The sequence below is a fragment of the Metallosphaera sedula DSM 5348 genome, from assembly GCF_000016605.1.
Classification (GTDB): Archaea; Thermoproteota; Thermoprotei_A; order Sulfolobales; family Sulfolobaceae; genus Metallosphaera; species Metallosphaera sedula.
Window position 1 is genome coordinate 222914 of sequence record NC_009440.1, and the last position, 57671, is coordinate 280584.

Sequence of the window (57671 nt, forward strand, 5' to 3'; positions counted from 1 at the left end):
CTCTAGGTAATCTCCTTTCTTTCACTTTACGTGCTAGTTTATATACTGTAAAAAGTAAAGTTAGATTACAAGGTGAAGTAAATGAGCGAACTAATTGGTTCAATAGGTCTCCTGATTTTCAGGCTGCTCTATGGAGTAGCCTTGATACCCCATTCTCTGCCTAAAATATCCATGAACAAGCAAGTCAAGGAGATGATGAAACAGATCGGAATCCCTGGGGGATTTGTGGACCTATCCTTGATAATAGAGCTAGTAGGAGGTTTACTCGTGATTCTAGGTACCATTTACGTGCTAGTTGATGCTGTCTTAGTGTTATTCTTCCTAGGAACTACTGTGGTGAGCGTGACCAAGATGAAGAAACCCCTTCCATCCATCACTAACCCAGGTTATGACTTAGATATCCTTTTCCTAGCTGGAGCAATCCTGCTACTACTTCTAGGTCCAGGTCCTATATCCTTGTTACCAGGTCCTCAAATCTAGAGGAAGAAACTAGCCTAAGCCAATACAGGCTTTTTCAAATCTTCCTTGTCCTATTTAAAAACACCTAGAGAATGTAAAGAATTTATAGCAAGATAATAACATTTCATGGCATGAGGTTTCAATCACTTAATGAACTTCAGCTTTACCTGGAGGAGGGCGACCCAGTATTTAGGATGCTGGAGGCCAAGATCAAGCATCTAGGACATGGAGAAGCAATCGTGGAGGTGCCGTACAAGTACGAAATAACTAGAAGGGGCGGGGTATTAAACGGTGGAATGATCATGACCATCATGGACTTCACTGGTGGTATAGTGGTGGCAAGCGTAAATGACGGTGACGACCAGGTAACCCAGGAGTTGAAGGTGAACTTTCTTGAGCCCATGCATAGGGGTCCCTTTCAATGCCATGCTAGGATTCTGAGAAAGGGTTACACTGCCGTAGTCGTTGACATAGAGTTCAGGGACGCGGAGGGAAAACTTGGTGCTAAGGGGCTAGGCACCTGGTATATTATCAGGGGAAGAAAAGTTACAAAAAGTTAATTTTTATTCAATACCCACTTCTCTCCCCATTGCCCCATTAACTTGAAAATACTCTCTAGTTCTTTACCCTTACTGGTTAGAGCATATTCCACCTTGAAGGGTCTAGTCCCCACAATTCTTCTCTCGACTATTCCTGCCTCCTCCATAAACTTGAGCGTAGAGGAAAGGGTCTTTGAACTGAGTCCAGTTTCCCTCAGGAGTTGATTGAATCCCTTTGGACCATCAAAGAGGTATCTCAGAACCAGTAGTCTAGCTTCCGTCCCTATAATCTTTATTGTCTCCACGATAGGGCATGTAGTTTTATTTTGTTCATCACGTGAAATGGATGCCATCTAATTTACATGAAGTAACCTCGCTCTTATATAATTTATGATCTAAATCTGCTTTAGGAAATAAAATGGCTAGACTCGTAAGGCATGATAGGAATTTCCCATACCAAGTTAAGACAAATAGTGGGGAGACCCTCTGGATATGTGCGTGTGGTCTCTCGAACAATAAGCCCTTCTGTGATGGCTCCCACAAGAAGACCCAGGACGAGAACCCAGGAGACGTCTACGTATACGACGGAAACACCAGGGTAAAGATAAACCCGCTGTACCTGTGACAAGAGATCAAGACAGCGCCTTTTTTATGAGCTCTAGGGACTGAGGATTTTCGAGGGAGGATATATCTCCTAGATCTTTGTTGAGTATCGTGTTCCTTATGAGCCTCCTCATGATCTTCGCGTTCCTGGTTTTTGGCAGTTCAGGGACTAGTTTCACGATGGAGGGAGCTATTGCCTTCCCCAACCTCTCCTCAAGGTATTTCAGTAACTCCTCCTCGAGTCCAGTCCTAACCTCCTTAGGTACTGCTAGGCATATCACCTTCTCTCCCTTCGTAGGATCAGGGACACCAACACATGCACTCTCCACGATAGCTCGATGGGCATTGAGAACTGCCTCTATCTCCCCTGGACCTATCCTTTTCCCTGAGACCTTTATGGTATCGTCGCTCCTTCCCACGATGTAGAAGTAACCGTCCTCATCCTTTATGGCTAGATCCCCGTGAACCCAAACGTTTTTCCATCTAGACCAGTAGGTTTCAATGTACCTGCCTGGATCCTTCCAGAACCCCCTGGTCATTCCGGGCCAAACGCTCAGCACCACCAGCTCCCCCTCCTCGCCCGGATTAGCAGGTTCGCCACTCTCGTTGAAGACCTCAGCCCTTATTCCTGGAGATTGCCCGTTAAAGGAGGAGGGCCTCATCTCCTTGACAACGTAGTTCCCCAGTATTCCTCCGGAGATCTCCGTGCCACCAGAGTAATTAATCACTGGGGACTCCGTAACCTGGGCAATCCAGTTCCAGCTCTCAGGATCTATGGGTTCACCGGTGTTCCCCACGACCCTCACATCCAGCTTCATGGACGGCTTAGACGACCTCAAGCTCCTGATTAGGCTGGCTGATAGACCTAGGACGTTTACCCTCAAGGTGTTCACGAAGTTTTCCAGGGTTTCGGGGGTTGCGTAACCGTCGAGGAGAGCCATTCTCGCTCCCACCATCAGAGAGCCAAACACTAACCACGGTCCCATCATCCATCCCATGTCTGAAATCCAGGAAACACCCTCTCCTTTCCTCACGTCAAAATGGAAGTACATGTCCGCTGACGCCTTCACTGGAAAGCCACCGTGAACGTGAACACATCCCTTTGGTTTCCCGGTGGTACCTGAAGTGTAAATTATCATTAGGGGACTCTCCGCCTCAGTTTCCTCGTATCCGTCTCCTCCTTCCCTGGTTAACTCCCTTAAGTCGTGATAATCCTTTAGCTCTAGGGAAGTTTTCAGGGCTATCTTTACGAGATTGAGTCTCTCCAGGTTCCTAGTCGGTTCCACCCGTTTCCCCTTTCTTGTGTACCTATCTACAGTGAAGATTGCCTTAGCTCCGCTATCCTCCACCCTAACTCGAATTGGTTCCTCTCCATACCCTGAGAATAGCGGGACAATAATCATCCCTGCCCTAGCTATCCCCAGCATAATGGGAACTATCTCAGCTGTCATGGGCATGTACACGGCCACCCTATCCCCTGGGGACAGCCCAGCTCTCCTCAACCAGCTGGATATGGATTTAGCCCAGCTCAGGACCTGGGAGCGACTGAACTCCTTAACTTCTCCCTCCTCATTCATGGAAGAGACCAGAGTTTCAGGGGAATCATCCAGCTGATCTGTAACGTTTAACCTAGATCCTACGAACCACTTGGACCATTCTCTTCCTCGAGAGAGGTCCAGAACCTTCTCGGGTTTCCTCCTGAAATTAACCCCGACTCTTTCTAGAAAGGAAGGCCAAAAGGTTTCAGGTTCCTTCCATGTGAATTCCTGGAACTGATCCAGGGACTGGTTCCTTTCAGCTAACCATTTCCCTATATTGCTCTCTTCCCTCCATTCCTTGTCAGGCTTCCATATCAAGTTCTTACCCTGAGTGGAATGCCGTATTCAACAATTTCAACCTTTTTCCCGATTTCTGGAATTCCCTGAACAATTGCAAGAAGTCCACCGCTAGCTCCCTTGAACCTAACTAACCCCACCGTGATGGGTTGGTCCAATCTTCTGTCCGCGTTATCGTAGTATATTGTGGTGAAGCTGTCCAGGTAAGCTTCCTTAACCTCAACGTACTCGCCGTTCTCGACGAAACAATCCTCGCAGTACATTCTCGGCGGTACGTAAACCCTTCCGCACCTCGGACATTTCCTTCCCAGGATCTTCCCCTCCCTCAGCCCCCTGAGAAACTTTTCGCCATCTGGCCCTGCCGTATAGACGTATCTTTCAACTTCCATGACGTCCTTCCACGTAACTAGCTCGTTTTCCCTTCCGCGCTTGTCCCAGGACATTTACACCACCTCAAAGCACTCTATATCGTCAATGCTTCCTGTCCTTTTTTCAGCGGGTCTCCATCTGGCCCTCACAGTTTTTCCCATAATTGTCATGCTCTTCACGTCTTCGTAGGAACAGCATATTCTGTGGAACAGACCTGGATATACGTAATCCCTGGGAGATGACGGGAATAGTCTAATGGTTCCCACAATTTCTGGCTCCTCTAGTCTGTCCCTTGTCCATGAAATGAAGCTTGCCACGGCGGTCATAACAACTCCCTCATCCTTGACCTCAACCCATTGCGAAGTGGGATAGAAACAATCCTCGCAGTACATTCTCGGCGGTACGTAAACCCTTCCGCACCTCGGACATTTCCTTCCCAGGATCTTCCCCTCCCTCAGCCCCCTGAGGAAAGTGCTCAGAGCCTGGCCCGCAGTGTAGGAATACTTGGCCTGAGGTTTGTACGAAATGGTAACGTGTTCCTTCAATTCCTCCTCCTTAAGTGGATGAACCATGGTCTCACCTCAATTTCTCATAACCATGACCGTGGAGGCCTGCATTAGGTCACCCCACGCCTGGGCTACGCCAGTGTGAACTGGCCTTTTCACCTGCATCTTCCCAGCTGTTCCCTTAAGTTGCCAGTAAATGCTAATGACCTTCATTAGTCCTGCTGCAGCTATGGGGTTCCCAACTCCTAGAAGTCCTCCTGAGGGGCTACTGGGTATATCCCCGTCCTTATCGAAGAACCCTTCCTTCAGAAGTAGGGGTGCCTCGCCTCTCTTGGCTAGCATGAGGCCCTCCAGGTGATGAAGTTCCTTATAATCGAAGGGATCATATGGCTCCACGACGTCTATCTCCTTCTGAGGTCTCTCTATCCCTGCCATCCTGTAGGCCATCCTAGCTGCGTTCTCAAGGTATCTGGGATACGCAAGTTCCCTGTTGGGCCAAGAGGTGTTATCGAGGGTCCATCCAACTCCCTCAACCCATATGGGGGTATCAGTGTATCTCCTCGCAATGTCACCGTCCACGAAAACCATGGCAGCTGCCCCATCACTAACTGGGCTTACGTCTAGAAGTTGCACTGGCCACACTAGAACCTCGCTTCTCAGCACATCGTCCACGGTGATTTCTCCCCCCAGTTGTGCATAGGGATTGCTTGCAGCGTTCCTCTTGTTCTTCACCGAGACTAGGGCAATCTCTTCCTTGCTCACCTTGTTCACGAACATGTATCTGTGCATCTCCATGGCGAAGATCCAGATTAGGTTGGGGTTCAGGGGTTTCTCCGTGATTGGATCCCAGATGTACCTAAAAACGGCTTGGGGATGGGGCCTACCTGTACTCATCTTTTCCTCTGCCACAGCGAGCACTTTCTTGCACATCCCGCTGGCCACGTGGTACCATCCTGCAATGGCCGTCATGACCCCCGTTGCTCCTCCAACGTATACCCTGCTACTGGGTCTCATTACCCCTCCCGCTCCGTGTGCCAGGTATTCCCCCTTCATGTGAACTCCGTCGAAGGCATCTGGTGCGCTCCCAATTACCACACAGTCTATGTCCCTAAGTTCCAGGCCAGCCTCATCAAGGGCTCTCCTAGAGGCCTCCCAGGCCATTTCCTGTGGTGTCTCCAACATCCTCCTTCTGAAGGGTGTCATTCCCGCACCTATCGCCGCGACCCTCCTGAACTTTAGGTTGGTCTTCATCTCTGCATCACCGCCACTCCTCCTGTGAACGTGGGAATTCCCCTCCAACTCGCCACAATGGCTGAACTCGCCCCCTCCCTCATGTACTCCACAGCGTCAAGTACCAGGGAGAGTCCAGATGCCTCTAGGGGATACCCCTTGGCCAGATGCCCTCCCTTCGGGTTAACTGGCAGGTAACTTCCCTCATGGAAATATCCCTCCCTGAACTTCTCCGCAACGTTAGTAACACCAAGGGCCTCCACGTGTTGGAGCTCCTTGTAACTGTACCTATCATCTACGAACAGGCCGTTGACCTTAAGGGGTGACTCCAGTCTCGCCATACTAAATGCCAGGGAGGATGCCTTTCTCGTGTAAAGGGCATCACCTAGCCTGGCCAGCTCCAGGTTGGAGTTATCCGTGGCAAACCCTATTCCCGTGATCCAGATGGGCGTGTCGTTAAACTTCCTCGCGAAGGTTTCAGAGGCTAAGACCACGACCACGGCTCCGTCTACGGGACGTGCTATGTCCACGCGGGTCAGGGGGTAAACAACAGCCTCTTGCGAGAGAACGTCCTCCTTAGACAGGAGTGAGGCGTGGGGTGCCCTACCAGTCTTGAGCCCGCTGGCCCTATTCTTTATTACAACCTCCGCCAAGTCCTCCCTAGACACTCCGGTTCTGTGCATGAACTTCGTCGCATCTAAGCCAGCTATGAAGTGATAGTTGGGGATCTTAGCCTCCCTAACGTAAACGGGATCCATGGCTAACTCCACGATCTCGGGAAAGGTGAGAATGTCGCTGGGTTTAGCGTGGGACTCAACCACCACGACGTCGGCTACTCCGGAGTTGATCAACATGAACCCGTGTGCCAACCCCTGAAGTCCGTCACCTGCAACTGTCATCGTGGGTCTCATTGCTCCTCCCACGGGGTCAGGGGCAAACTCGTCTGAGATCGAGATGCCCTCCCAGAAATCCTCCTGGCAAGAGATGAATGCGTCCACCTGTTCCCTAGGGTTCATTCCACCTGCGTCGTAAAATGCTCTCTGAGCAGCCTCAAACATCATCTCCCTGAACGAGAGATCATGGACGTTAGTGGAGAACCCGTACCACCCGATTCCCACAATACCTACGTTCTCCACTATCCCACATGATAATTATGTTTAAAATCCTATATAAAATCTGCTTATTTTTACAAGATTATAAAAGTGCACTTAAAAAGATTTAAAAAATTATAACTAGATTAAAGCTCGTGGACAAGATCTTCTATGTGTCTTGAGAGGATTATTCTTTGAACCTCGTCTGTTCCCTCCCCTATTCTGGTTAACCTCACGTCCCTATATGCGCGCTCCACCCTAGTCAATTTTGCGTATCCCATCCCACCCATGACTTGGACCATCCTATCTACCACCCTGTTTGCGACTCCCGAGGAGATCAGTTTCAGGGAAGAGATCAGGGGTTCGGCCCTCTTCCAGTCCTTGGTAAAGGCGTTACATGTTGCGTCTAGGAGCGCCTTGACCGATTCCAACTCTGCGATTGAGTCGGAGAACAACCACGCTATCCCCTCGTGCTCCATGAGCCTTTTCCCAAAGGCCTGCCTTTCCTTTGCCCAGTTGTATGCCTCCTCCATGGCACCTAGGGCTAATCCCAGGGAGATTGCGGAAATGGCTATCCTACCTATGGCGAGGGCGTACTTTATTACCTCCCATCCACCTATGAGTTCTCCCTCGCACTCGTTCATCCTTATCCTCGCCGTCCCCGTTCCCCTATTCCCCTGAACCTCGATCTTTTCCCTCTCCATGCACCGGGTGTCCCTCACCAGGAACGCTGAGATCTTCCCCTCGTCGTTCTTAGCTGCGACCAAGAACACGTTGGCGTAAAGTCCTTGAGTTATCCACATCTTTTCCCCGTCAATCTTCCAGGTACCGTTAACCTTTCTCGCTGTTGATCTCATGGCAGACGTGTCGGATCCGCAACACGGCTCGCTCAGGGCGAATGAGCCCAGGATCTTGCCCTCTGCTATCTTCTCTGTGAGGTCGTTATCCCTTCCATACCTTCTAAGGGGAGCGTTCACGAGTTCCCCCTGGACATCCTGTATGAGCGCCACTGAACCACTAACCTTGGCTATCTCCTCCAAGCAGAGCATGGAGTCCAAGAGTTCTGCACCGTGGTGAAGGGGATCCAGGATCCCAAGTTCTCCCATCTTCGAGATTAGATCCCGAGGGTAGAAGTCATCCCTATCAATCTTATCGGCAACCCTCAGGATCTCCCTCCTGGCGAAGTCTGAGACTGTGGAGATCAGAAGCTCATCCATTGATAATTATAGATGTAAAAACATTTAAACATGTATTTTGTGATCTGTGATCGGAAAAGTAACGTTTTATAAGGAATTGAAGTGTGTTTATCATGTTCCCAGAGTTATTGGGTATAAGAAAGGAAGAGGAAAGGGAAGGATACGTTAAGATGTCCATGGTCACACAGGAGAACCAGGTTAACGTTCACGGTACCATACACGGAGCGGTCATCTTCGCGTTAATTGATTCCGCGTTTGAGGTAATCAGTAACCAAGGAAGGAGGGCGATGGCGCTGAACGTCGAGGTAAATTACAGGAGGCCGGTGAACCCGGGGGAAAGACTTGTGGCTGAAGCGTGGCCCGAGTCCCTGGGGAGAACAACCTCGGTGTACAGGATAAGGGTCACAAACGGTGAGGGAAAGGTTGTGGCGATTGCTACGGCATTATCATACAGCGGGTCTTGATCTCAAGTTCTCGTCACTTGAAATGGACCTGTACAGAAGGTTTTTGTGCAGATGTGGCCTTGCTTCTCAGGTTCCCTGAGTCTTCATGGGCAAAGCGTGGCCTAGCGTCATCGGGACTTGCTAGGAATCAACGAATGACCATTTAGATACCTAGATCGTTAAGTAAAGGCTTATCGCGATGAACTAGGAGAAATCTTTTACCTAATCAGAGATTCAAGTGGGTAGATTCCCGATCTAAGAGTATAGGAACAGAAAGCCTAGCCTCTTGAGGTAAGGAGTCTGCTAGTCCTTGAAAAGTCTCCTGGATATGATCAGCTTCATCACGTTCATCGCTCCCTCTGCCCCTACCAAGTATGAGACTATTCCCCTGAATCCCATTTCCACAAGGGCATCCTTGGAGTAACCATATGCCCCCATCCACATCATTACCGACTTCGCTATATCAAAGGCTACCTGAGGTGCAGTGAGCTTGCTCATGGCCGCAAGCATGGCCGTCTCATCGGAGTTGGGCTCCCTATCCATCATCCAAGCTGCCTTGTAGTTGAGGAGCTTCGCCATCTCTAGCCTTGTTTTCAGCTCCGCAGCCTCGAAGGCTATTGCCTCGAAATCCTTCAGCTTGGTGGAGAAAACTTCCCTTTGCTTCACGTACTCTAGTCCCATCTCTAGGATTGCCTCAGCTGCCCCTATGCACGCACCAGCTACTAACACTCTAGCGTGATTGAAACCATCCATGGCGTAGTAGAAACCCCTATTAAGTTCCCCAACGAGGTTTCCCTCAGGAACCTCAGCATTCACATATCTCATGGTCCCTGTTGAGATACCCATTCTGCCCATGTTCTCTATCTTAGATATCTCTATACCCTGGGTAGAGGTAGGGACAAAGAACATGGAAATCCCCCTATGGCCCGCCTCGGGGTTAGTCTTAGCCAGGGTCAGATGTCCTCCACCCCAGTTGTAGGCCTCAAGTACGCCACTTATGTAGATCTTCTGCCCATTTAGCACGAATTTTCTGTCCCTCCTGGTGGCAAGTGTTCTTATCCCAGCAACGTCGCTTCCTCCAGTGGGCTCAGTTGAGGCAACCCCCAGGAACCAGTCGCCTGAGATTACCTTGGGGAGAACTGCCTCCCTAAGACTCTTTGACCCGTACCTGTCTAGGACGTAACCCCAACCGCTTTCCAGGAGGAAATACACCGCTGTGGCCATGCTGAAGTCTGCCCTAGCTATCTCCTCAGATGCTATTGTGGACAGGAGAAACCCAGCCCCCTGACCACCCACGTCCTGAGACGCCGTCATGGCCCATATTCCCAGGGAGGAAGCCTTCTTAACGAACTCCCTAGGTATTCCCTCTCTATCAATCTTGCCCACTAGGGGTCTGAGTTCCTTCTGGAGAAACTCCCTGAGGTTCTCACGAAATAGCGATTCCTCCTCCGAGAACGAGAAGTCCATATAATTATATTATTCAGAAAGTTATAAAAGTATAGGGATGATTGAAAGGTTTCAGTTTCGCTTTATACGTGTTTTGTAATCTTCTCTACGTGGGGAATCGAGAGCGACTTGATAACCCATTAAACCGACGTTTAGCTCACGAAGGGCGATTTTAGTAGGTTTCAGGGCCCTGCTCATCTAGAATCATTTAGAGTGCATACTCTAGGCGTTCCAAAAGTCAAATACACAAGAACTCCTGAGTCACATACTATTTTCAAATTCTATTATTACACTGAACTACATGCAATTTTAAACGAGTAGATTTATATTGATAATGATAAATATATATTCATGAGCCTAGCTTCAAGGATAATAGAAGAGGATTCAAGGTATCTAATGCAGTCCTTCAGCAGATGGTATCCCCTGGTGATTGAACGTGCCAAGGGATCCCTAGTGTATGACGTGGATGGAAAGGAGTACATTGACATGAATGCAGGCATAGGGGTAATGGCCCTGGGACACGGCAACGAGAAGATCATCCGCGCCGTTCAAGAGCAGATGAACAAGTTTTTCCACTATAGCCTAACCGACTTCTATTACGACCTAGCTGTAAGGGTAGCCCGCAAGCTGGTATCACTCGTGGGATTTCAGGGTAAGGTGTTTTACGCCAACAGTGGCACGGAGAGTGTGGAAGCCAGCCTGAAGATAGCCAGGGGTCACACTGGGAGGCAGTACATCATAGGTTTCACTAACTCATTTCACGGAAGAACATTCGGATCCATGTCCTTCACCTCAAGTAAATCGGTGCAAAGATCTGCGTTCTCACCACTTTTACCCTCCACTCTCCTGGTTCCATACCCTGACAGACATAACCCGCTTTGCCGAGAGGATTGCGCCAACGCAGTTCTGGAATACATTGAGGATTGGGTCCTGAAGAAGATCGTGGACCCCAACGACGTTGCGGGTTTCCTCCTGGAACCTATTCAGGGGGAGGGAGGAATCATCGTCCCCCCAAGGGAGTTCCTTCAAGGTCTCCAGAGGATAGCGAGGAAGAACGGGATTCTCCTCATCCTAGATGAGGTCCAGACTGGAATAGGCAGGACAGGAAAGATGTTTGCCTTTGAGCATTTTGGTGTGGAGCCGGATCTGATATGTCTGGCCAAGGCCCTTGGGGGAGGCTTACCCTTGGGGGCAGTGGTGGGGAGGAGTGAGGTCATGGACCTCCCAAGAGGTTCCCATGCCAACACGTTCGGGGGAAATGCCCTAGCCCTGGCCGCGGCCGAGGTCGTGCTAGAGGAGGTTCCAGGGCTTCTAGGAAGGGTTAACTCCCTGGGTAAAATGATCGTGGACATTCTAGGCTCCACGAAGTCCAGATACGTGGAGGAGATTAGGGGTATGGGTCTCATGATAGGAGTAGACCTAAGGAGAGATGGGGAACCCTATGAGGAGGGGCTCGAGAAGGTTCTGAGGAGATCCTTCGAAAGAGGAGTACTCGCCATAGGAGCAGGTGAATCAGTAGTGAGATTACTTCCTCCCCTCGTGATAGAGGAAGAACTTGCTCAGAGGGGTAGCTCTATAATAAGGGAGGAAATAGATAGGTTATAGGTGATCTAGATGGTGTTCCCGTTCAAGGGACTTGAGGATTTCAAAATAGATCTAGACCAGGATCACGAACTCCTACGAACAACCATAAGAGACTTCCTTGAGAGAGAGGTACAGAACAGGGTGGAGGAGGGAGAAAGGAAGGGAGATCTGGGAGAGGTTAGGGAGAAGATAAAGGAGCTAGGACTAAATGGACTAGACGTTCCGCAGGAGTATGGGGGAGCTGGTGGAGATTACCTTTCACTTCTCGTTGCCACAGAGGAGATTAGCAGGATTTGGCCCTCCCTCTCCACCTTCTTCTTGATAAATTGGATGTTCACCAGCGCACTGCTCCGATTTGGGGGGAAGGATATCAAGGAGAGATACGTGCCTCCAGTTGCTAGGGGAGAAAAGATCGCGGCGTTTGCGAACACTGAGCCTGGAGCTGGTACCGACGTTGCTGGGATGTCCTCAGTAGCCAAGAAGGTTAACGGCGGTTATGTTCTGACAGGAAAGAAGATATTTATTACGAGTGGAGACCTTGCCGATTACATTATTGTTACCGCAAGGACTTCCCCTCCATCTGAGCAAAGGTGGAAGGGAATCACCATGTTCGTCGTCGAGAGGGATTTCCCAGGCTTCAAGGTTGAGAGCAGGATTGATACCACAGGACTCAAGGCGTCTCATACAACTGAGATTTCCTTCAATGAGGTTAAGGTACCTGAGGAGAACGTAGTTGGGGAGGTCGGACAGGGATTCAAGTACGCTGTCTCATCCTTTGACTACGCAAGGACCATAGTTGCCTCTCAGGCCCTGGGCATAGGTCAGGCTGCCCTCGAGAAGATGGTGAGGTACTCAATGGACAGGAAAAGTTTTGGACAGAGCATAGCAGGTTTTCAGATGGTTCAACAAAAGGTGTCAGAGTCCATGGCAGACTTAACAACCACGAGGCTGTTAGTTTACTGGGCTGGCTCCCTTTACAAGAGGGGAATGGAGAATGAGTATATCATGGCCGCCTCCTTGGCCAAGTTCTTCGCTACAGAGGCGGCGGAAAGAATAGTGTTAAGGGCCATGACAGTTCACGGCGGATACGGAGTCACCACGTCTACGGGTCTTGAGAGGATGCTTAGGGACATTCAGATTCTCAAGACCTACGAGGGAACCAACGACATTCAGAGGGTCTCCGCAGCGAGACACTTCTACAGGAAGTTCATGGGGCTAAACGTATGATAGGGAAGCCCGTAAGGAGGTTAGAGGATCCAAGGCTGATCTCCGGAAGAGGAAGATTCATAGACGACATTCACCTCCCGGGCGAGCTCTTCCTGGGGGTCATAAGGTCTCCGTATCCACGAGCTAGATTTCGGGTTAATGGCAAGGAGGTTGAAGTCATCACCCAAGCAGACCTAAAGACCAATCCCTTACCCAATTTCTTCTTTGAGTCTGCACCAAAGGAGTATCCCTTGGCTATTGACGAGGCCAGATACGTGGGAGAACCCGTGGCACTTGTTGTGGGAAGAGATAGGTATGAGGCGGAGGACTTAAAGGAGATGGTCGAAGTAGAGTACGACCCTCTTCCGCCTGTGGAAAGTGCTAGGGAAGCCCTAACAGGAAAAATCCTCGTCCACCAGGAATTAGGGACGAACCTAGTCTACAGGGACTCCTTTGAGTATGGGCAACCACCCTCTTCCTTTAAGACGGTTGAGAAGACCTTTCGCGTCAACAGGATTTCCCCTATGCCTCTTGAGACCAATGGTGTAATAGCAGATTACTCTCCGGTAGACGAAAGCCTCACTGTCTACGCCAACACTCAGGTCCCTCAGGTGTTTAGGACAGCTCTCAGCATAGTCTTCCAGATACCCAGGAGTAGAATCAGGATAATAGTTCCAGACTCAGGGGGCGGTTTTGGAGGGAAAATTTTCCTGAAGCCTTTGGTGCTCGCAACCATGGCCTCTATGGTAACTGGAAGACCTGTAAAGTATATTGAGACTAGAACCGAGCACGTCATCTCAGCCGTACAGGGCCCTGACAGGGAGTACCAAGCTAGGATAATGTACAAGGATGGGGAGATCCTAGGAATGGAGGTTGACCTCCTGGAGAACTTCGGAGCTTACATGCATACCTACCAACCGCTCCCCATCCTGAGGCAGATATACCACCTCACGGGGGCATACAACGTTCAGTATCTCAAGTTCAACGTGAACGGAGTCCTCACCAACATGCCTCCCACGGGACCCTATAGGGGTCTGGGAATTCCCCCTGCGGTACTGGTTCTAGAGAACTTGGTAAGTTCCGTGTCTAGGAGGGAGAAGACCACACAATGGGAGATCAGGAAGAGGAACTTCATCAAGTCACTCCCTCACACCACGATCACGGGCGCAATTTATGACAGCGGGGATTACGAGAAGTCGCTGGAGGTATTGAGGGAGGCCCTAGGTGACAAGGGACCAGGCTTGACCGGAATGGGCGTAGCCTTTGCCCTGGAACCTGGCTCGTCGCTGGCCTTTCAGACTCTAGTGGTAAAGAAGGCTAGGACCCCCTACTACGAGGGAGTCTATATCAAGATGGATAGCGGTGGAGACATTACTGTCTCACTGAGCACCAATTCCATGGGTACAGGTCACGAAACCTCCGTAGCCCAGGTTGTCTCCCACGTCCTAGGAGTCCCCATGGATAAGATAAGGGTTATTCTAGGCGATACCTCAGGACCTCCGGGAACAGGATTTTACGGTAGCAGGTTCTCCGTGGTCTCCATAAGTGCCGTGTACAAGGCATCAATCAAACTTAGGGAAAGGATCAGGGAGCTGGTAGCCCAGGTCCTCAACGTTGAGGTGGATAAGGTTGAGATAAGGGACGGAACTGTGAGGGTAGGAAACAGGAGTTTCCCCGTGGAGGAGGTTGCGAACCTTGTGTATAACAGGTATCATTCACCGCTTGATGATATGGGAATAGAGGCGACAGAGGTGTTCAACTCCCCTAACGTGAACGTTGCGGATGAGAAGAGGAGGGTAAACTTCTCCTCAACCTATGGCGTTAACGCCCATGGGGCCATAATAGAGGTAGACCCCAATACCGGTTTCATCAAGATCAAGAAATACGTCGTGGTGAGCGATAGCGGTAACCTGATTAACCCCCTTATCGTTGACGGCCAACTCATGGGCGGAACTGCAATGGGAATAGGGGCCTCTCTCCTTGAGGTTATAAGGTACGTCTCGGGAGTCCCCCAGCAGATCAATCTCGCAGATTACTGGATGCCCACCGCACTGGAAGTACCTAGAATGGAGATAAGGCATCTAGTCTCCCCCTCACCCTTCACTCCCCTGGGCACGAAGGGAGTTGCTGAGGGAGGCGCGACTGTTCCCTATGCGGTTCTAGTTAACGCCCTGGAGGACGCCTTGGGTATCACGCTGGACAGGGTGGAAGTTCCCATAACGCCAGAGTTCGTCCTTGAGCAACTGGAGAGGAGGGCGGTTAAAGCAATTTAGTTTTCTCAAAGGTTTAAGCATCCAGGACATTTCTAGATTTTTTCGGTAATGCTTTAAATCTTAACGAGAAATGTTAAAGTATGGAGCTCGCTGAAGTTTTCTCAGAATTCGCTACCTCAACCTCGTACTCCGACCTTCCCGAGAAGTCGGTGCACGAGGCGAAAAGGAGGGTTCTTGACTCCCTTGCGGTGGCCTACGCTTCAACGTCGTCACCGCCAGCTGAGGTCGTCAGAAAGGCAATTCCAAGTTTTCAGGGACAGGGCTTGCTCCTAGGGGGAGGAAACTCTTCCCCAGACATGGCTGCGTTCTACAACACCCTCCTCATCAGGTATCTGGACTTCAATGATACCTATCTTTCCCTTGAACCTCTCCATCCCTCTGACATGATTGGCGGTCTCCTTGCAGTTAACCCTAGGCTAAGCGGAAAGGAATTGATAAGGGCTATCGTTTTAGGGTATGAGGTTTCCACTAGGCTATGCGATTCCACGTCCCTTAGGAAAAAGGGATACGACCACGTAAATTTCCTCCAGGTTGGGTCGGCAGTGGCACTTGGAGTGGCCTTGGGTCTTAACAAGGAGCAATTGGTGAACGCAATCTCGATCACCACTGTGCCACACGTGGCCCTCCGGGAAACTCGTTCAGGAAGTCTTAGTATGTGGAAAGCTGGGGCAACCGCTGAGGCAGTGAGGAACTCCGTCTTTGCTGTGCTCTTGGCAAAGGCTGGATTCACGGGTCCTTCGACTCCCTTTTCAGGGAAGATGGGATTCAGGAACGTAATTGCACCGGACATGTCAGATGCCCCCTTCAAGAGCCTGGGGACCACCAAGATCCTAGAGACGTACATAAAGAAATATCCTGTGGAGTATCACGCTCAAGCAGCTGTTGAGGCAGGTATCAAGTTAAGGAAACAGCTGATGGGGGATATAACCAAGGTAACCGTGGAGACCTATGAGGCTGGAAGGACTATCCTAGCTGACGAGGGAAAGTGGGATCCTAAGAACAAGGAAACCGCTGATCACAGCCTTCCCTTCATAGTAGCAGTCACCCTGCTAACTGGTAAGTTCTGGCTCGATGCATACGATCTTGTGGGGGATCCCAAGGTCACGGAACTCATGAAGAAGATTGAGGTCGTGGAGAACGAGGAGTACACCAAGGTCTACCCTAGCGAGCTACCCACCAAGATAGTGGTGAAGACCACCTCTGGTACTTTCTCAGAGGAGGTTAGAATTCCTAGGGGTCACCACAAGAACCCCATGAGCGACGAGGAGGTGGAGGAAAAGGCAATGAAACTGGGTCTAGGGAAGGACATCGTGAATAAGATCTGGAACCTGGAGAAAATGGAGGTGAAGGACATTGTCTCTTGGTAAAGAGTTCACCGTAATCCCCGGGATATTCAACCCCTTCACCGCCCTCCTTGCAGAAAGGGTTGGGTTCAAGGCAGTCTATCTCTCAGGTGGAGCCCTTACCTCATCCCTGGGATTGCCTGATATAGGGATAATAGACCTCTACGAGTTAGTGGACATGGTTAGGAGGATAAGGGAAGTCACATCTATTCCCATGATCGTGGACGCGGACACAGGTTTCGGAGAGGCAATAAACGTGTACAGAACTGTTTCCCTGCTGGATAGGGCAGGCGCAGACGCGATTCAGATCGAGGATCAGAGGATGCCCAAGAAATGCGGTCACCTGGACGGTAAGGAGGTCATACCTCACTCAGAGATGGTTTCCAAGATTAAGGCTGCTGTGAGAGCTAGGAAAAACGCCAAAATAATAGCAAGGGTGGACTCGAGAGCAATATTCGGGCTTCAGGACGCCATAGAGAGGGCTAAGGCTTACCTAGATGCTGGGGCAGACATAATTTTCCCGGAAGCTCTGCAGTCCAAGGAGGAGTTTAGAGAGTTCGCTAAGGCAGTGAATGCTCCCCTTCTTGCTAACATGACTGAGTTTGGGAAGACTCCCCTAATAACTGCCAAGGAGTTCCAGGAAATGGGCTACACCTACGTTATCTTTCCCGTAACCATTTTCAGGGTTGCTGCGAAGGCCATGGAGGACGCGCTGAAAACCCTAATGAACGAAGGTACGCAGAAAAATCTCATGGACAAGATGATGACTAGAAAGGAACAGTACGAGGTAATTCATTATGACTTTTATGAGAAGTTAGATAAAGAACTAGCATAACTTTTATTATAATCGAAAGGTAATATATCTATTATGGCGAGTATTGTAAAGCATCTGATAAGTAAAAATCCAGTGTCGGTGGAGAGGGGAACGCCAGTGATCAAGGCCGTTGAGCTCATGGCCTCTCATAACATGGGCTCTGTCATAATTACCAAGGATGGTAAGCTCGCTGGGATAATTACTGAGAGGGACGTGATTAGGGGTATCGCTCGGGGCATAAGCCTCAATCAACCCGTAGAGGAGTTTGGAACCATGAAGGACCTCGTAACGGTGAGAGAAGATGATACCGTGTATACAGCCGTCAAGAAGATGGCCGAGAGAAATCTAAGGCATCTAATCGTGGTAGACCGAGACGGGAACCTGAAGGGAGTGATCTCAGTCAGGGACATAATCAGGGAATCTCACGTGTTGAAGGCAATCTCCCAGGTCGAGGGAGAGGAATTTCCTGGAAGTGATTGAAATGAGCCAGATAAGTAGAGGATTGGAAAACGTATTCATTAAGACAACCTCCTTAACCTACATAGATGGAGAGAACGGGATACTGAGGTACGGAGGATATGATATAGAGGATCTAGTTGAACACACCAGTTTTGAGGAAGTAGTACATCTTATGCTATATGGGGACCTGCCCACTAAACTTCAACTCCAGAGATTGAAGAGTGCATTAGACGAGGCATATGAAGTACCGCAGCAGGTCATTGACATGATATATTCTCTGCCAAGGGATTCGGATGCTGTGGGTATGATGGAAACAGCCTTTTCAGCCCTTTCCTCCATCTACGGAATGCCATGGAACAAGGCCACAAATAGGGATAACGCGGTTAAGCTGGTGGCAAGGGCCTCCACCGTGGTCGCAAACGTGTTAAGGGCAAAGGAGGGAAAGAAACCTGCCATACCTGAGCCCTCTGAGAGCTTCGCTAAGAGCTTTCTAAAGGCCTCATTCTCCAGAACGCCCACAGAGGAAGAGGTTAAGGCAATGGATGCTGCATTAATACTCTACGCAGACCATGAAGTTCCGGCATCCACAACGGCAGCCCTAGTCACCTCGTCAACTCTCTCTGACATTTACTCCTGTGTAGTAGCAGCCCTTGCAGCACTGAAGGGACCCCTACATGGTGGTGCCGCAGAGGAGGCGTTCAAGCAGTTTGTGGAGATTGGAGAGCCTGACATGACTGAGTCATGGTTTAAGAGAAAGATAATCGAGGGCAAGTCCAGGCTAATGGGGTTCGGACACAGGGTATACAAGACCTACGATCCTAGGGCAAAGATATTCAAGAAGTACGCTAAAGTTATCTCGGAGAGGAACAGTGACGCCAGAAAATATTTCGAAATAGCCCAGAAGTTAGAGGAGTTAGGAGTGGAAACCTTCGGTGCCAAGCACATCTACCCGAACACAGATTTCTACTCGGGTGTAGTGTTCTACGCTTTAGGATTCCCAGTCTATATGTTCACTTCCCTGTTCGCCCTTTCCAGGACTCTGGGATGGACAGCTCATGTCATAGAATACGTGGAAGATCAGCATAGACTCATAAGACCTAGGGCCTTGTACGTTGGTCCTCTGAAGAGGGATGTCGTGCCTATAGAATTGAGAGGATAACTTCTTTTTTTGGACTAAAACTCTAATATTCGTTTCTCCTTCTTCATTCTAATGCCGAAGAAACCAAAGCTAAACGTAACCCTCTATGATGGCATTAGAAGAGGTTCACTCGCACTAATACTATTTGCTACCTTTCTCGGAATGTCAGTTGAGAGTGCCAGTTCGTCTCTCTACTTTCTTCCACTCATCATTTCGTATGTGATGTTGTTTCTCTTCGGATGGCTAAATAGGAAGTCCTTCTCCTCTCTAGGTGAAAAGTTTAATCTCTCAGTAAGGCTCTATCCGATTCTTATGGTAGGACTAGTTCTAGGATTCGTATCCTCCGTGTTGGTGGAGATAAGGATAGATCAGCAGATCTTTTCGATAATAGAATTTGTAGGTATTCTTTTGATCCTCAGTTACCTCTTCGAATATTCTCTAGAAATGGTTAGACTTAGCGATGATTTTGGTTCTAAGGGATTGAAGATAGCTTCCGGTATTCTTGCGATCTCAATCCCCATATATCTCATAATTGGCGCAATTCCCTTTGCTATCCTCGTTACTGCCGGCGGAATGTACGCGTATGTGGAAATGACAAAAATAGTTAACCTGTACAAGAGGGATGCCTAGAGCCTGTAGGTGTACCTGGTTTTTGAGGAAGGTATCATGATTAACGATATTATCAGTATAAGTGTCGGTACAAATATTCTAGGTAGTGGAGCAAAATAGTCCAGATATGGGGTAGCGAAGCTCATGTAATATAGGACAATAGAGAGGACCAGTAGGAATATCCCGAGGGCAAGCCATCCCTTCAGATACACGTAGTGGACGAATAACTCTTGCCAGTCTGCCTTGCTCGTTTCAACCATTATGGCCTCTCCCTTCATAAAGGCTAGACTTTTCTTACTCCCCATCATGGCAAACCCATTCATTCTCTTGAAACCCAGCTCTCTAGCTTCCTCATTTCCCTTCTCCACGTTAAATTTCAGGATCCCAGCCAGCTCCTCACTTGCATTTACCTTCTCTATCACGTTCCATTTATCGTCCACTTTCACATGGCCTAAATAACCCTTAACCTTCATTGAGCAGTCACCCCTTGAAAGGCCTCTAAAACCTTGTTCCAGTTGGTTTTTACTGCGTCAACGAAAACCACGTAGTTCCCCATAACTGCTATACCAAGGTTATCAAGAATCATTGCGAAACCTAACAAGTCTCCCATGTCAAGTTTCTTGGCCTCATCCTGACCTATCTTGAAGTTCTCCTTGATAAAGGCCTGCAACTTGTTCAGGTCGATGTTAATGTCTTCTCCAGTAATCTTCATCATGCCTTGGTCCTCCACTCTGTATACGGCCCTCAATCCAGGAATGATCTCAAATCCCATTTCTATCTAATGAAATATTGGCTTTTTAACTTTTAAACCTTTCTTAGTTAACATAATGTTAGTTTTTAACTGTATTTTTAAAAAATAATATCGTAACAAGATTAAGTTAATAGAATATACATGCAGTGGAGCAAATGTAAGCACCAACGAAGGCTAGTGCCATAAGATATGAAAAGCTGTAGTTTATGGTGCTGTAGAACAGAAGTCCACCGGCTGCGGCTATGGCAATAAACACTGCGTTGAGCAGTCCCAGAAGCCTTAACCCTCTCCTGCTCTCCTTTGCAGTTGCCGTGTAAAGGGCAAGTCCAAAGAATGCAGTAAGCATAGCAAAGCTAATGTGAGCCGATAGAATAAAGGATTGCCAGCTTGCCTCAATTGGAAACTTGTCATAAAGCAGAGCTGCAGCCCCAGCTATGAAGGCTCCAGTCATGAATATGGTCTCCACAATGGCTAGGTTCGTTGTTAGTCTCGACTTGGGTCCAACTCCAATCAGAGCCATGACTATCATGATATATTGGAAAATAAGGTTTTAAAAATTTTTATGTTATCTTTCAGTGAGATAAACAGTAGAAGAGGATTCCCGACGTCGTGAAAAGTGTTCCCACGAAGCCCACAGCCATTCCAAGGGCATAAGACGGATCCACGAAGCCTCCGAAATAGAAGAGTCCCTCAAAGGCAGCCACGAGCACAAACAGGACGTTAAAGAGAGATATTGCCTTTAGTTTGAACTCGTTGGTTCTCATGGCTGCCGCTAAAATGATAATGCTAAGCACTGCCACAGTAATTGCGCCGTATATATGGGCTGTAATTGCTGCCCCAGCTAATCCAAGGTTGAAGATGGGTATCCCCATTCCCGCTGAGTATAGGCCTATTAGGGTAAGTATCTCTAACATCGAGAGCCCTGTGACGTAGTTGTGTCGAGCCACCAGATCCATTAGCTTGTACACTCTGGTCTCGAGACTCATAACTCTCACATAATTTAGGTAAATCTTTAATCTAATAAAGTTTGCATAGCAAAAGTGGTTGGACAAGCGTGGAAAAATTAACTAAATCTTTTGAAAACAACAATAAAGATACCTGACATCAACAGGATGTAAAGCGAAACCGCAATCTCAATTGTAATACCGTTCCCTAGGGAGATTCCCGAGAATATGTTGAGAGGGATTGATAGAAGAATGAAGAAAATGATACCCACGGATGTGATTAGGGCTATCATTTTGTCGTTCAACTGGCTCACCTTATGGGCGATGTGTTCCATATCATGTTATAGGCTATGAAAAACGCTATGCCCGCAGTTCCTCCAAATATCATGGCCAATATCATAAACCCTAACTTAGTCATTTTCTCACCTTAGGAGGAGAATGTGTCTCCCTCGTTATTAAGCTTTGAATAGCACTGAGATGGAGTCTGGCCCTTGCTCAAGAGCATCTTTGGACAACCAGTTTGCTCATTATACGAGGATAAATATGCGAAGCTCGCTAGGTCTGAGGGCTGCCCCATGATTACTGGAGCCTTTAGGTTCATTCCTACAGCGTAAAGGTAGTCTGTATTCTGGTCCCAGTAGAGCTCCACATAGGGTAGAGGTCTCTGAGTTGGCCCCGTCAGGACTGCGGCTCCCTTGGAAGGATCATAGGTAGAGCCGTGGCAGTCACAATGTATCACGGAGGGTGCACCTGCATTTTGTGCTGCCTGGTACGCAACGGGTGGAAGATAGTTGGGAGTTACACCTCCCGGAGCAAGGTACTTGGGCGGATAGAAATGAATCTCAGGGGGCTGACAACCTAGGTGCTGACATATTGCGCTAAACGCGACGATGGAGTTGTGAGGTCCTACCCCTCCAGGGAAGGTATAGGTGCTACCATCCTCGGGAATCACAACATTAGTTGAGGGAATCGCCACAGGGTTGTCGTTTGCGTCACCCATGTTTATGAGGAAGGTTATGTCTCCCTCCATGGGATACTGGAACAACAGGATGGAGGGATCGTTGACCTGTAGATTAGACGCCTCGATGGGGTTGCCATCAGAATCGACTATAATTATCCATGGAAAGTTTTTGATGTAGACAGGGGGCTGATTAAGATAGGAGATAACGGGGACTGCGCTAGCCACCGCAAGCGCGCCTATCCCAATAAGTATTCCCTTGAGGAACATCCTCCTTCCAGGGCTTAATGGACCTACTTTTTCCTCGGCGTAATTATATAGGTAATCTCTCCCTTTCTCAGCAAACTTTTTCTCGTCGAACTTCGTCTTGGGATCTCGCATTTTTCTTATCAATCTTGTAGCAAAAATGAAATCGTCCCTCTTCAGCGCGAAATGCCTACCCATAACTATCACATTAAATGTTTGTTGAGTGAAAGGTTTAAATATTTTGTTATAATAGATCTTATCAAATTTATCTCTCTTGATCTTTCTGATGAAAACAAAATAAAAATACATAACTAACCATGATAAACCTGAAGTAACATTTAGTTAATTTACGTTTTTGTTAAAACTATTTTTAAAAGATAAAAAGGTAAGCAAGTTAAACTTAAATTAAGTTAAAATAGAAAAGTTAAAAAGGGGGTTTCTCCTTCATTTTAGAATGATAAAAGGGTGTTAAAGATTGGCTGATTTTAAGGAAAAGATAGCCCATCACGCGGAGCTCGCATGGTTTATTGTGATGCTAGTCATGGTTGCAGTTTTCTTCTCATGGTCAGTCATAGAGGTAACTAACGGGTCCAGCACAAGTATAAGGTATGGGTTACCTCTCTTCTCGGGCTTACCAGCTCAGGCCCAGCAAGCCGTTTTAACCTTTGAAAAGTCGCCTCCAGCTAATCATACGTCAGAGATAATAAACGGAATTCTAGTGGTGAACATGACGGCTGAGCAGAACGGAAGTTTCTCTGACGTCTTTCATCCCAACGTAATAGTTGCGCAACCTGGTGAACCTATCACCATTATTCTAAACTCGCCTCAGGTGATCACGGGATTCTTCATAAGACTTCCGGACGGAGTGGTGAATGTTAACGCCATACCAGGAGAACCCAGTTACGTCTACTTCGTGGCACCCAACCAACCAGGAAATTACACCTGGAGGGAACCAGAATTGGCTGGTTATGATTTCTCATATATGACCGGTACCCTTGAGGTGGTGTAAATGAGTTTTCAAGTCAAAGATATTTTAAAAATGGTTTCCAATTACCTTAGTATTTTTTCTGCCTCTAATATAAAGAAAGTGCTGTTCCCATCGACTACCTCTGGGGTCATATGGCAATACTTTGCTGGTTCTCTGGCATGGCTAGCGGTAGTAGGTATGGCAGCTATGAACCTCAGGACCTACCTAACCTACCCTTCAAACAGTCCTGAGGTTGGAGTCACTTACTATGCCTTCTTAACCCTTCATGGCTGGTCAGCCATGCTGGGGCTAGTGCCCTTCGCTGCGATATCCGTGATAGCTTACTCCATGTACAAGGACGGAATGAGCATCAGGAGAACAAAATTGATGAGTGGGATGTTTTGGCTAGCCAACGCAGGCCTCATCTTCGCTCTCCTCGGAGGACCAGACATGGGGTGGTACATGTACCCGCCCCTGGCTGTAGAGGACAACTCCAATTTTCATGCTTTTCTTAACTATCACGGAGCATTAATGGGTATAGCCTATCTCGCCTTGGCCTTAAGCTCATTGGCTCAGACCATTGCCACTGTTAACTTGGTAAGCGATGCCTATGCGACCAAACCCAAGGGACAGAAACTGGGGATATTCTCAGCCTACGGTGTAGCCTTTGCGGTCATTATTGCGTTAACTTTACCAGCGTTAACAGCGGGTGAGTTGTGGTATACCCTTAACATTCTAGCAGGGGTCCCAATCAACACCTTACTATGGCTAGTGCTTTTCTGGTTCTACGGTCACCCCGTAGTGTATTATGTGCCTTTCCCTCTGTTCGGTGCACTTTACTACTTTGTTCCCAAGTTTTCAGGGAGGCCCCTATTCAGCGAAAAGTGGGCAAGGTGGAACATTTACCTCTTGGCCATTGGTTCCATGTTGATATGGGTTCATCACCTCCAGACCTTCCCAATTCCGGTCCCGGTGAGGCTATGGATAAACCTGTCGACCTTGGTGTTGGCTTCTGGTTCAGGTTTAACGGTGCTTAACCTTGGTTTGACGGTTCTAACGAGCAAGGGGTATAACTACAAGGATCCAGTGGGAATGGCGACCTTAATGGCGCTCATAGGGTTTATTCTAGGCGGAGTTCAGGCAGTTCCTCTTCCCATGTTCCCCATCAATCCCATAGTCCACAATACTTACTACGTCGTAGGTCATTTCCACCTCGTTATCTGGACCCTGATACTCATGGGATTCACTGCAGTTTTCCTAGACGTTCTCAGAACTGTGAGGCCAGGATTTGACTACAGCAAGTCGGCAACAAGGCTAATAAACGCGGGCATACTTGTGTGGACCATTCCCTTCGTGATAGTTGGTTACCTGATGAGCATGGAAGGCTACATGGGGATGCTAAGAAGGGTTATTGCTTATCCCACGACCTTCTACCCATACAATCTTTCAATTTCACTTCTAGCTGAGATAGGGATTGCGGGTATAGTTATGGCAGTAGGGTCGGCATTGGTGGAGTTCCTAACTTACTCTCCCTCCACCACAGTAAGCGTTTCATCTGGATCTGGATCATCTACTCCTTCGATCTCCTTAGCCACAGATCAAAATGACAAAAAGGGAGAATTTTTTGATAATCTTAAACTTAAGCTTAATAACAGTGTTTATGGAAAATCTTCCGAATTAAGAAGGGTGAGATAAATGACTGAAACTTCACAGGAAAAAAAGAAGGGTCTAATAGATCAAATTCTTGATAGGGTAGGGGTAACTGAGGCTCCGTTCTTTAAGACCCCCGACTACATGTATAACATTTCCTACTGGCTTGGTGCCATGGTCTCAGCTGCTTTTATCTACACTGTAATCACCGGGCTCTTCCTTTTACTTTACTATATGCCAGCTAATCCTTACCCTCAGACACAGGCGATAATTAATACTGTGCCCTATGGGTCGGTCATCCTTTTCAGTCACCTTTATGGAGCTTACATCATGATCATCCTAGCGTATATCCACATGTTTAGGAATTTCTATAAGGGAGCTTATAAAAAGCCTAGGGAACTGCAATGGGTAACTGGAGTTTTGTTACTCGCTCTGACCATGGGTGCTTCATTCTTTGGCTATAGCCTCGTGAGCGACGTACTGGGAGTCAATGCAATAAACATCGGGGAAAGCCTTCTTGTGGGAACTGGGTTCCCAGGTGCTTCCACTATTGCAAATTGGCTATTTGGACCCGGAGGTGACGCAGCTACAGCCAGTAACCCACTGGTTAAATCGCAGCTATTTGATAGGCTTCTTGGCTGGCACATCATCATGGTGTTCCTGATAGGCCTTCTATTTGGTGTTCACTTCCTCATGTCAGAGAGATACGGTATGACTCCCTCTGCTAAGGAAAAGCCCAAGGTTCCAGCATATTACACAAAGGAGGAGTGGTCTAAGTTCAACGAGTGGTGGCCCAGGAACGTGGTTTACATGCTATCAATCGTGCTGATGACCTGGGGAATTATCCTGTTTATCCCAGATCTACTAGCTAACATCAACGGCCTACCCATTGTGATCAATCCTTACCCTGCACCTGAACCCGGGACCGCAGCAGCTCTTTCCACACAACCCTACCCACCTTGGTTCTTCCTATTTCTATACAAGTTTGTGGACTTTGAGCTTCCCAATGGACAGGCCATGAGTCCAGCTCAGGCACTTTCAATACTAGTGGTTATTCTAATGGTGCTGATTCTAATGCCCTTCTTTGAGAACAGCGAATACATGTTCCTAAGGAACAGGAAGTTCTGGACGTGGATAATGACCGTAGCGTGGGTGTCCCTCATAGAGTTAAGCGTATGGGGATACCTAGCTCCAGGAGTTCCAGCTCCAACTAGCCAACAGGTGGAGATTCTCGGAATCCCAGCGGTAATAATAGGTCTTGTTATTCTTGCTACAGGTAGACAAAAAAGCTCAAAGTCAGCACCTTCTCTTAATGCACCAGAAACTGTTCCAAAAATTGGACCAACATCAATCCTTGGAACTGCAATAGCCTCGCTACTGTTCGCCGGCAGTTTCGGAGTTTGGTTAATGCACCCTGTCATGATTAACATGATAATGATGATACCCTTTGGGGCATTAGCTGTTTACATGGTGTATAGGATGGCCTCTGGAATGAGGGTTAAAGTTGCCAAGCCCGCGGGTACAATGACATGGGAGGAGGTTAAGTTTAGGAAAACAATTGCCTTGTTTGCCCTTCCAGCAATTCTAGTGGTAACAGCTATACAGACTGCAATAATGTGGAAACTTCCAAGTGTGGGACCACAGGCTACCTACGCTGGAATGGATCTAGGTATACTCCTGTTCCTATGGGGTGTGGCCATCCAGCTTTATCATTACATAGTTTATGTTAGGTGAGGATCTTGTTAAATTCCAAGTCAAAGGTTTTTTATGTTATGGCTTCAGTTGCCTTGATAGTTCTCACTGTAAACCCCTTCACGCTCGAGGCTTTGCCTAAGAATCCCCTAGTTCTCATGGCCTCCCATTATTCCCTGTACTTTGCAGGTGCCTTAGCGGGATTAGGGCTTTTCAGATTTAACAAGCTTTTAGCTATCCCCGCAGTAATACCTCCCATCGTTTTTCATTTGCCCTATTTCTTTGTGGAATCTGGAGTGAGCCTGCCCTGGACATTTGTGGACTATTCCCTAACGGTCGTGGGAGGCATACTATTGGGAGGTTCAATGAGGCAAATGGGTAAGGTCATGAAGGGTTCTTTATTCGTACTTTATATGATTGGAGATACAACTCTTGCAATACTATTAATACTTGGCTTTCCGGTCTATTCTTCTCCAACAGTACCATTCTCTCCATATTCCACTACTCAACTAGTGGAAGTCTCCTATTTGATGTTCGGAGTAATGAATGCTATACTATTTGGAGTTCTAGGATATACTCTTAAGAAGTTACTTGAGTAGCTTTCTTTTTTGTATCTACAACAAGGGATGATATGGCGAACGTGCTAGCGCCCACTATTATTGAAAAGTCGGAGTAGTCCATCATTGATGGGATAACAGGGTAGACAACTCCTCCAAGGGCCGCGGAGTTTATGGCGATCCCCGAGTTGGTGGAATTAATTCCGTACCTTCTGGCAATCACGGGAGTAATGGAGTTTAGGCCTAATCCTGCCATGGTGAAGGGTAACAGGAAATAGATGTAGCCGTCAAAAAAGAGGACGCCTGAGATAGAGGCTATCCCGGCCACAATCACTGTTAATACCCCTGGATTAATCTTCCTGCTCAGGGCTGGTAAAACGAAGTACATGGGTATGGCCATCACGTATGATATTAATACGATATCCCACGAGTACCCATTTATCTCTAGGAAGTATGGCGCCAACGATAAGGAAAACGCTGGAACAAATGACAACAAATAGGTCAACACGCCCAGAGGAGAGGGTATCCCTGCTTTGGTCTTTCTAATCTTCATGTCTCCTCTAGATATCAATGGCAAAAGTAGGATCGATAAGGCTCCCGTTGATATGGCCAAAGTCCAGGATTTCAGTATCATTGAGGTTATCCCAGCAAGTGTCCAGCCAATGGCCCAACCCCCTAAAGTCCCACCAATGACCTTCCGATCGTTTATCTCCATTGCCTCATACATTGCCATGGACGACATTAAACCGAAGACCACTCCCACAATTAACCTTATTGTGATTTCAGCAGGGAAACTGATCAAAAGTGCTGAAAGTAGTGAAAGGGATGCGGATGCCCCCAACATTAGCTTGTAAAACTCTGTCAGACTCAACGTGTGTCCGAACCTGGCGAACAAGATTGAACCCACTAGCCTTCCGCCATAGGGAATAGAGATTATCAGGAAAGATTGAAGGGGGGATAGCCCCAGAAAATTCACAAGGAATGAAGGTAGGACGAACACGTAAGTGGCAACAGCGTAACTTATTATTGGTCTTATCTTCACTCTAGATCTATTGTATGAACTTATCTTGAAGAATATAAGCAGTAACTAGAAAAGTTTTAATCTTTCAAGAAAAGTTATGGATTGTCAATTGCAGAAGTAGGGCTTAAAGTTAGCACTCAGAGTAGGCTTCCTCTATGAGCTTTTTGGCTAGTGCCTCATCTACCTTCGCGTTCACCCTGTAGTTTTCATGTATTACGAGGACTTCCATGTTGGTGTCCCTTGAGTTCTCAAGGTCAAATGTTAGGAACTGGACCGTGCTGAATTCCTCTCCCTGTTCCCTTCCTGCCTCTGGTTCGCCCTTGATCAGTTTGTTGCCCACTTTCATGAAGATGCTGTCGTAGATTTTTGGAAGGGTCTTGAATACCTTCCTCAGGTCATCCTCGTTCTCCGCGTATATGTATAGGCTTGCCTTGATCTTGCCATTGCAGGGTAAGAGCGAACTGTAAATATCTATTTCCCTCTTTATATCCTCAGGCTTGCTCAACTTGTCAAGGTATACCATCTCCTGGATCTGCTGAAGTACAGTATCCTTGTTCTCAAAGAGAATTGACATCCTGTCTCCAAGCTCTATCCTTCTACCCTTCTTCAGCTGAGCTGATCTCCTAACCCTCTCCATCCTCACTTTCTCGTACTCATACCAGGGAAGTATTTCATTTACTTGGATTATTTTTGATCACCTCCTTGAGTAGTGAGATGGGATGGACAGCCTTCCTTCCCGAAGCCTTTTCTATCTGAAGACCAGCGAGCGGGCACTCCGTGGCGAATATATCCGCCTTACTGTTAGCGAAGGCGTCCATCATCTTTGCCCCTACAACCTTGGCCTTGCTGTAATTTCTCAATCCCCAGCCTCCGTCTATGCCCGAGCATCCCATGTTGGACATCTCCACGTTGAGCTTCAGGGTTCTCATAGCCTGAACTCCGGGAAGCCCAACCTTCAGGTATTTTAGGTGACAAGGGGTATGGTAGAACACGTTCTTGGGAATCTCTCCATTCCAGCTGATCTTGCCATCCTTCCTCAACTTCATGAGATATTCCATGACGTCATATACCTTGATTGGCTCCCTGTCCAGGATGTACTTGTACTCCTTGGTTAACATGAGCGTACACGTGGGTATTGGGGAGACAACGTCATAGCCCTTGTCCATGTATTCCTTCAGCATCTTGAAGTTCTTCTCAGCGTTTTTCTTAAGTTGAGTTGCATCCCCCACATCCAACATGGGAGCACCACAGCAAGCAAAGTTATCAGTGACTACCTCAATGTTGAGTGCATTTAGAACCTCGACCACATCCTCACCTATCTCGGGATAGAAGTTCTCCACTAGGCAGGTGTGGAAAAGAACGACCTTCGCAACGGGTTTCTCAATCTTCTTGGGCTTTACCGTTTTCAGGAAACTTCTGTCAGCTAGCCTCAGGGAAGGCGCGTCAGGACTAATCCCCATGAACTGCTTTCCACCCTCCAAGAATTTCTTGGCAATTGGCCTAACAAGCGTGGCAGTATCCAGCATCTCAAATAGCCTATCCCTTAGGGTCAGCCCTGTCTTGCTCTTGTAATAGAGCCAGGCCCACGCCATTAGGTGGGGAAAGTCCATGTTAAACTCATGGGGCGGGGTGTAGGGACAGTTCACGTAACACATGTTGCAGTGGAAACAATCAGAAGCTACGTCGAATAAGTCCTCCAAGGTTAGCTTGGAAGGACCCTTCTTATCCGTGTACTGGAACATCTTCGGGAAGGCAGGGCAGTAATTGAAGCATAACCTACAACCGTGACATATAGTAGCTTGCCTGACAAATTCAGATTGTAACTTTGAAGAGTCAAAAAAAGCGGGATTATCTTTGTTTAGGGTGTACAATTTAGCTCCCTTTCAACATCTTGAGAGCGTTTGTGAACTTTTCAGCGTGGCTCTTCTCAGCCCTGGCTAGGGTTTCAAACCACTCTGCAGCCTCGTCAAATCCCTCTTCCCTAGCTGTCTTGGCGAAGCCTGGATACATTTGGGTCCACTCGTAGGTCTCTCCCGCTATGGCAGACTCCAGCATCTGCTCTATTGTGCCTATGGGTTTGTCAGTGGCCGGGTCCACTGATCCTCCCTGTCTTATGAAATCTAGGTGTCCGAAAGCGTGTGCTGTCTCACCTTCAGCGATGCTCCTTAAGAGTTGAGCTAGCTCGGGGTATCCCTCCTCGTCTGCTCTCTTAGCGAAGTATAGGTACCTTCTGTTTGCCATGGATTCGCCCATGAAACCATGTTTAAAGTTTTCCTCTGTTTTAGTTCCCTTTAGGCTCTTCATAGTCTCTAAATTATACTGACAAAGGTATTATAAAAAAGTTTCGACTCCATTATTCGTTCTATTTAAGAATAACTCTAATTTAACCCCGTTTAAGGCCAGGGTTCCTCCCTATTCTCAGGCGATTTCGTGGAGAGTCCTATGAAGGATGCAACGGTTAACAGCAGGATACCTATGTATAGGGGTGCATCAGGTGAGTTGCTGAAATAGGCAATCTTACCCAGTAGACCTGCCACCATTACTAGGACTCCAATTACCGCCAGACCGGTGCACGAACAGATTTCCTTGAGCTTCATCTTATCACAAGTAATTATAGAATGTTTGATCTTATAAGTTTTGCTATATTTGAGATAAACAAGACAAAACGAAATACAATCATGAGAAAATGTCTATGAAAGTAGTTATTTATGTATTCATGTTTACATGGCGTCGTTGCGTAAAATACCGTGAAGCGACATTGGTTAAGTGTCCTAAGGGCTACGAATAACTTGGCCTCCAGGGTAAACAGAGGTAAAGTACCAGGAAAAACACGTTTTTCTTCAAGAACTCATAAGGGGAGAGCTCCGGTCACATGAGGGAAAAAGAGGTTAACTAAGGATATCCTCAGGAGTGACCGGCGTCTTGTTAAATCTCTTTCCTGTTGCGTTCTCTATGGCCCTTACTATGGCAGCTGGTCCCACAATGAGGGATGCCTCACCAACTCCCTTGCTCTTGGTAAGATAGTTTGAAGGATGATATTTCTCTGCGAAGTAGCTCTTGAACTTAGGTGCTTCCACAGCTGTTGGGACGAAATAGTCCGCATAGGTCACCGCTAATTGACCATTCTCGTTGATGATAGCCAGTTCATAGAGCGCCTGACCCACAGCCTGCGTTCCTCCTCCATGTACCTGACCCTCAGCCAATGCAGGGTTTATGACCCTACCAATATCGTCATAGGCCCTATATTCCTTCACCCTTGCAATACCGTAATCGTCAACCTCAACTACCGCCACATGCACTCCATATGGGAATGTCACATCTCCCTCGAGCATAACGCTTGCTGAAATTCCAGGTTCTTTCCCCGAGTACGCCTCCCTCGCCACAGCATCCCAGCTCATCTTCTTGCCCTCCTTCTTGTGCACGAACTCTCCATTTCTATACTCTATTTCCTCTACGTCAGCCTTCATGGACCTGGCTGCCACGCGTTTCATCTTCTCGAGGGCTTGCCTGCTTGAGGTAATTGCAGCGCTTCCAGCTATGGCCAAAGTTCTAGACCCGTAAGTGCCTGTACCGGCTGGAATAGCCTCGCTGTCTCCCCAAGTAACCTTAATCCTCTCTATGGGTATCTGGAGCTCATCAGCTACCAGCTGAGCTATTGCCGTCTCCGTACCTTGCCCGTGTGGCGTACCTCCAATGGCCACTATAACGCTACCGTCTTCGTTCACCCTAGTCTCTGAATACTCGTATGGTCCGAAACCACATATCTCAAGGTAGTAGGCTAAGCCAACGCCAACCTTCTTACCCCTCTTTCTTTCATTCTCTGCCCATTCCTTCAGCTTGTGGTACTCGAGAACTTTCACGCCTTCCTTGAGCAGGGTTGGGTAATCACCTGTATCATACTTAAGGCCGAATGGGTTAGTGTAGGGCATTTGGTCCTCCCTCACGAGGTTCCTCATCCTCACCTCAACGTCGTCCATCTTGAGTTCATCAGCCACCGTACTCATTATTCTCTCAATGATGAAGGTTGCCTCGGGTCTACTGGCTCCTCTGTACATGGTGATAGGTATGGTATTGGTGTATATTGCCCTGCTTCTTATGGCCAAATCCCTAACCCTGTAGGGACCTGGAATCATTGGCGGGATAATGGTTGGCTGTAGACCCTCTGTATAGGTTAGGTAAGCTCCAAGTTCAACGTCAAGAGTGCCCTTAATTGCCACGAGGGTACCGTCATTCTTGAAGCCTATTTCTCCTCTGAACACGTTATGCCTCGAGTTGGTGGCAATCATCTCCTCCGTCCTTGTCGCTGTCCACCTAACTGTCCTCCCTAGCCTTATGGACGCAGCGATTACCGCGAGCTCCTCCGGTAGTATGTGAGCCTTACTTCCGAAACCTCCTCCCACATCGGGCATTATTACCCTGATCCGGCTTTCGGGTATGTTGAAGATCCTGCTGAATTCTGACCTAGCGAAATGGGGTATTTGTGTTGAGTACCAGATGGTGAGATTTGCCCCATCATACTGGGACACAATTCCCCTAGGCTCCATGGGGGATGGAATAAGACGATTATTAGCTATCTCCACCTCAACCCTCTTATCCGCACTTGAGAGTGCCTTTTCAGCGTCCCCTGCATTGAAGTCTCCAACGTATCCGAAGTTGGTTCCGAGTTCCTTATGCACAAGGATCTTATCCTCCTTTGCCTTCTCCATGTCAACTACGGCATCAAGGGGTTCTATATCCACGTTAACTGCCTCGGCAGCGTCCCTGGCAGTGTACTTGTCCTGGGCAATTACCATGGCAATGGGTTCACCGTTATACTTGGTCTCACCCTGGGCGAACCTCCACAGGGGTATCTTCCATGGCCTTGGATCGATGTAAGTGGTCCATGGACCTATTCCTCCCTTAATGATCTGATTAAGCTCCTCCCCGGTGAATACTGCAACAACACCCCTCATCTTCAGGGCGTCGTCCCTATGTATCCTCTTTATGACTCCGTGAGCAACATTGCTCCTCACGAAGGTGGCATATAACGAATTTACCTTGATATCATCAACGTAGGTGCTTCTACCAGTTACAAACTTATCGTCATATAGTCTTTTTACGGCCTTACCTGCGTAACTCATGCTCTCATCCTCCTAGAGGCGTCTAATATTGCGTTCACTATGTTCTGATACCCGGTGCATCTGCAGATGTTACCGTGTATCATGTCCCTTACCTCCTCTTCTGTGAGTTCCTTCTTTTCCGAAAGGATGTAATGGGCCTGAACTATCATCCCTGCGGTACAGAAACCGCACTGAAGAGCAAAGTTGTCCTTAAACGCCTGTTGCACTGGGCTCAGTTTCGAATCACTTGACAGTCCTTCGATCGTGGTAATCTCCTTGCCGTTGGCTTGAACGGCAAGCATTGTGCAGGACTTAACTGATTTCCCGTTCACCAGGACAGTGCAGGCTCCACAGGTTGAGGTGTCACAACCTATCTTGGTTCCCGTGAGGTTGAGGTTTTCCCTTAGGAAATCCACGAGCAATTTCCTAGGCTCAACCTCGTCCTCGTAATATACGCCGTTTACCTTTACCCTTATTTTAACCCTTTGGTCCGGTTCAACCTTCACGTCTCATCTCCTCCAATGTGTTTCTTAATAACCTCTTCATGACCTCCCTTCTATAGGATGAGGACCCCCTTGAATCAGACGGGGGATTTACCCCGGCCACAGCAAGCTCTGTGGCCTTCGAGATGTCACTATCACTGAGCTTTGTTCCCTTCAGGGCGTTCTCCGCCTCAAGTGGTCTGTGGGGCCTATCCCTTACCCCCGTAAATGCAATTCTAACGTCCTTTACCTCACCTGCCTCCATCTTGAGGAGGAGAGCCAGTCCTACTAGGGCATAATCCCCTGCTCTTCTGACCAGTTTCTTGTAGGTCTGCCTGTACCCCTTAAAGGCCTTAACCTTGACCTGCTCCAGAACCTCTGAAGGTTCCAGGGCAGTGGTGAATGCCCCCTTGAAGAACTCTCCAGCCTTTACTTCCCTCGTCCCCCTCCTTGACCTGATGACCATGGTGGCGTCCAGCGCCGTGAAAAGTGCAGGGTAGTCAGCGGAAGGGTCTGCGTTGCTTAGACTTCCTCCCACAGTCCCCATGTTCCTAACTTGGATATCCCCAACCTTAGACGCAGTCTCCTGAATAATCTCAAGTCCCGGTATTTTCCTAGATGCTAGCTCCCTGTGTCGTGTGGTGGCACCAATGGATGTGGTCTCTCCCTCACGTATAAAGGACAGCTCACCAAGGTCTCCAATGTCCACGAGGTACCTGGGCTTCAGGATCCTCAGTTTCAGCATGGGTATGAGGCTTTGTCCACCCGCTAGAACTTTCGCCTCATTGCCTTCGAGAAAATCCAGGGCCTCATTCACAGAATCTGGTTTGTAATACCCAACTTGTGCAGGATACATCTTAATATTGTTTAACTAATCGTTAATAAAGAGTTACATTCCTTCTTAACCATTGTTACTATATAAGCTCAACATTTCCTATTCGTTAGGTTAGTGATAGATATCCTCGTAAAATCTTACAGAAAGGCTTAAATCATTTCTGTTTTATAAGAAATATTTATAGTGATTTTTATTTCTCCTCACGAAGGCAACAGTTTTAATCGAGGAGCCATACAAGACTTTCATGAGCTACGTTCCAGCCAGGGAAATGGAGCAGGTGAGAATTGGGAAAGGATATGTTCTAAAGGAGCACGAAAAGCATTACCCGGAAAATTACCCTTGTACTATTAACTCTGCCACCTATTTCCTCAAGGTAGATGGGAATAAGCTAGAGGGTAAGGCGAACCTGTCCATGGAATGCAGGAAGGGACAGATGATTCTGAACGGAAGGCATTTTACCGTGAAGGAGTTCTCAGTCAACGGAAGGGCAACGTATTACTATGATGGTAACACGTTCAGGTTTGATGTAGACTCTGGTCCCAACTCGTTGACCATGTCTTATTCCGCCTCCTTAATGGGTTCGGTTCAGAGACTCGAAGAAATGAGCGAAGTCTCCACTACCGGTGAGACCGAGAACCCCATCTACTGGATACCCTCCCTCGCGGAACCTACGATGAAGACCAAGACCGAGTTATACGTTCAGGTAAAGAAACCACTCATGGCTGTATCCAATGGGGAGTTAAGGGAAGTTAGAGACTTGGGAGATTGGGTTGAGTACCATTGGGTAATGGACTTTCCACATTCGTTTTATCTAACTAGCCTTGCTGTGGGAGAGTTCTCGACGTTTAAGGAACAAGTGGACGGCGTCGTCCTGGAGTATTATCTACCCAAGGGTTTTGAGGATTACCTCTGGAACCTGGAGAGCACAAGGAGGGCCATGAAATTCTTCTCTAGTTATACAGGGGTTGCCTACCCATTTAAGAGATACGCCCAGGTTGTGCTCTTTGGAATGAACGGAGGAATGGAGTATATAACCAGTACCCATTTAACTTGGAGGGTGTTGCACGATAGGAGGGCAGACGCAGAGTATAGTGCGGATTCCCTAATCGCTCACGAATTGGCCCATCAATGGTTTGGGGATCTCGTCACCACCAAGGATTGGCCAAATATCTGGTTAAATGAGGGTTTCGCAACATATTTTCAGGCCCTATTCACCGAGGCCGATAAGGGAAGAGAGGAGTTTCTCTATGACATGTACACGAAATTGAAAACCTACCTTGAGGAGACCGAGGAGTACACGAGGCCCATTGTGAGTAGATACTATAAGTGGCCTGATGAACTCTTTGACAGGCATACGTACCAGAAAGGAGCTCTAGTTCTTCATGCGTTAAGAAACGCACTGGGAGACGAGATCTTCAGGGAAGGTATCAGGACTTACCTGGAACAGCATGCAGGTAAATCCGTGGATACGGAGGACTTCAGGAAATCCATGGAGAGGGTCTCTGGACAGGACCTTTCGCAGTTCTTCGACCTTTACGTGTATTCCGCAGGCCATCCAGAGCTCACGGTCTCTATTCAGTACAATGAAACCCCTGTAGTGGTGCTGGAACAGGGAGAACCTAGTTATCCCCTGGAACTTGAGCTTAAGATAGTGAGTAATTCTACGGCGGAGATTAGGAAAGTGAAGATGACATCTGCAAGGGTAGAGATACCCCTGCCCAGTCTGAGGTATGTCTGCGTTGACCCAGAGTTCAAGGTATTTGCCGTGGTCAATGATAATCAACCGGAGGAAATGCTCGTCTCTGAGACCGAGGACCCCAGCATCATGTGCAGAATTAGATCTGCAAAGGGATTATCCAAGTACACGGACGAGAAAGCCATAAAGGCCTTGGGAAGGCTCTTGGATGACAGCTTCTGGGGAGTTGCGTATGAGGCTGCTGTAAGCCTTGGGAAAATCAAGACGCAGGAAGCGTTAAATGAACTATCCTCTCATAGACTCTCAAACCCAAAGGCCAGAAGAGGTATAGCTAAGGCCTTATCCGAGTTTAAGTACGACGAGAGGGCAGCGGAGCTTGCCATCTCCATGCTCAGGACAGAGGAAAACTACTACGTAAAGGCTGAGCTAATAAGGAGTCTCGGCAAGATAGGTATTCAGAAATACCAGGAGGAAGTGAAGAGATATTATGCAGAGGACAGCCATCTAGACGTGGTAAGGTCCGCAGTCCTAGAGGCATTGGCCCAGTTTGGATCTCAGGAGAACTACGACTTCATCCTGGAGAAGGCGTTCAAGGGGGAGAGCTTCCCAGTTAGGGAGAGTGCCACAAGGTGGTTGGGGAAGTTTGGGGACAGGGCTGTAGATCCCCTCTCAGTCCTTGTGAGGGATAGGTTACCTAGGGTAAGGTCGTCAGCTGTTGAGGCACTGGTCGAGACTTCCAGCCTGAAGGCACTACCCATACTTCAGTCAGTGATAAGGAACGAGGACGAAGATGGAAGAATAAGAGCTCTGGCGCTCAGGAAAACCTACTCCTTGGGGAAGATCCAAGCGAAATAGTTTTAGGTTTTTCCTCATTGGTGTGCAAGTTCAATTCCAAGAATTCTCTTGATGGAGCTTTCATCGTTTTTCAGTATCTGAACCCTTTTGCCGTCACTGTAAACAAGGAATTTCTTTCCAAGTATTACTCGAGGTCTAGAAACGAATATGTACCCTTTACGGCAGTCATTTTCCTCGCATATTTCAAGGTTTGCGACAAACACTGAGTTATTGATTTCCCTATATGAGATTCTATTCCTCGCCAGAATCTCCTTTACCCTGTCAAGTGGTGACTGAGGGGCGACTTCACTGACAGGGATCAATTCCTCTATCTCTCTTTCAAGTCTAGCTTCCTCCTCCTTGATGGAGGCAAGTCTATTCAGTAGATTAAGAGCCATGATTCCCTTGGGAGTTAAGTATAGCATTCTATCCTTTTCCTCTATGAGGTTCCAAGCCTCCAGTAGCGAGAGATATTTTTTCAAAAGATCAAAACTAATTCTTGCTCCTGCCATAAGGCTTGTTTTCCTTATCCCATTCTGTGCAAGCTGAAGCATGTCCCTTATAATGTCATTGGTAGTTCTTTTTTTTTAGCCAAAGCAATTCACTAATACTACTGTGTGTAATACTATATTATAAGTATTTCCCACTTGCAAGAACCAGGTTTGAGTTTTGAGGTTAATATTGTGGCTCGTTGTTTATTTCTAGATTATTCATTTCCATTTATCTGGGGGCCTCGTCGCTAGGTGTTCCCTCCATGAGGCAATTACTCAGGGGTCTTGATCTCCTTACTGCAAGGGGAACTTGAGGATCTGTACTGTAGGATAAGGAATGAAGAGATCGATCTAGTGACCAATGTGGTCAACCTTACAGAGGTATATTACGTTCTCTGCAGAAGACTAGGTGCTCAGAGGGCAGAGGAAATTGTTAATAGTATCGTAAAGTCCGGCTACTTCAGCGTCGTTGGCGTCTCCAAGAAGATATATAGGGAGGTATCTCTGTGTAGGTGTAAGCATGCAATTTCCCTCTCTGATTGTTTCTCTATTGCCACCGCGAAGGCCCGTGGAATAAAGGCCCTGTTTAGAAGAGAGAAGGAACTTGAAGGTATTCGGAAGGAGTCTGTGGAGTTCGTTGATTAATTGATCTATAGTTATTTAATTTGAAGTGTATGTGTCATAACACATCGTCAAGTCTGGACCAAGGGCTCAGACTGCTCAAGTTTTATAGACTAGGCGATCAAACTCATTGTTAATCGCTGAACCTTTTTCATTTTCTAAGTCATCTTTCAAGGGAAAATTAATCAATTGTTCATCTCTAAATACTCAAAAGCTTATAGGGAATAAAGTCGTAATATTGAATGTGTTAGTCACTGAGATAGCCTCCATACCTCTTTTCCTACTGGGCGTGGAGCTCATCTACAGGGGGGCAAAGTTCTCTAGTCCTTACGTGATCGCCCTAATTTCAATTTTACCAGAGTTGATAATAACCTTGGAAGCGTCGTTCAGGTCAAACTATTACGTGGCGCTCTCAACTGTACTGGGGAGCGTTATCTCCCTCTACGTAATTGGGGTTGCGTTCTTTGGAGTGGTCCATTTCATTAGATGGAAGAGCGACTTCAACGTAGGAATTCAGAGGGAATACCTCTTCATAGTTGTCGCCTCCCTCTTCATAGGTCTCATGGGTCTCACGGGTAGAATAGATGTTTGGTGGGGAGTTGTCCTATTTGGTTTATTCCTGGCATATAGCGTAATGAAAGTGAACAGGAGGGTAGTTAGGGATTCTAAGGCAATTCCAGCCCTACTTGTCGGTAGTGTTATAGTCTGGATATCCTCATCCTGGCTTCTTCAAGACATCTTCTCGTTATCAGCAATGTTTCACGTGCCTCCGTATTATGTTGCCATACTCATAGTTCCCGTTATGTCCAACCTACAGGAAATCTCAACTGCCCTCAGATCAAGGAAGGAGAACGTGATGAGGGACCTGCTCCTTGGAGTGATAAATGAGAATCTTATGGCTTCCAGCTTGCTCCTTGCCATAATAGGGTTTGCGTCAGGGGTAAGCGGGATAGCCCTAGACTCTTTAACACCTCTTATTGAGGTCTCTTTCTTAGCGGGGATCCTAGCATATTTCCTAATAAAGAATGGCCAAATCAAGCTCTACGATTCAATACTAATGATGTTAGGCGTGTTGGTATTCATTGGGATGTTCAGACTGTGATCTTGTCTCTCCCCTTCCAGAGAACTAGTCTGCTAGCTATTACACCAAGATCTGATGTCCTTAGTTAGCTTTTCAATGCTTTCCTTTTCCAGGCTCTGTCCCAGGATGAATTCGGCCGTGCTTTCTATTAAGCTTCTAATCTCATCATCGGAGGAGGAACATACCCTCGTCTTATCCATTTCTGACGCGTGGCTCAGAGTTCCCTCCTTATCAGCTATCAACTTCGCCAGAAAATTTCTTATCAGTGCTGTTCTATAGAAATTGCTTTCCATAAAAAATGTTTAAATGTATAGGTAATAAACCTTAATATTATTAGGCAAGACATTCAATCATGGAAACCCTTAAGCTGAGTGACAGGGAACTCAGGCTCGGCTTCACATTCGATCACGACAAGTGCATAGTCTGCGGAGCCTGCGTCGATGCCTGCAACAGGGCTTACGGTGGGAACTGGAGGGTACTCCCAGTCTTCGAGCTAGAAGGGGGCAAGACTGCCCTCTCCATGTCGTGCAATCATTGTGATAACCCCGTCTGCATGAAGTCCTGTCCTGCCGTGGCTATCTCCAAGAATGAAATGGGGATTGTCACCATAGACTCCAACAAGTGTATAGGTTGCGGTTACTGTCAATGGGCCTGTCCCTATGAGGCGCTGCATTTCTCGAAGGATGGGACCATGGGTAAGTGTCACCTCTGCGTTGACAGGCTTGGAAAGGGAATGCCCTATTGCGTGGAGAGTTGTCCCACGGGGGCACTGACCTTTGGCTGGCTGGACAGGCCAGATGGCGAGGTTAACTACCTTGCGCCGGCGTCTATAACTAGACCGAGGTTAAAGATTGTTAATCCCAAGGAGATAAAGGCGTCTCCCCTGAAGGAAAAGAGAGAGGAGAATGCAACAGGTCTGATTGCCTTCACCCTTGGGAGCGAGATAGCTCTGGTCTATTCCCTGTTGAGATTGCCATATTTTGCACTGATTGCCTTCGTGCTCCTCGCTGGCACCCTCCTTCTATCAGTGGGTCACGCCAAGGTCAATGTCAGGTCCATGAGGGTAATTCTCAATTTGTCCACCTCCTGGCTCAGCAGGGAGGTCCTCTTCGGTGGGCTCTCGGCGCTAGCCTTTCTCCTTTCAATGTTCATAGGGAACGCGTATTATGTGGCCCTACCCCTTCTAGTTCTCAGCGTGATCTCCTCGATAATGATTTACATGTTAAAGTCTAGGCCATCCTGGTATCATCCTGACACTCCAATGTCATTCCTTGGGGCAGGGTTCACGGTGGTGTCCCCTCTGGCCTACGTCTTCATTCATAGTCCAGCGCTACTCGTGTTGGGGGCAGTGTTTGCGGTAGGCGAGATAATCACCGCCAGATCTAAGGCGAAGATGGGTTTCAAGGACAGGAGGATTCTCAATTTGCCGTACTTGGTACTCGAGATTGCGACTTTCTTCGTTCCCCTAGCAGGTGTTGTAACAGCAGTCGTGTCCATATTATCAGAGATAATACATAGACGGGAATTCTTTCAAAAGGTAGTATACTACGGCGTTCCAACAGTTTAAATTTTTCAGTAACAATCTTTATTAGACTAACAAGTTAATAGTAACGTGGGTGGAATCATCGCTTGAGATACGATTTCATGGAAGAGGCGGACAAGGCGTTGTTACGGCAGCCAATTTACTTGCAGAGGCTGCTGGTCTAGACGGGCTTTTCTCCTCAGCTTTCCCCATATATGGAGCGGAGAGAAGGGGAGCGGAGATAGAGTCTTATTGCAGGATTTCTGACTCGCAGATAAGAGAGACGTCCCCTATTGAGGAACCTGACGTAGTGGTTATTCTAGATCCCACATTGCTCAAGATTTCCAATCCCCTGAAGGGTTTGAAGAAGGACGGGAAAATTGTGCTTAACTGGAAGGGAAATCCGCCAGTCTCAGGTAGGATCTTCCTAGTGGACGCGACAGGAATAGCCATGGAACTGAAGCTGGTGAAATCTGGCTGGCCTCTCGTCAACATCTTAATGTTGGGCGCACTAGTTAAGGCAGTTGGGGTACCCTCCTTGGACTCAGTGAAGAAGGCCATAGACTCTGAGTTTAGCGGGAATGTGGCAGAGCTCAACAAGAGAGCCGTTGAACTAGCCTACGAGAGCACAAGAGAGGTGAAGGAAATTGTCGCTTGATTATCAGTTTTTCCCGGTTTCCCACCCAAGCGAGGGAGCAGGGGGAAAGACCGGTAACTGGAGGGTGGTGAAGCCAGTTGTTGGCGATAGGTGTATTGGTTGTAATGCATGTTACCTATGGTGCCCTGAGGGCACCATTGGGGTTAAGGGGAAAAGGGCTGAGGTTAATTACGAGTATTGTAAGGGTTGCGGGGTCTGCGCGAACGTGTGCCCCGTTAAGGCGATTTCCATGGTGACCGAGTCATGATGAAGATTATTTCAGGGAATGAGGCTGTTGCCCTCGCGGTAAAGCTAGCGAGGGTTGGGGTTGTGGGGATCTACCCAATAACTCCTCAGACCACCATAATCGAGGAACTGGCTGAGATGAGGGCAAGGGGGGAGATCTCCACAGATGTGGTTAGGGTGGAGAGCGAACACTCTGCCATGGGTGTAACCCTGGGGGCAGCCGTGTCTGGAGTAAGGGCGTTCACTGCTACCTCCTCCCAGGGACTTCTTTACATGCACGAGATGGTTTGGTGGGCTGCAGGGAGCAGGGCACCCATAGTGATGGTGGTAGCAACTAGGGCAGTGGGTGCTCCTTGGAACATCTGGAACGAGAACACTGACTTCATGAGTGAGAGGGATAGTGGTTGGATAATGGCCTTCGCCTCAAGCCCTCAGGAGGCGCTTGATCTAACCCTGCAGGCCTTCAGGATCTCCGAGGATCCTAGGGTTTTCGTTCCCATGATGGTGGGAATGGATGGGTTCATTCTCTCCCATACCAAGACCAACGTGTATATTCCTTCGCAGGAGGATGTAGACGCATTTATTCCGCCCAGGAGGCAACCCTACGTTATAGATCCGGAAACGCAGGAGAGCATGGGTAACATTTTCCAACCAGTCCATTACATGAAGCTAAGGCAGTCCATAAATGATGCCATAGCGGACTCGAAGGACGTGATTAGGGAAGTCGGAAGGGAATACGAGAAGATAAACCCCCTAGCGGATTACAAGACCCTCAACGTAGAGTATAAGCTAGAGGATGCCGACTACGCCGTGGTTACCATGGGGGCTTGGTCCTTAGACGCGATGGAGGCTGTGGACAGGTTAAGGGAGAGAGGAATCTCCGTGGGACTTTATAGGGTGAGATACGTGAGACCGTGGGCTGAAGACGAGATATTAAGGGCACTGGGAGATAAGAAGGGAGTTATTGTGTTTGACAGGGCGACGTCGCTGGGCAGAGGAGGGCCTCTTTACCTGGAAGTGAAGGCGTCCCTGAATAACCCCGTAAAGGGGGTAGTTGCAGGACTGGGAGGTGTGTCCATGAACAAGAGGGATTTCATGGAGGCCATATCCACGTCCATCGAGGAAATGAAGCGTGGCTCCTTTAGGGAGGTAACCTGGTACTATCCGAGCGAGGTGAAAGAAGTTGAGCTTGGGACTCCGAGGTCTGCGATCTGAGTCACTCCTTCCAGGGACGTCAGCCTGCCCTGGATGTCCTGAGAACATGGCCATGAGAATGGTGGGAATGGCCCTGGGTAAGAACGTTGCCATGGTTGTAGTGGCAGGGTGTTCCTCCGTAATTCAGGGGATAGGGCCCAAGAACGCTTACGGCTATCCTGTGCTTAATATAGCCTTCGCTGCCGGTCCCGCAGCAGCCTCAGGTATGTGGAGGGCCTTCAAACAGAGGAACAAGGACGTGACTGTGGTGGTCTGGGCTGGAGATGGAGGTACAGCGGACATAGGGTTTGCATCACTTAGCGGAGCTGCTGAGAGGAACGAGGACTTCATATACCTCTGTGTGGACAATGAGGCCTACATGAACTCCGGAGGTCAGAGGAGCGGTTCCACCCCCCACGGTGCCGTAACCACTACCACACCTGAAGGGAAGAAGGAGAACAAGAAGGAGTTACTCTTCATAATGCTTGACCATAACGTTCCCTATGTGGCCACGGCATCCGTGGGCTATCCCCATGACCTCATGGATAAGTTGAAGAGGGCCAAGGAAGTGAACGGATTTAGGTATATCCAGATCCTTACACCAGACCCTTATGGTTGGCTATTTGATCCCTCTAAGACCGCTGAGGTTGGCAAGTTGGCTGTGCAGACGTGTTATTGGCCCCTCATAGAGGTTATGAACGGGAAGGTTAGGGTAAGTAATGAGTCGCTCCATTGCCTTAAGAAGGAGACCAGAAGGCCCTTGAAGGACTTCCTTTCTGTTCAGGGCAGGTACAAGAAGCTCCCGGAAAGGGATTACCTGGAACTAGAGAAGTTCGTGGATGACCTCTGGGAAAGGATAATCTCCATGAGCTAACTAAAGATTTTTTGTACGGGTCTCCATTTATCTGGCATGAACTCGGACGTCTACAAGATATCCTTTTCTGCCTTCTTTGCTGACCTGGGTTACCAGGCCGTGGTTGCGTCGTTCCCCATTATTCTAGTTTTCCAGTTTCACCTTCCAATTTACATCTACGGAGTTGTGGAAAGTGTGTCCTATGGTGTTGGGTTAATCTTTTCCTTTCTAGGTGGGGCTCTCGCGGATAGGTACGGGAGCAAGAGGGTTGCAATCTTTGGAAACCTCCTGATAACCTTGCTGTCCTTCACAGGACTGGCACAAAATAGCCTCGAGGCGATTGGTCTCTTCCTGTCAGGCTGGTTCATGAGAAACTTCAGGAGCCCTGCCAGGAGAACCATGTTAGTTCAAGCGACCAGTGAGAACGAGAGGTCGAGGGCATTCGCCATTCTTCACTCGCTGGACTTCCTGGGAGGGTTGATAGCTGTGGTGTACCTCTCCGTTGGCCTTTACCTGAGGCTCTCGTTTGCTGAGATTCTACCCTTGACTGCAATCCCAATCCTGATAAGCTCGCTATTCCTTTACCTGTCCAGGCCTAGGGAGGGGAAGAGCACAGCTAGAAGGAGCGGGAAAGTCCTGGGCGCGGTGGCCCTTGCCTCCCTCCTCTTCGGGATCAGCACGTATAGTCCTGGATTCCCCATCATTACCGTGACTCAGTCTACCTCGCAGATCTACCTGGGCACCTTAACCTACGGGTTTTTTCTGGGCTCATCCTCAGGTTTCGGAATGTTATTATCTAGGTTGAGGATGAAGGACTACCTAGGCCTCACCCTGGGTTACCTGGTAACTGCGATCGCAAGTGCCGGGTTTATCTTCCTGTTTCCCTTCAGGGAGATAGGCCTTTACCCCATGGCAATTCTCCTGGGCGTCGGGAGCGCCTTCGCCGAGACCTTTGAACCCAGTATAGCGTCCAAGGTTGCAGGTCAGAACGTGGGAACAGGAATGGGGATACTTTCCCTGTCGAGGGGGATAGGTTACTTTGTGGGGAACTCCGTTATGGGCATTCTATACTCTCTAAGTTACGTTTACGCATACGCCTTTGCATCATTGGTTGCCCTAGGTTCCACTGTGATAATCCTTGCCCTGGTGAGAAAATGACCCTGTTTCAGGAGGTTGATGGTCTCATTAAGGGGAACAGGCCACTATTTGCAATGATGCTAATCAAACAGTTCGTTGAGGACCACCAACTGGAGAACCCGTCAAAGGAGTGCGAGGAAATCTTCCGGGCCGTGAAGGTCATGCCGTGGATGAACGACGAGTCGTGGAGGTACTTTGCACCCTCGCTTCCAGAGGATGAAATAAAGACCCTGGCACTCAAGGTACAGGACTGTGCAAGGATATATGGAGACTAGTTAGGGATCTAGTAAGAGTTCAATAGATAAAACCTAGCAGAGATCTAGCTTTCAACGAAATATTTCTTTAATACAGTATCAAACTCTGATAATTTCGAATATTCTAGGGTTAAGTACATAAAAAGGTTATTCAAGAACGGATGAAGGCCTCTAACTATACTTCTTTACTCTTCAAGCTAACCATTTTAAGGAACAATATGTCCAACTAACCTAATTTGAGGAATCCTTTAACCGATAGATCAGCGGATATGCGTTCACTATATAACTAGGTAGTCTCAACAGAGACGATCACCTTTACCCCTAAAATCAAGTTTTATTTTCCCTCGTACCTAGGAATCATGATGGACAAAAGGGGAAGGGAGGTCCTACTCCTCCTTGTGTGGGGCGACCTCCTCATAAACTACGTGGAAACCATGGTTGTCCCAGCAATTCCCACGATTCAGAGCGACTTCTCAGTGAGCTCGACCCTTGCCTCTTGGATAACCTCAGCCTTCATCATTGTGGGAGCGGTGGTCTCGCCGATCTTTGGTAAGCTTGCCGACATGTACGGAAGGAAAAGGATGTACCTCATCTCCCTTGGGGGTTACCTAGTTGCGGTAGCCTTGGCCGGCTTCTCACCCTCAATTTACGCACTCATTGCTGCCAGGGCAATTCAGGGAATAGGTTACGGGATCTTCCCCGTTGGGTTGGCCATAATCACCGACGTCCTCCCACCCCAGGACGTCGCAACGGCTCAGGGACTACTCTCAGGTTCCGTGGGTATAGGCACGGCCCTTGGACTCATAGTCGGTTCATACATAGATCAGAACTTTGGCTGGCAGTATGCCTTTCACACTGCCTTCATCCTCTCCCTTCTCTTCTTCCTGCTTATCCTGACCAAGCTTAAGGACACGGGCGTGAGGGTGAAGGAGAGCATAGATTACGTTGGAACAACCCTCTTAACCGTGGGTATGGTCCTCATCCTGGTTTACATAACCGAGGGACCTTCGCTGGGCTGGTTGAACGCCGAGAACCTTGTCCTGTTAACGTTGGGAGTCCTTCTAGTGCTCGTGTTTATCCCTGTGGAGTTGAGGGTAAGGGAACCCCTGGTGGACATGAACCTCATGAGGATTAGGAACGTAATGGTCGCTAACTTGGTTGGGGTTGTGAGCAGTATTGCCCTCATGATCATGTATTTCGGGATAATCTACTACGCCCAGTTACCTCCTCCCTTTGGGCTGGGACTTGACATATTCTCTGCAGGATTAACCCTGGCTCCAGCGACCGTGGTCATGTTCGTGGTGGGTCCAATCGTGGGTAAGCTCACGGGAGATGCGGGTCCGAAACCTCTCCTCGTGTTCGGTTCACTAACCTCGATCCTTGGTTTCATCCTCCTCATGGTGAATAGGGGAACGTCGCAGGCACTGGTTGAGGACGTGATAGTGGCGGGGACTGGGATGATCTCGATCATTATTCCCCTCATTAACATGATAGCCGTCTCGCTTCCAGAAACTGCGAGGGGTATAGGCCTGGGAGTGAACACTCTCTTGCGCAATCTCGGGGCGTCCATTGGCCCAGTTCTGGCCACATCAATCATGTCGTCTTATAAGGACCCCTACGTCCTCATAGTAGACAACCAGTTCTTGATCTCGTTCTATCCGGGTAGCGAGGCCTTCAACGTTATGTTTGAAGTTGCAGTTCTGGTCATCCTCGTGAACCTGGGCATCTCACTGCTAACAAGAAACTATAAATTGAAAGGAAAAGGTAGAAATATTGTTTTATGAAAGCATATATTTAAAAATTTATATTCAAGTCTTTTTATAGGAGTATGACTCTTTTAAATAGTAATGAAAAACATAAGTTCTATTCTAATAGTATTGATTTTGCTTGTATTTTCCTCTCTAGGCTCGGGTCTAGTTTTGCAGGCCCAGGAATCCATGTACTACGTGCAGACGTCATCGCCCCAGTACTCAATTTTACCTGGATCACAGTTCGTGGAACCGCTTAACACTGGTCTTACGATCCCGATAGCCATATTGCTTAACTTCACGAACTATTCATCGCTGAACAGTGAGCTTCTATACGTGATTTCAAGTGGTCATTATTTAACTCCCTTGAAGTTCAGGGAATACTACTATCCCAGTCAGTCTTACGTGAACTCCCTTGAGAACTACTTGGAAGGGTACGGGTTTGTTCCCACAGGGAACTATGGACTCATACTCACCTTTAACGCCACAGTAGGCGAGATTGAGCAGGCGTTCCACACATATATAAACGTGTACTATTACCCCTTCAAGGATATCTATTGGTTCGGTAAGGTCGGAGAGAAGAGAGTGGGACCATTCTATTACTTCACGAATAACGTTACGCCATCACTTCCCTATGGCGTGGGTAAGTACGTGCTTGGGATTGTGGGTATAGATAATCTTGATCCACACGCGTACCAGGGATTGAGGCAGGCTTGGAATGTACCCATGACCGAGGGGAAGGGATCCAGCAGTAGCGGGCTAATTTCAAGCGCAATATTCACTCCCAATACGATCCAGCAGTACTTCAACTTCTCGTCGCTCTACGCGCAGGGTAAGACGGGTTCAGGTTCCACGATCGCCATAGAGGGAGTGCCAGAGTGTTACGTGAATACCACGGACATATACTCGTTCTGGAGACTTTTCAACATTCCTAGGACTGGGTCATTCAACGTTATCACCCTTGGAAATGATACCTCGGGAGGTCAATCGGGTGAAAACGAGCTGGACGCTGAGTATTCAGGGGCCTTTGCTCCAGGGGCTAATATCGCAATAGTGTTCAGCGATGGATATGTGGGCGGGAAAGCCCTTGTGGGAAACCTCCTAAACTACTATTATGAGTACTATTATATGGCAAACTATCTTAATCCTGACGTGGTCTCTATCTCAGTATCGTTACCAGAGAGCTATCTTGCAGCGTATTATCCGGCAATGTTGTACATGATACACAACATCATGGTTCAGCTATCGGTGCAGGGAACCTCGGTCTTGGCTGCATCAGGGGACTGGGGATTTGAGTCCAATCATCCTCCGCCTAACTTCCACATTGGCGTTTACAACACCATATGGTACCCGGAAAGCGATCCACTGGTTACCTCGGTAGGCGGGATATTCCTCAATGCGACCTCAACGGGACAGATCTACTCCTTCTCTGGGTGGGATTACAGTACAGGAGGCAACAGCGTGGTGTTCCCGGTTCAGATATACGAGCTAACCTCCTTGATTCCGTTCACGCCTATCACAGTGAGAACTTACCCTGATATCGCCTTCGTTTCAGCGGGCGGTTACAATATACCCGAATTCGGTTTTGGGCTACCCCTGATCTTCGACGGACAGCTGTTCGTGTGGTATGGGACTAGCGGTGCAGCTCCCATGACGGCTGCGATGGTTTCGCTTGTGGGACAGAGGTTAGGCCCACTGAACTACGCGCTCTATCACATTTCGTACTCTGGAGAGGTAGTAACGCCCCATGGAATTATTAAGGGACTGTCAGCCTGGATACCCGTTACCTCTGGCAACAACCCAATGCCGGCCCACTATGGATGGAATTACGTTACTGGACCTGGCACTTATGACGCGTACGGTATGGTCATGGACTTGGGAATGTATGCCGAGTATATCTAAGCAGGTTACATACGTCATCACTTTTTTATTTTAGGATTCAGATCTAAGATTGAACGTTGTGTTCATGTATTTCATCTCCTTCATTGCACACAACCTTTTCATCACGAGGCTCGGTCTCAAGCGACCTAGTGTTCCGCATCCAGCTAGGGCAATTTTGCGAGTCCATCTGGAGACACTCCATGATACTTTAGGCCCCATATTCTTTGACCATTTTCATGTCACAACGAGTCCCACTATGATATTCTCAATAGTATCTTTCCTGATTTTCTAATCCAGGTTTTCCCAACTCTTACCCATTCCTTCCTTTTCTCCACGTATACTTCTAGGACTTTTTCCTTAGAATTCGTCATCTTTTTCAATTATTTTCTCTCCTCTATGATTTGCAGAATAAAAGGATCTGAAGAGTAAAGTTTCTTCAGGAAAACTTCGGTATTCATGAATAGTGCATCTACATCACCTGGAAACATGTTAACTACCTTTAAGTAGAGTTGGTTGTCCACCCTCTTCGGATACTTAGGAATATCACATCAACATATAATAGCTCAACACGTGTATCACTTCATATACTATTAGAAGTTATCCGGGTCCTCCCTGAGTGAGATCATATCATTTCACACGATAGATATTAAACTCAACTACCCAACCTAGAAAAGCATCTCTTTTATTCTCAAAAATCTGTCCCATCTCAATGAAAATACTGAAATACCTGATCCCTTACATCGTCTTTGGGTCACTTCAGTATAAGTTCACGAAGGATGGGCTGACCTTTGCCTCACCATTCCTTTTCATGTCACTTAGATACTTCATAGGTGGACTAGCCCTTCTTCCCTTCGCCAAAAAGGTGGTTCTCAACAGAGACGTGATAATCCTGACCCTCCTAACAACTGCGAGCTCCGGTCTCTGGGCAATGGGTCTTAACTACGTTGCACCCTCCGAGTCTGCGGTCCTAAGCTACACGATGCCCCTCTTCTCAATCCCCATTGCATACCTTATCCTATCCGAGAGACCTAGGACCTTTGAGGTTGTGGGGGCGATCATCGGTTTCCTCGGGGTTACGGTGTACGGTCTATCCCTTTCAGGCAAACTTTCCGTCCTAGGTGGAATACTCACGGTGCTCAACGCAGTGTTCTGGGCCTCCTTCACTGTGTATTACAGGAAGTTGAGGTCCATGGACCCAGCAGTGGTTAATACGTCCCAAATGCTCCTTGGATCTCTCGTTTTCCTGGCCTTGACCCCTGTAGGTTTCAGGTTCGATCCATCCTTGAACTTCGTAGGAGATCTCCTGTTCTCAGCTTTACTTGGTGGTACTCTTCTCTTCTATCTCTGGAACGTAATGCTGAGGATGGAGAGGGTCGGTAAGGTGACCGTTATGGCCTTTTCTGTTCCAGTCACGAGCTCGATCATTGACGAGGTCACGGGGGAGGTACAGCTCAATCATGAGAGTTACGCGGGAATGCTAACCATGATGGCTGGGATTATTCTTTCAAGAAAGGATGAGATATTCTCGAAAAAGAGGAAGGTTGCTGTGAAGACTGCGAAAACCTCCTAAAAGGTTTTTAACTTTGACCTGATATAGTTCCTGATAAAGGTAAATAGTTGTAAACCTCCCTTTGGGAGGACAGTACAAGATTATAACAGCTTCTCATGATTCGTTTTTAAGCATGTTAGAAATGAGGCTAATTACCAATATCTGGATATGGAAAATTAATCTGAATACTTTTTAGTTATTTAAACATATTTACGAGGAAGAAATACGGTAGTATCTTCGGAACTTGATTTGGAAACGCTACGCAGGAATTCTTAGGATCAAGGTTTTTCCAGACCAGATTGCCCCAGAAGAACTTCGACGACACTATGCGGTCCCTCACGATCCAGTCATCTTTTTACACTAAGTGTACCAAGTATACGCCATGAAAGTGATTAAGGTTTCAGATGAAAATAGACAGAAACTTCTTCAATTAGCCGGAGAGTTACAGGCCAAGGAAGGAAAGAAGGTAACCCTGGATGACGTCATCAAGGTTCTCATAGACCACTATACGAAAGAGACAAAGAAATCCAGGCCTAGGTTGACGGAGTTACTCGAGAAATATCAATTTGAGGCAGAACCTGTTACCGTGGAGGAGATGGATAAGGAGATCTACAAGTGAAGGAGATAGTACTCCTAGATACATCCTCCATCTACGCAATTTTCAACAAGGGAGATCCCAATCACGTGAGGGCTTCACAACTGTTAAGAGAAATAGAGGAGTTGAGGTTTGGTCAACCCACCATCTGCGATTACGTGGTAGATGAGACGTTGACGCTGGTTTTTCAAGGCATGGAAAGAGTTATGCCTTCCTAGTGCTGAACGAGATATTGAACTTCATTATCGAGGGAGTTACTCTTGAGTTCGTTAGTCCTAACACGTTTGAAAAGGGGATTGAATACTTCAGAAAGTATCAGTTAAGTTTCACGGATCACGTTCAGGATGCCCTACTCATGGGGCGAAGCAAGGACAGATACATAGCGAGTTTTGATAGGGGATTTGACCAGGTTAAGGGAATAGTGAGGATTAGTTGACTAACACGGGGGACTGGAACCCACACAGGAATAGCGTGATTTTCTCATCTCGTTAAAGCCACCGCCCTAGATGGTTTTACCCCTACCTCTCACGCTATCTGGCCTTGCCTCCCTCAGGGCACCCCCCACTCTCCTCGTGGTCCCATAGTTAATCCACAGGAATAGAGCAGTTATCATGGGCAATCCCACGTACACGGAGTCTAGGAAAGGAGAGAATGTTCCCAGCGCCAGCACAGGGGCATAGTAGGCTACGATTGTCGCAATTGAGATGCAACATGTACTCCCGCTAACTATTCCCAGAAGGGGCAGACCTACAAGGGAAAGGTTCCTCCTTAACCCGGTCATCCTCCTGAGCTCAATGAGGTTCCCAACCACCAGCAGGCCTATAACTAGTCCCATGACCAGGGAGAAAAACGAGAGATCGAGGTAGAACCAGGAACCGCCCAGAGATAGCGAGGGAGTGAAGAATAGGCCTACCACGTTCTCTAGGTTCAGGGAACCCATCGGAGCATAGGTCACGGAGAACACGCTAGGGGGCGAGATTCCCAAGATCCTGTCTAGGAGTAGACTATATGCCACGTAGTGCACGGTAAGATAGGACAGGAAGACTCCCCATGTCACCCTATCCCTCAGACAGGATACCACGCCCCTAAGAGGAAACCTTAGGAGTAAGTAACCAATTCCCAACCAGAATACCAATCCCCCTCCCAGCTGAAACGGGAACTGACTAGGAAAGATGGGGGAAATCAAGAAGAAGGCGAGCCCCAGAAGGCTCAGTAAAAAATAGAATAATTCAATCTTCATTTCATCAATCCCTGAAATATTCCTTGTATATCACGAAGATAAGAGACGAGAATAGTAGAATCATTAAGCCTACCAGGAGACCCAGGTTGAACTGATATGCTAAAACGTCAGGGAAGTACTGCGATATGGCGTAGGCAAGTCCTATCCCGGAGACTAGGATCAGCGGAAGCACCATCTTCGACACGTCTGCCTTCCTAACCTGTTGTTCCTGGACTTCCGTATATCTGAACCTGATGGAGAAGAAAATCAAGGAGCCCATGAAGACTCCAAAAACCCCAGAGGCACTTATGTACATTAGCCTCCAAAGGTTCTCGACGTACACCGAGATTGGGGACTGGGCTAGGTAACCAAGGTTCCCGAAGTCGCCAATCCAGAGGAAGATGACCGCCATGATCACCATGGTGAAGATCCACGCCGCTATATCCTTGGGCTTGAGCATGATATCACCCCGTGGAGTTAGTGACTATCATAATCCCCTTCATGGTGTAATGACCCGGCCCGCAGAACTCCGCGCACCATATGTTGTAAACTCCAGGTTGGTTAACTAGGACGTAAAGGTCATAGGTGTAACCTGGGATCGCCTGCATTTTCATTCCGAGCTGTACTATGTAGAAGGCATGAATCACGTCAGCAGAAGTTAGCTGGAACACGTAAGGTTTGCCTGCCTGAATCACAACCTTGTTGTATGACACGGTCCCGTTAGGGTAGACGAATTCCCACACGTACTGCTTAGCTATTACCTTGATCGGAATTGCGGTCTCGTTGCTGGGAATGTAGGAGCCATGGGAAATGTAACCTAGATACTGAAATGATAATGCCCCTAGGAACACGAGGATAGCTATGGCAAACACTATTGTGGAAATTTCGGCTATTCTCTCGGCTTTCACTTCTCATCACCCCTTAAGGAATAGATCAGCACAAGGTAGGACAGAAGGAACATGTTAATACCTGCGAGTATCCCAAGCTCAAACTGGTCTAGGAGTAGGTTAGTCAACGTGAACATCTTAGCCGTAGTGTAAGCTATTAGGCCTAGGGTTGCCAAGATGCTTAGGTCAACCCCCAGGGATACTGGCCTGGGTAGCGTGATTGTGCTCACTTCCTGAGACCTCGACAGGGCACTCGCCAACCCCAACCTCTTCCCCAGGTTGAATGAGTCGGACCCTGACTCGGCCCTAGACTGCAACCACCTTAGGGCAGGGAAGATTGTGAGGAAGGACAGCAGAAATATTACGCCGTCTACCTCGATCCCTATGGGTCCTATATCCCTCCCAGGAGTTAGATATGCCCAAACGCTATTAACCACGAAGGAGACGATGAAACCAACCCCTAGAGCCATGGAAGCAGGTCTCATTACGGGATTAGGAGACTCATGTCTGAACACGTACTCGTCCACGAACGGGAATAGGACTGTCACAGCTCCCCATGCCAGGAAAATGAGCGACGCATTTGACGGAGTCACAGACTTATAGAAGAAGTAGATGAACAGGAAATACCAGTCAGGTATTGGGGGAGTCTGCGCAGCCAGTGCGGGATTATACTCTGGCATAATATACTTGATCGTAGAGCCGTCAACCGCGATCTGGAACGGGAAAGCTGAGGCTATCAGGAAGATGGCTCCAAATGTCATTAACATGGTAACCACTATTATCCCAAAGGTCCTGGTCAGGGGCTGAAGTTTCCAGTTCGGGTCATTCCTAAGCTTGTCCTGGTAATCATCTATGAGCTCGGATCTCCCCTTCTCCTTGCTTAGGGGTGGAGTTATGCCATGCTTCTCGAATATGTAAAGGTGAAGCCCTAGCACCAGAGCTATTAGGGCCCCAACTATCCAGTGGAACACAAAGAACCTATCCACAAGGGGATCTACCCCGCTCGCAATTCCTGGTAGCTGGGGCAGAAGGGTCATGGCAGCTATTAGGTTGCTTAAACCTAGGGGCATGTAGGTAAAGAGGTTCAGTCCAGTCGTCGTCGCAGTCCAGGAGATCAAATTGTAAGGAAGCGAGTAGCCCAGGTAAGCCTCAGTCAACGTTAACCCTGCGAGCACTGTTCCCACCACCCACATTATTTCCCTAGGTTTCCTGTACGCTCCCACCAGAAAGTTCCTGGTCATGTGAACCAGGAGGAGAAATACCATGGCGTAAGCTCCCCAGCTGTGGAGACTAAAGAGGAGAGCTCCCAGGGGAACGTTAGATATCAGGTAGGAGGTTGACGCATAGGGATCAGCTGGAACGTAATATAGGGCCACAAGCATCCCAGTTATAACCTCAAACATAAAGGATGCTAAGACAAAGGAACCCAACCAAAAATCAAGCCTGTACGCATAACGCGGAGCTTGCCTTATGGTGTGACCATATAGACCTGTCCTCTCGTCGAGCCACTCCAGGACCCTGTCAAGCCAGGTCCCTTCCTGTTCCTCCAATAACTCACCCTCACACATGCAGGGTTTGAGGGTACCGAGTAACTGTACCTAGGGTCGTAGATCAAGTTATCCCTTGGCCTTCTCCTGGGCACAGCCTCAGAGAAGTACGGGGCATTCGTCCCCACGGCATAAATGTCGCCAGTTGTTTCATCGTATTCTAGAAGAACCATTGGAAGGGGCCTAGGAGCTGGGCCACCTACCACCACCCCGCCCTGATCCAGTTGATACATGGAACCGTGACACGGACAGTGCAGGATTGAGGTTGAAGGATTTAGCCCAGGGTCGCTAGAGCTTGAGACTAGGGCTTGCGCTGGAAGCTGGCACCCTAGGTGCACGCAAACCGCGGAGAAGGCGCATATCGAGTTCTTTGGTCCAACTCCTACAATGTCCTTAAAGTTGGTGTTAATCCTGAACTGGTTTGCGTAGGGATTCTTGAACTCCACATCCTTCATGTTATTTAGCTTGTTAAAGTCCACGAGAAAGCACGGCTCATCCGTGAGAGGATACGTAAAGAAGTAAACCGGACAGCTTCCCTGGAGCTGGCTTATGTTGGCGACCTTGTACCTAGGAAACCCCTCTAATCCCTGTGAGTTGTTAGCCACGAGATACTTAGGCGAAATGGACTTCAGCTCTCCGTAATAGTATCCCATGTAATCTAGAACAGGGGTAATCAGGGGAGAGACCGCAATGGCCCCTCCCAGGATAAGACTCAACCTAAGAAAGTCCCTTCTGTCCAATTCCCTTCACTATGATATTAACAGCATTGAGTTACCTTTATGTATTCTATTAAAACTTTACTATATTTGAGTTTTAAATAAGAAAAAATTAATCATTATAAATTCGCTACCCCACGGCGTAAGGGGCAGTGACGTTCTGGGATACGACGAGATTGACCCACATCCCTGATTCTGCATGACCTGAAATTCCGCAAGCTAGCCAATATGTTCCTGGTGCCATGGGTCCGTAAACACCCAATGCAGTCTGACCGGAGGAAAGTCCCTGAAGCGTATAGGCTGACGAAGTGGTCCCTACGTAAAGCAATATTTTCCCATCGCTGGCCAAGTCTGCTGCGTTAGGAGTGGCAGTGTTGTTCATAACCAGGAGAAGGTTGTGTTGAAGTGACTCCTGGTTGGTGAACTCTACCTCGACGTTATAACCGGCGGGTATGTAAATCGTCATCTGCCCGAAAGAAGTTCCATTGAGGTTGAAGGTAGACGCTGAAGATAATGCGACCAGTGATATGACCACTGTCTTATTTGACGAGATAACCGGGAGTGTCACCTTTGTGGGCCCTGAGCTCGTGGTATTAGTAGTGGAGGGAGAGGAGAGGGTGTGGAATTGATAAATTGAAATGATAGCTGCAGACAATACTACCACAGCCACTATGAAAGCTACGACATAGGAAAACATGGGAGAGACTGCCTTACTCATACGAAATCATCATGATAGTTCACTTTTCTATTTTATAAGCATTTTTTCAAATGTTCCGCAATTCCAGAAAAACTGGTGTTTGAGCAGATCGCTTACGACCAGTACGTGAAGAATTAGAAAGTAACGAGAAAAGCGCCCCATTTTGATGGAAACTCGCGCAGATCTAAGTCAAGGCTAGCTTAACCTTCCCAAGACAGGTAATGAAGACGACACACATCAGCAAATTTGCCCTAAATAGCCAGAGGGTTGTGGCGGTCAGAATCTGTACTGCTCATTTATACTGGAAAAAAGTAGGTAAGGATGTTTAATGAACAAAGTTAACTAAATAATAAAATATTTCTAAAAATTTTGACCATTTAAAAGAACTAAGGTTCAAACTATAAAAGGTTTTTCATTTTTTTATGATGGAAATACCTGATTAATGAAAAATATATATGTAAACATTAATTCCCGTTAAATGAATTTGTCATTGAGAATACGATGGGAAAGTTAGGCAGAATTAAGGAAATTCTTAAGATAGCCCTAACCACTACAAGTGCCCACGACATAGGAATCATGTACATTGTGCTAGGTATAATAAGTCTTATCACAGGTTCCGCTTACGCAGCGCTGATCAGGGATCAACTAACGTTGAATAACGTGGGTGCGGTTGACTACTATAATGCCGTGTCTCTACACGGCATATTTATGATCTTCTTCATGGTGATGCCGATCTCGACTGGTTTCGCTAACTACCTAGTTCCTAGAATGATTGGTGCGCACGATCTGTACTGGCCCAAGATAAATGCCCTGTCCTTCTGGATACTGGTACCGGCAGTCTTCATGAGCATAATTGCGCCCCTGTTCGGGCCTATAAACACTGGATGGTACATGTATGCGCCTCTAAGCACAGACCTTCAGGTAAACGGGGGTTTCGGCGTTACTCTCGTTGAGGTAGCGTTAATGATAGCGGGGGTATCTTCTACTCTTACGGGGATAAATTTCCTCATGACAATCCTTAGACTGAGGAAAATCCCCTTCTTCAAGATGTCTCTTTTCACTTGGTCATGGTTTGCGACCTCTATTCTTCTAATGGTAGCCCTGCCACCCTTAACAGCAGGTCTAGTCATGGCGTTTCTGGAGAGGATGTGGAACCTTCCGTTCTTCAATGCTGCCCTTGGTGGAAACCCGCTCCTGTGGCAGAACGTATTCTGGTTCTTCGGACACCCAGAGGTATATATTCTCATTTTGCCGGCCATGGGGCTGGTCGGTGAGGTTCTTCCAAGGGCCGTGGGAAGACAGATTTACGGATATAAGGCGTTAGCCCTATCGTCAATGGCAATAGCCTTCCTGTCAGTTCTGGGAGTTTGGATGCATCATATGTTCACGGCAATAGATAGTGATGTGGTAAGGGAAATAGCTGCGGCAACGACCATGGCCATTGCCATACCCTCTGGAGTAAAGGTGGTGAACTGGACTATTACCTTCTATGGAGGGAAAGTTAGGTTCTCAGCCCTAACCATAGGAATGATAGGTTTCATCACGCTGTTCCTGGTGGGTGGAATCACAGGAGTCTTCTTCCCGCTTATACCTGTGGACCTAGCCTTCAATGGTACCTATCTAGTAGTGGGACATTTCCATTACATGGTCTTTGCCATACTCGTGGGTTTGTTAAGCGGTTTGCTCTACTATTTCCCCTACTTCACTGGGAAGTGGTTTGATCAGGAACTGGCCAGGACCTCAATGTTCATGATAGTTGTTGGGGCTTTCGTTGTAGCCACGGGAATGAGTATTGACGGAGTCTTGGGCATGCCCAGGAGATACGCCGTGGTGCCGGCCCCTGTCTATCAGCCCTTCCAGAATCTAGTCACGGTAGGAGGTTTCGTGGAGGGGATTGGTCTACTGCTAGCCTTCGGGACTC

Annotated in this window: 62 protein-coding genes and 1 pseudogene (1 of these 63 cut by a window edge); 33 read left to right on the forward strand and 30 right to left on the reverse strand. The window is 47.9% G+C overall.

Going from position 1 to position 57671, the window contains the following annotated elements; translation table 11 throughout:
• The first annotated feature begins 81 nt into the window (after positions 1-81).
• Complete coding sequence (locus tag MSED_RS01365) at positions 82-480, forward strand: DoxX family protein (protein ID WP_011921408.1); 399 nt, start codon at positions 82-84, stop codon at positions 478-480.
• Positions 481-590: 110 nt separating this feature from the next.
• Complete coding sequence (locus MSED_RS01370; protein WP_011921409.1) at positions 591-1019, forward strand: PaaI family thioesterase; 429 nt, start codon at positions 591-593, stop codon at positions 1017-1019.
• Here the strand turns inward: MSED_RS01370 and MSED_RS01375 are convergent.
• Complete coding sequence (locus tag MSED_RS01375; protein ID WP_011921410.1) at positions 1016-1351, reverse strand: winged helix-turn-helix transcriptional regulator; 336 nt, start codon at positions 1349-1351, stop codon at positions 1016-1018. The genes MSED_RS01370 and MSED_RS01375 overlap by 4 nt on opposite strands.
• Before the next feature lie 65 nt (positions 1352-1416).
• Here MSED_RS01375 and MSED_RS01380 point away from each other — a divergent pair, with 65 nt between their 5' ends.
• Complete coding sequence (locus MSED_RS01380) at positions 1417-1623, forward strand: CDGSH iron-sulfur domain-containing protein (RefSeq protein ID WP_011921411.1); 207 nt, start codon at positions 1417-1419, stop codon at positions 1621-1623.
• Positions 1624-1630: 7 nt separating this feature from the next.
• On the opposite strand, the gene MSED_RS01385 is transcribed toward MSED_RS01380, so the two are convergent.
• The 6 genes from MSED_RS01385 to MSED_RS01410 form a co-directional block, all read right to left on the reverse strand.
• Positions 1631-3457: an AMP-binding protein gene (locus MSED_RS01385; protein ID WP_011921412.1), complete on the reverse strand. Its 1827-nt coding sequence runs from the start codon at positions 3455-3457 to the stop codon at positions 1631-1633.
• Positions 3454-3879 carry a Zn-ribbon domain-containing OB-fold protein gene (locus MSED_RS01390; RefSeq protein WP_011921413.1) on the reverse strand — a complete coding sequence of 142 codons (426 nt, stop codon included), beginning with the start codon at positions 3877-3879 and terminating at the stop codon, positions 3454-3456. Before MSED_RS01390 ends, MSED_RS01385 begins: the two co-directional genes overlap by 4 nt.
• Positions 3880-4377, reverse strand: a complete 498-nt coding sequence (locus MSED_RS01395; RefSeq protein WP_011921414.1) for a Zn-ribbon domain-containing OB-fold protein — start codon at positions 4375-4377, stop codon at positions 3880-3882. It abuts the gene before it with no gap.
• Positions 4378-4386: 9 nt separating this feature from the next.
• Positions 4387-5562: a thiolase domain-containing protein gene (locus MSED_RS01400; RefSeq protein ID WP_011921415.1), complete on the reverse strand. Its 1176-nt coding sequence runs from the start codon at positions 5560-5562 to the stop codon at positions 4387-4389.
• A complete protein-coding gene (locus MSED_RS01405) occupies positions 5559-6677 on the reverse strand; it encodes a thiolase domain-containing protein (RefSeq protein ID WP_011921416.1) in 1119 nt (372 codons plus the stop codon). Before MSED_RS01405 ends, MSED_RS01400 begins: the two co-directional genes overlap by 4 nt.
• Before the next feature lie 101 nt (positions 6678-6778).
• Positions 6779-7849: an acyl-CoA dehydrogenase family protein gene (locus MSED_RS01410; RefSeq protein WP_011921417.1), complete on the reverse strand. Its 1071-nt coding sequence runs from the start codon at positions 7847-7849 to the stop codon at positions 6779-6781.
• Between the two features lie 92 nt (positions 7850-7941).
• Between MSED_RS01410 and MSED_RS01415 the strand changes: the two genes are divergently transcribed.
• Positions 7942-8292 (forward strand): PaaI family thioesterase, encoded by a 351-nt coding sequence (locus MSED_RS01415; protein ID WP_011921418.1) that lies wholly within the window; start codon positions 7942-7944, stop codon positions 8290-8292.
• Between the two features lie 282 nt (positions 8293-8574).
• On the opposite strand, the gene MSED_RS01420 is transcribed toward MSED_RS01415, so the two are convergent.
• A complete protein-coding gene (locus tag MSED_RS01420) occupies positions 8575-9738 on the reverse strand; it encodes an acyl-CoA dehydrogenase family protein (RefSeq protein WP_011921419.1) in 1164 nt (387 codons plus the stop codon).
• A gap of 330 nt (positions 9739-10068) precedes the next feature.
• On the opposite strand from MSED_RS01420, the gene MSED_RS01425 reads away from it, so the two are divergent.
• The 8 genes from MSED_RS01425 (at position 10069) to MSED_RS01460 (ending at position 19164) form a co-directional block, all read left to right on the forward strand.
• Positions 10069-11322 (forward strand): acetyl ornithine aminotransferase family protein, encoded by a 1254-nt coding sequence (locus MSED_RS01425; RefSeq protein ID WP_011921420.1) that lies wholly within the window; start codon positions 10069-10071, stop codon positions 11320-11322.
• A 9-nt stretch (positions 11323-11331) separates the two neighbouring features.
• The gene (locus MSED_RS01430; RefSeq protein WP_011921421.1) at positions 11332-12528 is read left to right on the forward strand and encodes an acyl-CoA dehydrogenase family protein; all 1197 of its coding nucleotides are present in this window, start codon (positions 11332-11334) and stop codon (positions 12526-12528) included.
• Complete coding sequence (locus MSED_RS01435) at positions 12525-14780, forward strand: xanthine dehydrogenase family protein molybdopterin-binding subunit (RefSeq protein ID WP_011921422.1); 2256 nt, start codon at positions 12525-12527, stop codon at positions 14778-14780. The genes MSED_RS01430 and MSED_RS01435 overlap by 4 nt, the downstream gene beginning before the upstream one ends.
• Before the next feature lie 80 nt (positions 14781-14860).
• Complete coding sequence (locus MSED_RS01440) at positions 14861-16147, forward strand: MmgE/PrpD family protein (RefSeq protein ID WP_011921423.1); 1287 nt, start codon at positions 14861-14863, stop codon at positions 16145-16147.
• On the forward strand, positions 16134-16958 hold the full coding sequence (prpB, locus tag MSED_RS01445) for a methylisocitrate lyase (RefSeq protein WP_011921424.1): 825 nt from the start codon (positions 16134-16136) through the stop codon (positions 16956-16958). Before MSED_RS01440 ends, prpB begins: the two co-directional genes overlap by 14 nt.
• Before the next feature lie 33 nt (positions 16959-16991).
• Positions 16992-17417, forward strand: coding sequence for a CBS domain-containing protein (locus MSED_RS01450; protein ID WP_011921425.1), 426 nt, complete (start codon positions 16992-16994; stop codon positions 17415-17417).
• Between the two features lies 1 nt (position 17418).
• Positions 17419-18555, forward strand: a complete 1137-nt coding sequence (gene gltA, locus MSED_RS01455) for a citrate synthase (protein WP_011921426.1) — start codon at positions 17419-17421, stop codon at positions 18553-18555.
• A gap of 51 nt (positions 18556-18606) precedes the next feature.
• Positions 18607-19164 (forward strand): hypothetical protein, encoded by a 558-nt coding sequence (locus MSED_RS01460; RefSeq protein ID WP_011921427.1) that lies wholly within the window; start codon positions 18607-18609, stop codon positions 19162-19164.
• Here MSED_RS01460 and MSED_RS01465 read toward each other — a convergent pair.
• From MSED_RS01465 to MSED_RS01490, 6 genes are all read right to left on the reverse strand, one after another.
• A complete protein-coding gene (locus tag MSED_RS01465) occupies positions 19161-19616 on the reverse strand; it encodes a hypothetical protein (RefSeq protein ID WP_011921428.1) in 456 nt (151 codons plus the stop codon). The two genes, MSED_RS01460 and MSED_RS01465, sit on opposite strands and share 4 nt — an antisense overlap.
• On the reverse strand, positions 19613-19915 hold the full coding sequence (locus tag MSED_RS01470; RefSeq protein WP_011921429.1) for a hypothetical protein: 303 nt from the start codon (positions 19913-19915) through the stop codon (positions 19613-19615). The genes MSED_RS01465 and MSED_RS01470 overlap by 4 nt, the downstream gene beginning before the upstream one ends.
• A 106-nt stretch (positions 19916-20021) precedes the next feature.
• Positions 20022-20423 (reverse strand): hypothetical protein, encoded by a 402-nt coding sequence (locus MSED_RS01475; protein WP_011921430.1) that lies wholly within the window; start codon positions 20421-20423, stop codon positions 20022-20024.
• Between the two features lie 43 nt (positions 20424-20466).
• Positions 20467-20880 (reverse strand): hypothetical protein, encoded by a 414-nt coding sequence (locus tag MSED_RS01480; protein WP_011921431.1) that lies wholly within the window; start codon positions 20878-20880, stop codon positions 20467-20469.
• Positions 20881-20957: 77 nt separating this feature from the next.
• Positions 20958-21152: a hypothetical protein gene (locus MSED_RS01485; RefSeq protein ID WP_374108018.1), complete on the reverse strand. Its 195-nt coding sequence runs from the start codon at positions 21150-21152 to the stop codon at positions 20958-20960.
• A 113-nt stretch (positions 21153-21265) separates the two neighbouring features.
• Entirely contained in the window at positions 21266-22240 is a 975-nt protein-coding gene (locus tag MSED_RS01490) for a Rieske 2Fe-2S domain-containing protein (RefSeq protein ID WP_048060227.1), read from the reverse strand.
• A gap of 334 nt (positions 22241-22574) precedes the next feature.
• Between MSED_RS01490 and soxA the strand changes: the two genes are divergently transcribed.
• From soxA to MSED_RS01510, 4 genes are read left to right on the forward strand one after another with little or no spacing between them, the layout of a single operon-like run.
• Complete coding sequence (soxA, locus tag MSED_RS01495; protein ID WP_187146790.1) at positions 22575-23051, forward strand: proton pump complex quinol oxidase subunit SoxA; 477 nt, start codon at positions 22575-22577, stop codon at positions 23049-23051.
• A gap of 30 nt (positions 23052-23081) precedes the next feature.
• On the forward strand, positions 23082-24704 hold the full coding sequence (gene soxB, locus MSED_RS01500; RefSeq protein ID WP_048059952.1) for a proton pump complex quinol oxidase subunit SoxB: 1623 nt from the start codon (positions 23082-23084) through the stop codon (positions 24702-24704).
• Positions 24705-26393, forward strand: coding sequence for a proton pump complex cytochrome B SoxC (gene soxC / locus MSED_RS01505; RefSeq protein WP_011921436.1), 1689 nt, complete (start codon positions 24705-24707; stop codon positions 26391-26393).
• A 5-nt stretch (positions 26394-26398) separates the two neighbouring features.
• The gene (locus MSED_RS01510; RefSeq protein WP_225938900.1) at positions 26399-26950 is read left to right on the forward strand and encodes a DUF1404 domain-containing protein; all 552 of its coding nucleotides are present in this window, start codon (positions 26399-26401) and stop codon (positions 26948-26950) included.
• Here MSED_RS01510 and MSED_RS01515 read toward each other — a convergent pair.
• The 8 genes from MSED_RS01515 to cutB form a co-directional block, all read right to left on the reverse strand.
• Entirely contained in the window at positions 26931-27950 is a 1020-nt protein-coding gene (locus tag MSED_RS01515; RefSeq protein ID WP_011921438.1) for a hypothetical protein, read from the reverse strand. The two genes, MSED_RS01510 and MSED_RS01515, sit on opposite strands and share 20 nt — an antisense overlap.
• Positions 27951-28059: 109 nt before the next feature.
• The gene (locus MSED_RS01520; RefSeq protein ID WP_011921439.1) at positions 28060-28566 is read right to left on the reverse strand and encodes a DUF3501 family protein; all 507 of its coding nucleotides are present in this window, start codon (positions 28564-28566) and stop codon (positions 28060-28062) included.
• A gap of 34 nt (positions 28567-28600) precedes the next feature.
• Positions 28601-29800 carry a heterodisulfide reductase-related iron-sulfur binding cluster gene (locus tag MSED_RS01525; RefSeq protein ID WP_011921440.1) on the reverse strand — a complete coding sequence of 400 codons (1200 nt, stop codon included), beginning with the start codon at positions 29798-29800 and terminating at the stop codon, positions 28601-28603.
• Position 29801: 1 nt separating this feature from the next.
• A complete protein-coding gene (locus tag MSED_RS01530; protein ID WP_011921441.1) occupies positions 29802-30233 on the reverse strand; it encodes a rubrerythrin family protein in 432 nt (143 codons plus the stop codon).
• Positions 30234-30322: 89 nt separating this feature from the next.
• The gene (locus MSED_RS01535) at positions 30323-30526 is read right to left on the reverse strand and encodes a hypothetical protein (RefSeq protein ID WP_048059953.1); all 204 of its coding nucleotides are present in this window, start codon (positions 30524-30526) and stop codon (positions 30323-30325) included.
• 291 nt (positions 30527-30817) lie between these two features.
• Positions 30818-33049 (reverse strand): glyceraldehyde dehydrogenase subunit alpha, encoded by a 2232-nt coding sequence (cutA, locus tag MSED_RS01540; protein WP_011921442.1) that lies wholly within the window; start codon positions 33047-33049, stop codon positions 30818-30820.
• Positions 33046-33534 (reverse strand): glyceraldehyde dehydrogenase subunit gamma, encoded by a 489-nt coding sequence (gene cutC / locus MSED_RS01545; protein ID WP_011921443.1) that lies wholly within the window; start codon positions 33532-33534, stop codon positions 33046-33048. Before cutC ends, cutA begins: the two co-directional genes overlap by 4 nt.
• Complete coding sequence (gene cutB, locus MSED_RS01550; RefSeq protein ID WP_011921444.1) at positions 33524-34366, reverse strand: glyceraldehyde dehydrogenase subunit beta; 843 nt, start codon at positions 34364-34366, stop codon at positions 33524-33526. The genes cutC and cutB overlap by 11 nt, the downstream gene beginning before the upstream one ends.
• 223 nt (positions 34367-34589) lie before the next feature.
• Between cutB and MSED_RS01555 the strand changes: the two genes are divergently transcribed.
• Positions 34590-36896, forward strand: coding sequence for a M1 family aminopeptidase (locus MSED_RS01555; protein ID WP_011921445.1), 2307 nt, complete (start codon positions 34590-34592; stop codon positions 36894-36896).
• A gap of 14 nt (positions 36897-36910) precedes the next feature.
• Here MSED_RS01555 and MSED_RS01560 read toward each other — a convergent pair.
• A pseudogene (locus MSED_RS01560) lies at positions 36911-37447 on the reverse strand (winged helix-turn-helix domain-containing protein); the annotation flags it as partial.
• A gap of 204 nt (positions 37448-37651) precedes the next feature.
• Here MSED_RS01560 and MSED_RS01565 point away from each other — a divergent pair.
• The gene (locus MSED_RS01565) at positions 37652-38011 is read left to right on the forward strand and encodes a PIN domain-containing protein (RefSeq protein ID WP_011921447.1); all 360 of its coding nucleotides are present in this window, start codon (positions 37652-37654) and stop codon (positions 38009-38011) included.
• Between the two features lie 220 nt (positions 38012-38231).
• Entirely contained in the window at positions 38232-39089 is an 858-nt protein-coding gene (locus tag MSED_RS01570) for a sodium:calcium antiporter (protein WP_225938899.1), read from the forward strand.
• Between the two features lie 32 nt (positions 39090-39121).
• On the opposite strand, the gene MSED_RS01575 is transcribed toward MSED_RS01570, so the two are convergent.
• Positions 39122-39361, reverse strand: coding sequence for a hypothetical protein (locus MSED_RS01575; RefSeq protein ID WP_011921449.1), 240 nt, complete (start codon positions 39359-39361; stop codon positions 39122-39124).
• A gap of 59 nt (positions 39362-39420) precedes the next feature.
• On the opposite strand from MSED_RS01575, the gene MSED_RS01580 reads away from it, so the two are divergent.
• The 13 genes from MSED_RS01580 to MSED_RS01645 all read left to right on the forward strand — a co-directional run bounded on the left by MSED_RS01580 (position 39421) and on the right by MSED_RS01645 (position 51120).
• A complete protein-coding gene (locus tag MSED_RS01580; protein WP_011921450.1) occupies positions 39421-40635 on the forward strand; it encodes a 4Fe-4S dicluster domain-containing protein in 1215 nt (404 codons plus the stop codon).
• Positions 40636-40684: 49 nt separating this feature from the next.
• Positions 40685-41248: a 2-oxoacid:acceptor oxidoreductase family protein gene (locus MSED_RS01585; RefSeq protein WP_011921451.1), complete on the forward strand. Its 564-nt coding sequence runs from the start codon at positions 40685-40687 to the stop codon at positions 41246-41248.
• A complete protein-coding gene (locus tag MSED_RS01590; RefSeq protein WP_011921452.1) occupies positions 41238-41495 on the forward strand; it encodes a 4Fe-4S dicluster-binding protein in 258 nt (85 codons plus the stop codon). Before MSED_RS01585 ends, MSED_RS01590 begins: the two co-directional genes overlap by 11 nt.
• Complete coding sequence (locus MSED_RS01595) at positions 41492-42688, forward strand: transketolase C-terminal domain-containing protein (protein WP_011921453.1); 1197 nt, start codon at positions 41492-41494, stop codon at positions 42686-42688. The genes MSED_RS01590 and MSED_RS01595 overlap by 4 nt, the downstream gene beginning before the upstream one ends.
• Positions 42657-43541, forward strand: a complete 885-nt coding sequence (gene porB, locus MSED_RS01600; RefSeq protein ID WP_048059954.1) for a pyruvate synthase subunit PorB — start codon at positions 42657-42659, stop codon at positions 43539-43541. The genes MSED_RS01595 and porB overlap by 32 nt, the downstream gene beginning before the upstream one ends.
• A 36-nt stretch (positions 43542-43577) precedes the next feature.
• Positions 43578-44678 carry an MFS transporter gene (locus tag MSED_RS01605; RefSeq protein WP_011921455.1) on the forward strand — a complete coding sequence of 367 codons (1101 nt, stop codon included), beginning with the start codon at positions 43578-43580 and terminating at the stop codon, positions 44676-44678.
• A complete protein-coding gene (locus tag MSED_RS01610) occupies positions 44675-44932 on the forward strand; it encodes a hypothetical protein (RefSeq protein ID WP_011921456.1) in 258 nt (85 codons plus the stop codon). Before MSED_RS01605 ends, MSED_RS01610 begins: the two co-directional genes overlap by 4 nt.
• A gap of 341 nt (positions 44933-45273) precedes the next feature.
• Positions 45274-46695: an MFS transporter gene (locus tag MSED_RS01615; RefSeq protein ID WP_011921457.1), complete on the forward strand. Its 1422-nt coding sequence runs from the start codon at positions 45274-45276 to the stop codon at positions 46693-46695.
• 63 nt (positions 46696-46758) lie between these two features.
• Complete coding sequence (locus tag MSED_RS01620) at positions 46759-48561, forward strand: S53 family peptidase (RefSeq protein WP_011921458.1); 1803 nt, start codon at positions 46759-46761, stop codon at positions 48559-48561.
• 688 nt (positions 48562-49249) lie between these two features.
• Positions 49250-50110: a DMT family transporter gene (locus MSED_RS01630; protein ID WP_011921460.1), complete on the forward strand. Its 861-nt coding sequence runs from the start codon at positions 49250-49252 to the stop codon at positions 50108-50110.
• A 361-nt stretch (positions 50111-50471) separates the two neighbouring features.
• On the forward strand, positions 50472-50708 hold the full coding sequence (locus MSED_RS01635) for a hypothetical protein (protein ID WP_048059955.1): 237 nt from the start codon (positions 50472-50474) through the stop codon (positions 50706-50708).
• Positions 50705-50902 carry a type II toxin-antitoxin system VapC family toxin gene (locus MSED_RS01640; protein ID WP_048059956.1) on the forward strand — a complete coding sequence of 66 codons (198 nt, stop codon included), beginning with the start codon at positions 50705-50707 and terminating at the stop codon, positions 50900-50902. Before MSED_RS01635 ends, MSED_RS01640 begins: the two co-directional genes overlap by 4 nt.
• 14 nt (positions 50903-50916) lie before the next feature.
• A complete protein-coding gene (locus MSED_RS01645) occupies positions 50917-51120 on the forward strand; it encodes a hypothetical protein (protein ID WP_144418721.1) in 204 nt (67 codons plus the stop codon).
• Between the two features lie 66 nt (positions 51121-51186).
• Here the strand turns inward: MSED_RS01645 and MSED_RS01650 are convergent, their stop codons facing one another.
• The 6 genes from MSED_RS01650 to MSED_RS01675 all read right to left on the reverse strand — a co-directional run bounded on the left by MSED_RS01650 (position 51187) and on the right by MSED_RS01675 (position 55771).
• On the reverse strand, positions 51187-51924 hold the full coding sequence (locus MSED_RS01650) for a hypothetical protein (RefSeq protein ID WP_011921463.1): 738 nt from the start codon (positions 51922-51924) through the stop codon (positions 51187-51189).
• A 4-nt stretch (positions 51925-51928) separates the two neighbouring features.
• Entirely contained in the window at positions 51929-52363 is a 435-nt protein-coding gene (locus MSED_RS01655) for a hypothetical protein (protein WP_011921464.1), read from the reverse strand.
• 4 nt (positions 52364-52367) lie between these two features.
• Positions 52368-52811 (reverse strand): cytochrome c oxidase subunit II, encoded by a 444-nt coding sequence (locus MSED_RS01660; protein ID WP_011921465.1) that lies wholly within the window; start codon positions 52809-52811, stop codon positions 52368-52370.
• On the reverse strand, positions 52808-54358 hold the full coding sequence (locus MSED_RS01665) for a cytochrome b (protein WP_048059957.1): 1551 nt from the start codon (positions 54356-54358) through the stop codon (positions 52808-52810). The genes MSED_RS01660 and MSED_RS01665 overlap by 4 nt, the downstream gene beginning before the upstream one ends.
• Positions 54259-55077: a Rieske 2Fe-2S domain-containing protein gene (locus tag MSED_RS01670; protein WP_011921467.1), complete on the reverse strand. Its 819-nt coding sequence runs from the start codon at positions 55075-55077 to the stop codon at positions 54259-54261. The genes MSED_RS01665 and MSED_RS01670 overlap by 100 nt, the downstream gene beginning before the upstream one ends.
• Before the next feature lie 106 nt (positions 55078-55183).
• The gene (locus MSED_RS01675; protein ID WP_011921468.1) at positions 55184-55771 is read right to left on the reverse strand and encodes a sulfocyanin; all 588 of its coding nucleotides are present in this window, start codon (positions 55769-55771) and stop codon (positions 55184-55186) included.
• 480 nt (positions 55772-56251) lie between these two features.
• On the opposite strand from MSED_RS01675, the gene MSED_RS01680 reads away from it, so the two are divergent.
• Positions 56252-57671, forward strand: partial view of a cbb3-type cytochrome c oxidase subunit I gene (locus MSED_RS01680; protein ID WP_011921469.1) — the 5' portion only. Its footprint extends 986 nt past the window's final position; only the first 1420 of its 2406 coding nucleotides appear in the window; its start codon is at positions 56252-56254; its stop codon lies off the right edge, out of view.

Coding starts and splice junctions, on each gene's coding strand:
- MSED_RS01490 (WP_048060227.1), bottom strand. CDS start 22,240: ATGGGTAGGCATTTCGCGCTGAAGAGGGACGATTTCATTTTTGCTACA.
- MSED_RS01400 (WP_011921415.1), bottom strand. CDS start 5,562: ATGAAGACCAACCTAAAGTTCAGGAGGGTCGCGGCGATAGGTGCGGGA.
- MSED_RS01620 (WP_011921458.1), top strand. CDS start 46,759: ATGAAAAACATAAGTTCTATTCTAATAGTATTGATTTTGCTTGTATTT.
- MSED_RS01595 (WP_011921453.1), top strand. CDS start 41,492: ATGATGAAGATTATTTCAGGGAATGAGGCTGTTGCCCTCGCGGTAAAG.
- soxC (WP_011921436.1), top strand. CDS start 24,705: ATGACTGAAACTTCACAGGAAAAAAAGAAGGGTCTAATAGATCAAATT.
- cutB (WP_011921444.1), bottom strand. CDS start 34,366: ATGTATCCTGCACAAGTTGGGTATTACAAACCAGATTCTGTGAATGAG.
- MSED_RS01440 (WP_011921423.1), top strand. CDS start 14,861: ATGGAGCTCGCTGAAGTTTTCTCAGAATTCGCTACCTCAACCTCGTAC.
- MSED_RS01410 (WP_011921417.1), bottom strand. CDS start 7,849: ATGGATGAGCTTCTGATCTCCACAGTCTCAGACTTCGCCAGGAGGGAG.
- MSED_RS01395 (WP_011921414.1), bottom strand. CDS start 4,377: ATGGTTCATCCACTTAAGGAGGAGGAATTGAAGGAACACGTTACCATT.
- MSED_RS01435 (WP_011921422.1), top strand. CDS start 12,525: ATGATAGGGAAGCCCGTAAGGAGGTTAGAGGATCCAAGGCTGATCTCC.
- MSED_RS01415 (WP_011921418.1), top strand. CDS start 7,942: ATGTTCCCAGAGTTATTGGGTATAAGAAAGGAAGAGGAAAGGGAAGGA.
- MSED_RS01520 (WP_011921439.1), bottom strand. CDS start 28,566: ATGGAGAGGGTTAGGAGATCAGCTCAGCTGAAGAAGGGTAGAAGGATA.
- gltA (WP_011921426.1), top strand. CDS start 17,419: ATGAGCCAGATAAGTAGAGGATTGGAAAACGTATTCATTAAGACAACC.
- MSED_RS01615 (WP_011921457.1), top strand. CDS start 45,274: ATGGACAAAAGGGGAAGGGAGGTCCTACTCCTCCTTGTGTGGGGCGAC.
- MSED_RS01535 (WP_048059953.1), bottom strand. CDS start 30,526: ATGAAGCTCAAGGAAATCTGTTCGTGCACCGGTCTGGCGGTAATTGGA.
- MSED_RS01655 (WP_011921464.1), bottom strand. CDS start 52,363: ATGCTCAAGCCCAAGGATATAGCGGCGTGGATCTTCACCATGGTGATC.
- MSED_RS01465 (WP_011921428.1), bottom strand. CDS start 19,616: ATGAAGGTTAAGGGTTATTTAGGCCATGTGAAAGTGGACGATAAATGG.
- cutA (WP_011921442.1), bottom strand. CDS start 33,049: ATGAGTTACGCAGGTAAGGCCGTAAAAAGACTATATGACGATAAGTTT.
- MSED_RS01650 (WP_011921463.1), bottom strand. CDS start 51,924: ATGAAGATTGAATTATTCTATTTTTTACTGAGCCTTCTGGGGCTCGCC.
- MSED_RS01610 (WP_011921456.1), top strand. CDS start 44,675: ATGACCCTGTTTCAGGAGGTTGATGGTCTCATTAAGGGGAACAGGCCA.
- MSED_RS01450 (WP_011921425.1), top strand. CDS start 16,992: ATGGCGAGTATTGTAAAGCATCTGATAAGTAAAAATCCAGTGTCGGTG.
- MSED_RS01665 (WP_048059957.1), bottom strand. CDS start 54,358: ATGTGTGAGGGTGAGTTATTGGAGGAACAGGAAGGGACCTGGCTTGAC.
- MSED_RS01605 (WP_011921455.1), top strand. CDS start 43,578: ATGAACTCGGACGTCTACAAGATATCCTTTTCTGCCTTCTTTGCTGAC.
- MSED_RS01375 (WP_011921410.1), bottom strand. CDS start 1,351: ATGGCATCCATTTCACGTGATGAACAAAATAAAACTACATGCCCTATC.
- MSED_RS01365 (WP_011921408.1), top strand. CDS start 82: ATGAGCGAACTAATTGGTTCAATAGGTCTCCTGATTTTCAGGCTGCTC.
- MSED_RS01390 (WP_011921413.1), bottom strand. CDS start 3,879: ATGTCCTGGGACAAGCGCGGAAGGGAAAACGAGCTAGTTACGTGGAAG.
- MSED_RS01635 (WP_048059955.1), top strand. CDS start 50,472: ATGAAAGTGATTAAGGTTTCAGATGAAAATAGACAGAAACTTCTTCAA.
- MSED_RS01380 (WP_011921411.1), top strand. CDS start 1,417: ATGGCTAGACTCGTAAGGCATGATAGGAATTTCCCATACCAAGTTAAG.
- MSED_RS01460 (WP_011921427.1), top strand. CDS start 18,607: ATGCCGAAGAAACCAAAGCTAAACGTAACCCTCTATGATGGCATTAGA.
- MSED_RS01420 (WP_011921419.1), bottom strand. CDS start 9,738: ATGGACTTCTCGTTCTCGGAGGAGGAATCGCTATTTCGTGAGAACCTC.
- MSED_RS01470 (WP_011921429.1), bottom strand. CDS start 19,915: ATGGGATTTGAGATCATTCCTGGATTGAGGGCCGTATACAGAGTGGAG.
- MSED_RS01425 (WP_011921420.1), top strand. CDS start 10,069: ATGAGCCTAGCTTCAAGGATAATAGAAGAGGATTCAAGGTATCTAATG.
- MSED_RS01475 (WP_011921430.1), bottom strand. CDS start 20,423: ATGATAGTCATGGCTCTGATTGGAGTTGGACCCAAGTCGAGACTAACA.
- soxA (WP_187146790.1), top strand. CDS start 22,575: ATGCTAGTCATGGTTGCAGTTTTCTTCTCATGGTCAGTCATAGAGGTA.
- MSED_RS01555 (WP_011921445.1), top strand. CDS start 34,590: ATGAGCTACGTTCCAGCCAGGGAAATGGAGCAGGTGAGAATTGGGAAA.
- MSED_RS01480 (WP_011921431.1), bottom strand. CDS start 20,880: ATGAGTCTCGAGACCAGAGTGTACAAGCTAATGGATCTGGTGGCTCGA.
- MSED_RS01675 (WP_011921468.1), bottom strand. CDS start 55,771: ATGAGTAAGGCAGTCTCTCCCATGTTTTCCTATGTCGTAGCTTTCATA.
- MSED_RS01580 (WP_011921450.1), top strand. CDS start 39,421: ATGGAAACCCTTAAGCTGAGTGACAGGGAACTCAGGCTCGGCTTCACA.
- MSED_RS01430 (WP_011921421.1), top strand. CDS start 11,332: ATGGTGTTCCCGTTCAAGGGACTTGAGGATTTCAAAATAGATCTAGAC.
- MSED_RS01575 (WP_011921449.1), bottom strand. CDS start 39,361: ATGGAAAGCAATTTCTATAGAACAGCACTGATAAGAAATTTTCTGGCG.
- MSED_RS01530 (WP_011921441.1), bottom strand. CDS start 30,233: ATGAAGAGCCTAAAGGGAACTAAAACAGAGGAAAACTTTAAACATGGT.
- MSED_RS01370 (WP_011921409.1), top strand. CDS start 591: ATGAGGTTTCAATCACTTAATGAACTTCAGCTTTACCTGGAGGAGGGC.
- MSED_RS01630 (WP_011921460.1), top strand. CDS start 49,250: ATGAAAATACTGAAATACCTGATCCCTTACATCGTCTTTGGGTCACTT.
- soxB (WP_048059952.1), top strand. CDS start 23,082: ATGGTTTCCAATTACCTTAGTATTTTTTCTGCCTCTAATATAAAGAAA.